General features: G+C 53.3%; 30 protein-coding genes. 20 read left to right on the top strand and 10 right to left on the bottom strand.

The window, feature by feature from the left end; genetic code table 11:
* Positions 1-221: 221 nt before the first annotated feature.
* The 8 genes from FBQ85_01805 to FBQ85_01770 form a co-directional block, all read right to left on the bottom strand.
* Complete coding sequence (locus FBQ85_01805; GenBank protein ID MDL1873899.1) at positions 222-2942, bottom strand: alginate lyase family protein; 2721 nt, start codon at positions 2940-2942, stop codon at positions 222-224.
* Between the two features lie 86 nt (positions 2943-3028).
* Positions 3029-4003, bottom strand: a complete 975-nt coding sequence (locus tag FBQ85_01800; GenBank protein ID MDL1873898.1) for a hypothetical protein — start codon at positions 4001-4003, stop codon at positions 3029-3031.
* A gap of 36 nt (positions 4004-4039) precedes the next feature.
* Entirely contained in the window at positions 4040-4756 is a 717-nt protein-coding gene (locus FBQ85_01795) for a class I SAM-dependent methyltransferase (protein ID MDL1873897.1), read from the bottom strand.
* A gap of 30 nt (positions 4757-4786) precedes the next feature.
* Complete coding sequence (locus tag FBQ85_01790) at positions 4787-6052, bottom strand: DUF4432 family protein (GenBank protein ID MDL1873896.1); 1266 nt, start codon at positions 6050-6052, stop codon at positions 4787-4789.
* Positions 5952-6623 (bottom strand): D-lyxose/D-mannose family sugar isomerase, encoded by a 672-nt coding sequence (locus tag FBQ85_01785; GenBank protein ID MDL1873895.1) that lies wholly within the window; start codon positions 6621-6623, stop codon positions 5952-5954. The genes FBQ85_01790 and FBQ85_01785 overlap by 101 nt, the downstream gene beginning before the upstream one ends.
* A gap of 371 nt (positions 6624-6994) precedes the next feature.
* Positions 6995-8149, bottom strand: a complete 1155-nt coding sequence (locus FBQ85_01780; GenBank protein MDL1873894.1) for a Gfo/Idh/MocA family oxidoreductase — start codon at positions 8147-8149, stop codon at positions 6995-6997.
* Between the two features lie 33 nt (positions 8150-8182).
* Complete coding sequence (locus FBQ85_01775; protein ID MDL1873893.1) at positions 8183-9013, bottom strand: aldolase; 831 nt, start codon at positions 9011-9013, stop codon at positions 8183-8185.
* Positions 9014-9274: 261 nt separating this feature from the next.
* Positions 9275-11386, bottom strand: a complete 2112-nt coding sequence (locus FBQ85_01770) for a sodium:solute symporter family protein (protein MDL1873892.1) — start codon at positions 11384-11386, stop codon at positions 9275-9277.
* 1116 nt (positions 11387-12502) lie between these two features.
* Between FBQ85_01770 and FBQ85_01765 the strand changes: the two genes are divergently transcribed.
* From FBQ85_01765 to FBQ85_01750, 4 genes are all read left to right on the top strand, one after another.
* Positions 12503-15508: a TonB-dependent receptor gene (locus FBQ85_01765; protein ID MDL1873891.1), complete on the top strand. Its 3006-nt coding sequence runs from the start codon at positions 12503-12505 to the stop codon at positions 15506-15508.
* Positions 15509-15637: 129 nt separating this feature from the next.
* A complete protein-coding gene (locus tag FBQ85_01760) occupies positions 15638-18163 on the top strand; it encodes a T9SS type A sorting domain-containing protein (GenBank protein ID MDL1873890.1) in 2526 nt (841 codons plus the stop codon).
* Positions 18164-18261: 98 nt separating this feature from the next.
* Positions 18262-19296, top strand: coding sequence for a PorV/PorQ family protein (locus tag FBQ85_01755; GenBank protein MDL1873889.1), 1035 nt, complete (start codon positions 18262-18264; stop codon positions 19294-19296).
* A gap of 547 nt (positions 19297-19843) precedes the next feature.
* Positions 19844-22096 (top strand): hypothetical protein, encoded by a 2253-nt coding sequence (locus FBQ85_01750; protein ID MDL1873888.1) that lies wholly within the window; start codon positions 19844-19846, stop codon positions 22094-22096.
* Between the two features lie 85 nt (positions 22097-22181).
* Here the strand turns inward: FBQ85_01750 and FBQ85_01745 are convergent, their stop codons facing one another.
* Both FBQ85_01745 and FBQ85_01740 read right to left on the bottom strand, forming a co-directional pair.
* On the bottom strand, positions 22182-22508 hold the full coding sequence (locus FBQ85_01745) for a putative toxin-antitoxin system toxin component, PIN family (protein ID MDL1873887.1): 327 nt from the start codon (positions 22506-22508) through the stop codon (positions 22182-22184).
* Positions 22505-22723 carry a hypothetical protein gene (locus tag FBQ85_01740; protein MDL1873886.1) on the bottom strand — a complete coding sequence of 73 codons (219 nt, stop codon included), beginning with the start codon at positions 22721-22723 and terminating at the stop codon, positions 22505-22507. The genes FBQ85_01745 and FBQ85_01740 overlap by 4 nt, the downstream gene beginning before the upstream one ends.
* A gap of 144 nt (positions 22724-22867) precedes the next feature.
* On the opposite strand from FBQ85_01740, the gene FBQ85_01735 reads away from it, so the two are divergent.
* From FBQ85_01735 to FBQ85_01660, 16 genes are all read left to right on the top strand, one after another.
* Positions 22868-24940: a hypothetical protein gene (locus FBQ85_01735; GenBank protein MDL1873885.1), complete on the top strand. Its 2073-nt coding sequence runs from the start codon at positions 22868-22870 to the stop codon at positions 24938-24940.
* Between the two features lie 168 nt (positions 24941-25108).
* Positions 25109-27403: a hypothetical protein gene (locus FBQ85_01730; GenBank protein MDL1873884.1), complete on the top strand. Its 2295-nt coding sequence runs from the start codon at positions 25109-25111 to the stop codon at positions 27401-27403.
* A 171-nt stretch (positions 27404-27574) separates the two neighbouring features.
* The gene (locus tag FBQ85_01725) at positions 27575-28360 is read left to right on the top strand and encodes a phytanoyl-CoA dioxygenase family protein (GenBank protein ID MDL1873883.1); all 786 of its coding nucleotides are present in this window, start codon (positions 27575-27577) and stop codon (positions 28358-28360) included.
* 123 nt (positions 28361-28483) lie between these two features.
* Complete coding sequence (locus FBQ85_01720) at positions 28484-29530, top strand: DUF2961 domain-containing protein (protein MDL1873882.1); 1047 nt, start codon at positions 28484-28486, stop codon at positions 29528-29530.
* Between the two features lie 150 nt (positions 29531-29680).
* Positions 29681-30493: a sugar phosphate isomerase/epimerase gene (locus FBQ85_01715; protein ID MDL1873881.1), complete on the top strand. Its 813-nt coding sequence runs from the start codon at positions 29681-29683 to the stop codon at positions 30491-30493.
* A gap of 143 nt (positions 30494-30636) precedes the next feature.
* Positions 30637-32859 (top strand): hypothetical protein, encoded by a 2223-nt coding sequence (locus tag FBQ85_01710; GenBank protein ID MDL1873880.1) that lies wholly within the window; start codon positions 30637-30639, stop codon positions 32857-32859.
* Between the two features lie 70 nt (positions 32860-32929).
* A complete protein-coding gene (locus tag FBQ85_01705) occupies positions 32930-33757 on the top strand; it encodes a sulfotransferase (GenBank protein ID MDL1873879.1) in 828 nt (275 codons plus the stop codon).
* Positions 33758-33773: 16 nt separating this feature from the next.
* Positions 33774-36194 carry a hypothetical protein gene (locus FBQ85_01700; protein MDL1873878.1) on the top strand — a complete coding sequence of 807 codons (2421 nt, stop codon included), beginning with the start codon at positions 33774-33776 and terminating at the stop codon, positions 36192-36194.
* Positions 36195-36252: 58 nt separating this feature from the next.
* Positions 36253-38853 carry a hypothetical protein gene (locus FBQ85_01695; protein MDL1873877.1) on the top strand — a complete coding sequence of 867 codons (2601 nt, stop codon included), beginning with the start codon at positions 36253-36255 and terminating at the stop codon, positions 38851-38853.
* Between the two features lie 14 nt (positions 38854-38867).
* Positions 38868-40196 carry a hypothetical protein gene (locus FBQ85_01690; GenBank protein ID MDL1873876.1) on the top strand — a complete coding sequence of 443 codons (1329 nt, stop codon included), beginning with the start codon at positions 38868-38870 and terminating at the stop codon, positions 40194-40196.
* 206 nt (positions 40197-40402) lie between these two features.
* On the top strand, positions 40403-41545 hold the full coding sequence (locus tag FBQ85_01685) for a hypothetical protein (protein MDL1873875.1): 1143 nt from the start codon (positions 40403-40405) through the stop codon (positions 41543-41545).
* Positions 41546-41586: 41 nt separating this feature from the next.
* Complete coding sequence (locus FBQ85_01680) at positions 41587-42237, top strand: cobalamin-binding protein (GenBank protein MDL1873874.1); 651 nt, start codon at positions 41587-41589, stop codon at positions 42235-42237.
* 11 nt (positions 42238-42248) lie between these two features.
* Positions 42249-43253: a hypothetical protein gene (locus FBQ85_01675; GenBank protein MDL1873873.1), complete on the top strand. Its 1005-nt coding sequence runs from the start codon at positions 42249-42251 to the stop codon at positions 43251-43253.
* Positions 43254-43436: 183 nt separating this feature from the next.
* Positions 43437-44288 (top strand): hypothetical protein, encoded by an 852-nt coding sequence (locus FBQ85_01670; protein MDL1873872.1) that lies wholly within the window; start codon positions 43437-43439, stop codon positions 44286-44288.
* Positions 44289-44294: 6 nt separating this feature from the next.
* Positions 44295-46061 carry a hypothetical protein gene (locus tag FBQ85_01665; protein MDL1873871.1) on the top strand — a complete coding sequence of 589 codons (1767 nt, stop codon included), beginning with the start codon at positions 44295-44297 and terminating at the stop codon, positions 46059-46061.
* A 111-nt stretch (positions 46062-46172) separates the two neighbouring features.
* A complete protein-coding gene (locus FBQ85_01660; protein ID MDL1873870.1) occupies positions 46173-47096 on the top strand; it encodes a carbon-nitrogen hydrolase family protein in 924 nt (307 codons plus the stop codon).
* The last annotated feature ends 209 nt before the right edge of the window (positions 47097-47305 follow it).

Below are 47305 nucleotides of genomic sequence, written 5' to 3'. Positions count from 1 at the left end.
CACACAAGCTGGTGATCCGGGGCGGCTATGGGATATTCACCGATACAGGATTCAGCCGGTCCCCCGGCGCTGTCCTCGCCTATGGTCCGCCGCCGTACGGACAAGCGCCAACGGTTTTCGACATCCAGGGATATACAACTCCGCGTACCGGACTTCTGGGTCCCACCGGCTTCCGGGCGTTTCCGATGGAGGGCATACGCCCGAAAATCCATCAGTTCAATTTAACGATTGAACGCGAATTGCCGGGAAACAATATCGTGAGCGTCGCCTATGTCGGATCGAGGAGCAGGGACCTGGACCGCGACTCCGATATCAACCAGATTCCGCTGAATGCCGGTACGAAGAACGTTCCGGCGCTGGCTGGGACTACCGGATGCGACGCGGCCGGAAACTGCGCTGCCGGTGGGATTCATCACGCGCACGGTGAGTTGATTCGGCATGCCCAAAAACAACGTGGAATCTTCGACCACAAACGCGATGCCTTCACGCTGCCGGATGACGATGAAATCGCCTTCTCTTCTGAATTGCCCCGGATTGCCGTTCAATTCCAACGTTTTTGTTTCCGGCGCCCAAATTCTCAATCGGCCAAAACGAATCGGCGCGGTGACGGAAAGCTTTTCGCCCTGCCACGCGCATTCAAATTGTTCGAGAGGAAGTGTTGCAGAAAACAGCATCGTGCTTTCCGATTCCATCTCTTTCAGATTGAAGCCGGCGAGCAGCACGGGCTTGCCGTTTTCCCGGCGCAACAGCGAGTAGCGCGATTGTTCGACGTCCGCATATAAAACATCCTCGCCGGTCTCGCGGCGCACGCGATAGGTGTTGGGAGCGGCATCTTTCTCAAAAGCGGCGACGCTTGGCGTCTGCGCATACGCTTGAATCAAATGCGCAAAGCGCGTGACGTCTGTGACGCGGCGGCTCATGAGCATGGGCACGGGCTTTTGATCGCGGGCCATCTGTTTATAGGAGCCGCCGATGGGCGGCGCCATCGCTTGAAAGACTTCGGTGCCCGGCTCGCCGATGGCCTGCACCTGCATGCCTCTGCCGTCCGGCAACACAAAATTCCCGCGCCACGCCTCTCCGGTTTTCCCCGCATAGATTTCTTCGAATTGATCATAGCCGGGGATGCCGGGCGGATGGCCGAACAAATCCAGGGGCTGTTTTTTTAAATCGATGCCAGAGAGAGTCAATTTCCCGAAACTATGAAGCGGCCAATCCATGATGCGTTTTTCCGGGCATGCAACATCAAAGAGATCGATGAAGTAATCTCCCACCTGCAGCAGCGTGCGCGTGAGTTTGGCTCCGCCATATGCGGTGACGCTGCCGCCCGAGGCCACTTGCAAACCCGGCAGTGCGCCGAAAAATTTGCCATAGCCGTTCGTCCACGTCTGCGAGGTTTGATTTAACACCACGGTGTTGTGCGCGATGCTCTGGCGGTACCAAAGCTGCAAATTGGGATTGAAGTAAGATTCGTTCAGCGGATCGAGAATCCAATTATCGCCGAGGGCATAATAACCCATTTGTAAACGATCGGGATGGCCGTGCTCGCCGCCCATGATGCCGTAATCGAGATAAAGATAACGGCGCTCGCGCCCATCGCCGTTGCGCAAAATCGCAAAGCCGTTGCCCTTGAGATCAAAGCTCTGTTCCGGATAAATGCTGGTGGTATCTTTGGGAAAGGGCAGGTCCGGCACGAGATTGAACAGGCTGATGGGCGCACGCTTGCTGCCCAAACCGGAATCCTCTCCGACCACTTGTGTGCCGCGTTTGACTTCGGTGAGATGAAGCAGCGCAAGATACTTTGGCTCTTTGTAGAGCGCATAGCCGATTTCATAAAACGGGGCATATTCGAGAATATTGCCGCCGCCGCTGTCTTTGATGCGCGGGAATTCATAATTCGGTTTGATCAATTCAAAGGGCACGTCGAACATTTTTTTCATCGTGCGCCCGGCGATTTTGCGTTGATACAAATTGATGCCGTTGTGCCGCGCCATTTCCGCGAGATGAATCATGCCGTGCAACGCAACATAATGATACCCCGGGCCTTCGGCATAGAATCCGCTTTCCGGCAGCGCCGAGCCGAGTTGCCAATCAAAACCGTATTGCCCCTTGATGGCAAAGTCGATCAGCTCGGGATCGTTGTACAAAAAGCCGACCGCCGCAGAAACGTTGTTGTACCACAGTTGGCGATTGGAGGCGGATTCCGGAAATTGCTGGGTGATCTTGGCGAGCGGATAAAAGAGTTTGTCTTTGAGTTTTTGGTGATCAGCGTGCGTGAAGCCTTTATAGTTGTAAATCAGGTCATAACCGTACGCCATGTCCACGCCCCAAAAGGATTCCGAAAGCGTGCCGAAAAAAAGATGCGCCGGACCGAGAATGGTGTTGGTGGTAGGATTCTTCAAATATATATCGGCGAACTGCATGAGCATCTCGCGGCCAGCCTCGGCGTACTTCTCCTCGCCGTGCAATTGATACAGCGTCCCCATCCACACCAGGTAGCCTGCGAGTTTGCGATTGTACCAGCCCGACCAGGCGGAGTCAAATTTTTCCCCACGATGCACTTCGGTGGTGTCGGCCGAACAGCGGTGATCGTGCGGCCGAAAGAGTTCGTATTTCAACTCCACGTCATGCTTGGGACACGTGTACATTTTATATTGATATGTTTGCTTGATCGGCGAAACGTAAATGGGACGGCGCTTGAGAAAGCGGTCGATTTCAGCCTGATTTTGATCGATGAGCTTGCGATACCAAGTGTGTTGCTGATACCAGCGCTTTGCCTGTGCGACGTCTTTGGCATCGGCCAACAGGCGCGGATGGGAAGATTGGGCCATGAGTGATCCGAAAGTGAGGAGGAGAAGAAGCAGTAACCACGACGTTTTTTGAAAATGTAGAAGCCGCATGAGGTGTCCTTTGCAAGGTTTGTTCGCGCGAAAATATCTAAACATCCCGGTAGAATTGAGCCTGGCGCTGCGAATTCATATGATGATCCCGAAAATACGCATGAAAAATCATAAAACGCCACTGGTAATCGTTAAAATCCAAACTCACGCAATTGACCGGCGTTGAAAATTTCTTGGATGACTGGGGCATCAGCCGCCCAGTTGATGACGCCGAGAAACAGACGAAACCCGTCCGAGTTGTGTCCGACGCCCATTTTGAAATAGGCCACCAGCCAGCGATCGTCGTTGCGTTTAACGACTTCCATAGCGGTGAGGCCCTTGCCAATTGGCCGGGGCTGTTGTTCGAGCCAATGCGCGGGATCGTCGGAAATCACATACGACCAGTGCTCGATATGCCCACCAAAGAAGAGCAAGTATTTGCCGTGCAACTCTTGCACGTTACACGATTCGGGATGCGTCAGATCTTTTTCAATGTATGCCGGGCCGCGATCCTGCCAGTCAATAAGGTTTTTTGAAACCGCGCGCGCGATGCAGGCCTTGCCGGTTCGCGTCACTGCGGTGTAATAGAGCCAATACTCATCGTGATGTTTGATCACGTGCGGATCGCGGCATGCTGCGCCTTTTTCCGTGGGACAAAAAGCCCAATCGTATTCTTCCGGACGAATCACCGGCTGCTGCCCCACGCGTTCCCAGGTAAACAAGTCTTTTGAAGTGGCGATGCCAATACGTTGCGTGTTTTCTAGTGTCACGCCGGTATAAAACATCCAATAGGCGTCGTTTGCTGCTATCACGAACGGCGCAAACACATGGCCGTTGTCCCAGCCGTGGGGATCAATATAAAAACAAGGCTCATATGTTTGCCAGGTTTGAAAATTCTTCGTCGTCGCGTGTCCGAACCAAATTTCATTTCCCGGCAGGCAACAACTCACATTGGGCACACCGGCAATGTGAAAGAGATGATAGATGCCTTCGTTTTCGATCAAACAAAAATCTTTGAGATAAAAACCGCGCGGGACATAGCCCGTTTTAATCCAATCTTCTTGATACTCGCGCTGACTGTTGACGGCATCGAGATAGCATTCATAGTCGAGATTGCGAATGGTCATGAGCTTGCCGTGATTTGTTTATTGCCACAATACACATTATGGTTTCCGCGCCAGGAACAGATCGCGGCCATAGGAATCGCGAATAATCTCTGGCGTGAAGCCTGTTTCACTCAATAAACGCAGCCACTCGGCGCGCGGGAAAAGCCCGCAGATATGTTGATCATAAACGATCTGTACGGGGCGATCGCCGTCGCGCAGCAGATAGGCAAAATCGGTATAATAGAACGTATCCGCTTCGTCCGGATCATACGTCCATTCCAGATATCGAATGGCGCGGCCCTCGCCATCATAGCCGTCGTGGCTCGTCGACGGCGCAAAGGTCTCGCGGAGATGATCGGGGACGAGCAAAGCCAGGCCTCCGGCTTTACAATGCACGAAAGCCGTCTGCATCGCTTGTTGGAGATCGCCGACGGTGATCATGTGATCGATGGCATCATGAATGAAAACCGCATCGAACTCACGGCCCAGCCGCAGTGTGCGCATGTCGCCCTCCACATGTTCACATTCCGGATTGCGGCTGCGGCTCACTGCCAACATTTGCGGGGACATGTCGGACAGCGTTACGCGGGCAAAATTCTTCTTGAGATAAAAAGCGTTGCTGCCGCCGCCGCATCCCAATTCGAGCAGCGAGGGTGAGCCCGGCAATCCGGCGCTGGCCAGCGTCTGCCAAAAAAATGCGGCTTCTTCGGCGTAATCTTCCAGCGGCGAAATCAAAGGCCACCACGCCGCCAGTTCATGATACATTTTTTGCATAAGCGAATCGTTGCAGATTAATCCTAAAAATCAGGCGAGGGTTGGGCTGCTTTGAATGGTTGCAATCATCTGTTGTATCTGTTGCGGCCCTTCAACAACGCCGAGCCGCAGCAGCGTTTCGCAAGTTTCTCCCGGCGCGAGCATGCGCAAGGTGCCGCGTTTGCGTTCTGCATCGCGGCCCATGACCAGGCAATTCGCCGGCTCAATGCCAAGAACATAAGTTCCCGAACCCATTTGCTTCCATTGAATCAATTCGGGCAATTCTTTTTGGCGATAAGAAACATAACCCGCCAATTGCAGATCGTCATTGACCAGCATGATCGTAACAAAACCGTCTTTGGTAGGAATCATGTCGTGAAAGAAAACTTGCTCGGCATAACCCGCTTGCGGCGAATCCATTAGGAGATGTGTCGTGAGTCCCGGCAGGGCTGCCTCGTCACGCGGGCGTGAGACTTTGCTTTTCATCACGAGCCGGCTGCCTTCTGCCAGCAGCGGAAAACCAAAGTTGCAATGATAAAGCAGCATGAAGGGCGCTTCACGATCACCGAGATTTTCAACAGTATCGGTAATTTGCAGCGCGCTTTCGCCCAAGCGTGTGGTCAGTCGCCGCGTCAATTGCAGATTAAATCCAAAAACAGAAGTTTCACGCAGCACTGCTTCCAGGCAAAGCTCGTATTCCTCTCCAAGCCAGCGGCCGCCGCAACGAAGCAATTGTGCAGGTAAATTGGAGACGCGGCCGTGCAGGCCATAATCGCCCAATTCGTCGCGGCCGGGAGAACCAACATTGGTCAAGCCGCAAGTATTCAACCAGCCGCCGTGAAAATTGCGCAGCCAGCCTGTGCCTTCGGGTTCGTAAAAGGAGGGGGAGGTAATGCCGCCCGCAGATTGCCACGCCAGCGGTACACCTTTGTAGCTGGCCCCGTGAATGTCCAGGCCGCGATCGAGCAACACGGTGAATGCAAAGCCCGAACCGGTTTTGAATTCGGCGAGGCGCACGCCGCGGCCGGGACCGTCAATCAACTCGCAAAAGCGCACTTCGGCGAGTTGGCGAATGTCGCCGATATAACGCAGTAATTCTGCGCGTGTCCAGTTTTTATTGAAGAGAGAGGGCATGGGCTCAAAGGGGTGAAGTCTGACTTGCGTGTGAGCCGCTTTTAATCCAAAACTCTCGTTGCGCAAGTCAGGCTTCGCTATTTCACTCAGGATATTCATTGCACAAATAGTACAACGGCGGTTCATCTTCTTCGATTTGGGGAAAGCGGCCGATGGGTGCGAGAAAGCGATTATCCTTGGCATCGTCGTTTACGCGCGAAACTTCGCCGATCAACACCATACCCTTGCCCGCAGCGGCGTAAAACTGATGGTACATGCGCGGCGGCAAGGTGATGCTCTCGCCCGGTTGCAACACGATTCTGCTTTGTGCCGGCACGGTGCGGCGAATGCCGTCCGTCAGCACAGTAACCGGGGAATCGGCCAGTTGTTCATCTGCGGCAGCATTGCAAACTTCGATTATCAATTCGCCGCCGCCGCGATTGATGATGTCTTCCATCTTGTGCCAATGAAAATGCCAGGGCGTCACCTGCGCTTCGCGCGCGATCATGATTTTTTCGCAGTAATCTTTGCCATTTGCCTCGCCCGGCTCGCCGTTGCGCACGGTGAATACAAGCAGCCCGATTTCGTGAAATCTGCCCGAGCCGAAATCCGTCACATCCCAGCCGAGTTTGTTATGGATGATTTCTTGCGCGTCGAGACGGTGCGTTTGCCATTCTTCCTTTGACCAGAAAGCCCAGGGCGGCAAATGAAAATGATGTTGTTTGAAAAAGGCGGCGGCCTCGCGTTGCAGCGCGTTGATTTCGGAACGTTTCATAGCCTGTTTTCCCAATTCAAATCATACAATCAAAAATTAAACATGCAACCCCAAATCGGTATAAAGTTGGCAAGACAAATAATGCACAGAGGAAATTTGGCGCGAATCCATTGACTGCGAATGAACGCAAATTATCGCAAATCGGTAATTGATGTGTTTTGGTGGTTCCGGGGGAAATGAGTCATGCACTGTTATGCTGAAAAATTTATCACTTTCTGCCCTGTCATCCCACAGGGAGCTTGTGAAGTTTTAGGCTCAGTGCCGGGTACTTCACAAGATTCTTGCAGACTGACAAATCAATGTACTCATACGAATTAGGGCGAAAGTGCGAAGTAGTCTTTAATGTGACGCGCTTGGCAGCGATTGCATCGTTACTCCAGAGTAACCACCTGGCCGCTTTTGTTTGAGGCCAGCGCTGCCGTCAAAATTTTGTGCTGCTGCAAAGTTTCTTCCGGGGTGATGCAGCCGAACGGCATGTTGGGTTTCGGTTCGTGCAGCTCATCCAGAAAAGCCGCCCACATTTGCAGAATGGCATCGGTAAAGCCGAATTCGAAAATCCCGCCGGTTATCGTGGCATGGGCGGAGGTGTAACCGATATCCTCATGTTGCCAAATCTGCGGCCCGCCGTTTTCATAGCGCATGGTCTGCAGGGTCTTGGTGAATTTCGTGCTGTAGCGCGCACTGAATTTCGTGCCGATGATTTCGATATACCAGGTATCGGTTTCGCCGGGCGCAATGCGATAGGTTTTGACGGACATGGGAAATGTGTAACCTTCGCTGGGATGCCGCACTTCGCATTGCAGCGTGGCATTGTCCCAGGTTTCACACGGTGCCATGCCGCCTTTGCCATCCGGGCGTTGTGTGACGATTTTGGAAAGTGAAGCATACAAACGTGAGGGAATCCAGCGCGCGCGCAACGGCAGATGCAGCGCGTGCATGCCGAGATCGCCCAGGCAACCGTATTCCCCGTTGAACGCCAGCATGCGTTTCCAGTTGATGGGCTTGTTGAAATTCAAATCAGAGGAATGCAGATAGCCGCTGTGTACTTCGATGATGCGGCCCCAGGGATTTTCCAGAATGTATTTGTGAATCTGATGGCCGCCGGGGTAGAAGGGATATTCGGAGGAACAGCGCACGAACACTTGCGGATGCGCTTGAATTGTCTCCAGAATTTTTTGATTCGCGGCCAGGTCGATGCCGAACGGCTTTTCGCCGAACAAATGTTTGCCGGCGGATAGGATGTCGCAGTAGAATTTCTCGTGCAAATTATGCGGCACTGCGCAATAAACAACTTCAACCTCCTTGGAGGCAAGCAAATCTTGATAATTGGTGGTGGCGAGCTTGATCGAAGAAAAATTGTCGGTGTACCAATCAAATAGTTTTTCATTGAGATCGCAAATCGCCACGATTTCAGGTTGCGCCTTCGTGTCCAGCAGCGCAGGCCAGCGCGCCGAGGCCACGGCAAACTCGCGGCCCATCAAGCCGCAGCCGATGACGCCGAAGCGGATTTTTCGTTTTGAGGCCATGAATCTTATTCCTAGTTTCGCATTCAATACAAATTACCCTTTTATGATGGCCATAGCTTGCTCGACATTCACGCCTTCGTGCACGATGGCCATGAGGGCGCGCGTCATGTGCACCGGTTTTTCGTGTTGAATGATGTTGCGGCCGTACACAATGCCGCTCGCGCCCTGCTGCATGAGTTCATACGTTCTCTGCAGAACCTCGCGTTCGCTGGCTTTGCCTCCGCCGCGCGGCAGCACCGGCCGCCCGGCAATTTCAATGACGCGGTGATACTGGCTCACCTCGTCGCAGGGATCAGCTTTGATAATGTCCGCGCCCAATTCGCAAGCCTGGCGCACCAGCGGCAGGATTTTGTTAAGATCGCCATCAACTTGATAGCCGCCCTTTTCTTCATTGGGGCGCATCACCAGCGGCTCCACCATCAGCGGCATGCCGTAGCGCTCGCAAATCGGCTTCAAGCGGGAGACGTTTTCAACACACTGGCGGTGCAGATCGGGCTGGTTCGGCAGGATCAGCAGATTCACCACCACGCACGCAGCATCCAGCACCAGCGCCTGCTCGACGGCGTCGGCAATCACACAACTGAACAAGACTTCATGCACTTTGGCATTGTAGCAGTTCGCGATGTCGGTGCGCAGCACCAGCGCCGGCTTGTCTTTGCCGGGAATGCTTTGCAGAATTTCCGCCTGGCCGACAGTGAGTTGAATGGCATCGGGTTGTGCGGCGGCAAGGGCATGAATGGCTTTTTCAATATTTTCGATGCCGCTCAAGAAACTCACTTCATTGAAAAAGCCGTGATCGAGGGCAACATCCAGGCATTTGCCGGTTTTGCCGAAGAGGCGGTGGAGGCGAAATTTTTTTTGCATAGGTTTTCCATTTTTGTTTTGTCCCGATCTGTCATCCTGAAAGGATTTTGTGAAGATTCCAGCACGCCCTCAAGGCCTTCACAAGATTCTGTCGGAATGACAGGATTGCGTGCTCGGCTGAATCATATGAAAATGCATTCGCACGCAAACCTCGTGAGGATTCCAGTACGGCTTCAAGCACTTCACAGGATTCTCTTGGAATGACACGATTGGCCGATCGGCTGAATTAATGTGATAAGGCATGAGCGCGTAAACCCGTGGTTACGCACCGATATTAACGACAAACCACAGCAATAAAATGATTAGTGCAACCAAAGCCCACGTGCCGAAGAAACCGATATAATCCATTTTCATCGGTTTGTGCAGCTCCCAGTGGGTTTTGGGGAACAGCTTGCGCGACTCGAAATGATGCATGTGCGCGGCATTCTCCTCCACCTTGCGCTGATCTTCTTCAGGCGTGGGTTGGATGGGGGTGTGCACTTTGGCAAAAAAGTAATCCAGCGTTTTGCGGCTGGCCGGCTTGCTGAAATAGCTCAGCACAATCAAACATAAAAGCGGGAAAATCGCATCAAAAGCAAAGCGTGTGGCTTCAAGCTGCGCCTTGTTGAAGCCGGAAAAATTGATGCCGAACCAGCTCAACACCCACAATTCCGCGTTGAAGCGGCCCACCCCGAGCAGGCGTGAATTGGGGTCGGCGGGGTCTTCGCGCGTGATGCGATCGAAGAACAGGGGATAGGGCGGAACCATCCGCGTTTTGGTGATGCGTTCGCCTGCGTGCTGTGCCAGGCCGGCTTCCACATCTGCGCGCAGCGCCTTGGTTTCGACCACGATTTGGCGTTCCTGCGTTTGTTTGAGAAAGGGCGCATAGCTGCGTGTCGCGTCCCACGAGCTAAACACATTGGGAATGATCACGATGATGAGAAACGAGACGAAGATTTGAATCGTTACCGCGGTTTTGCTCAGGCGGCGCCACATGAATCCCAGCCAAATTGCCGCGCCAAAAATGGCAGGCATGCTGATGAAATATTTGAACAGTTCCAACAAGTTCTTGACGTAAAGCGCCATGCCGATGCCACCAAAAATCGTAAGAAAAATGATGATGCGGCTCACGAACAAATAATGCTCCTCAGATTTGTGCGGAAACAGCGGCTTGTAAACCTGATGCACGAATAATGCTGCCAGCGAAACGGATTGCACGTCGAGCGAGGACATATTGGCGGCAAGCACACCGATCATCATAATGCCGATAAAACCGGGGCCGAGCAATTGTTTTGTCATGTAGCCCCAAATCAAGTCGGGATCGTTCAGTTGTCCCGCGTACAACCCAATGGCCAGCAAGCCGGCCAGCGCCCAGAAAATCATCATCACGCGCTTGAACATCATGCCGCCAATGATGCCAAAACGCGCAGTCTTCTCGTTTGTAGCAGACCCCATGACCTGCATACCGGTGCCCACGGCCACGATGGAGACAAGATTGGCAAATGACATGGCGGCAATGGTGTACCAGGCATACTCACTCAACGCTTCGGTTCCGAACAGCCAAAACATGTGTTCCGGCACAGCGGCGTGCAGGCCGGAGAATCCTCCAATTTTATAAATGCCAAATGGAATGAGAATGCAGGAAAATATGATCATGAGCACGCCTTGCACCACGTCGGTCATGGCCGCAGCGGTAAAGCCGCCCAGCAATACATAAATGCACACAATACTGCCATACAAAAAGTAGAAATACACCGGATCGACATACGATACAAACGCGCCGAGTTTACCCTGACTATCCATGTTACGCAATTCTTGATAGCGCGTCTTTTGCTCGTCGGGCAAACGCCCGTCGAGATACAAGCCCCGCAGTTGATTGAACTCGTGATAGGATTCGACGCGCAGTTTCTCTTCGACGGTAAACTCATGCGCCGGTTTGGGGGTAAGCGCCATGAAGGTCTTGGCAGAGACAAGATAGCCGACGGCCGTGCCGAACAAGGCCATGACAATCGTGAACACCGCAAAGGCGCCGCCCAAAAATTTGCTTTCGAAGCGTTCCGTGAAAAAATCGCCGATGGTGATGAGGCGGGCGCGGCGAAACAGCATCGAGGTGAACCAGTAGAACGGGGTCAGGAACAAAACCAGGTATTGAATCCACATGCCGGCAATGCCCTGGCGGTAAATTTCGCGCGAGAGAGCCGCGGCCTGGCTGGCGTCGGTGGAAGCGCCAAAGTTCAGGAAGAATTGATAGAGCCTTCCCATCCGCCGGCCGCCGATGAAGTATTCCTCGGTCGTTCGCATGCGTTCCTGCAGGCGTTTGCCAATCCAAATCATGATCACGAAATACGAAATGATGATAGCAACGTCCAAGATATGCATGCCGATAATGTGCATTCTATCCTCCGAGGGGTGAAGGGGGCTGAGTGGCTTGCCCTTGGTTATGAGCGGTGAGCACGGTCGAATCGTCTGGCAATCACACAGCGCTTGTCTGGCCTTTTGCCAGAGTCCTGCGCAGAGGGGAAACGGAATTCCTGAAGCGCGCACGTTGAAAAATAGTGTACGATAAAGAACCGGTATGAATCAAGCCTTAACAATTTAATGGCGCGCACGCAAATTTCATTGCGCTTCAGGCGAATTTTCTTGGCATTCGAAAGCACGTTCCTGCTACTCTCGAATGGAATGTGATTATGAAAACCGGAAACCCTGGTTGGTTTTGCCGTGTGTCGTCTCTGGATGGTCAAGCCGCGGCTGAGTCTTGCCGAATTTGAATGTCAAACCTTATCCGCTTGACTCTTCGATGGGATTTTTGCATAGTGTTCCGAAAGCTTTTTGCCCGCAAAACTGAGATACCTTCCTGTGCGGGCGGTTAAAAGCTGCGCGGCGCGCCTCCGATTTGAGCCGGGCTGGACTCCGGCAGCCGCCAACAACGCCGCAGCGCTTGTTTCACACCGGCAACGTAAATTTCTAAAATTCCCCAAATCCGGCCAAACCCCATGCGCCAAAAAGGCCAATTTTTTTAGCAGCGGTTGCAAAGATATTGGCCGCAAAAATGATTGATTATTACACGTTTGGCTGATTTCCCTCTGATGCTCCATAATAACATAGTGTAACGCGCGTTCATCGTTTAAATCTTATTAATGGTTGATGACGGGCTTTATACTCTCCTCAAAAAGGCGGTTGAACTGGTTTTAGTCGAAAAAAAATTATAATGACAAAACGGTTCATAGCACGATTTCGTTCCTTGCCCTCTTCGTTCATTCACAATCTTTCAGGCTTTGTGAAAACGGCGCTCCGGGCACTGTCCTAATGTGCCATGTTTAGTAATCAGCATTAGAAAATCTCAAACTTCCTGAAACCTTGAGCTTAATGCTGCATGCCTCTTGACGAACAGTTTCGACAGAATTTCAAGATGAATGACCGCCAACGTTCACTTTTGATTAACCTAAAATTAAAGCGTTTACAAACAAGGTGAAGGAGGTGAGTCTCCCGATATAATTGTTTCGCTGTGTTTTGATGCAGTTATGTGAGTCAAAAAGACTGAGGTTAAATTCTCTATCTCCTGTCCTAACACGGAGGGTTGTTATGCAACATCGAGTATCGAGAAGAGGTGTTGGCGCTTTGCTGATAGCTCTTACTCTATTGGCCGCAACCAATGCATTTGCGGCCTTGGGAAAAATTGCCGGCACGGTCAAAGACGCTCAAACCGGTGCGCCACTTCCGGGAGCAAACTTGACGGTGGTTGGCACCATTTTGGGTGCCAGCAGTGACGCCGATGGCAATTACTTCATTTTAAATGTGCCCCCGGGCGTTTACAGCGTTCGCGTGACGTACATCGGTTATGAAACCAAAGTGATCAACAACGTGGCTGTGCGGTTGGATGTGACCACGCCAATCGATGTGACGCTCACCCAAACCGTGGTTGCTGGTGAAGAAGTCACGGTGGTGGCCGAACGTGCACTGGTTGACCGCACGCTGACCGCCTCTCGCGCCAGCATCAGCGCCAACGAGTTGAATAATACTCTTCCCACCTCCAGCATCGCCGAAGTTGTGGAAACCACGGCCAGCACCTTCCGTGGTTACATTCGCGGCGGCCGCAAGTATGAATCCCGCACCCTGGTCGATGGCATCAATATCTCCGATACCTATTTCTCCGGCGGTACCGGCGATGGCGTCTATCAGCTATACACCTCCACGCGGCGTTCGGAAGGTAGTGAAACCAATGTCGTCAACGTGAACCCTGAAACAGTTTCCGAGTTGGCGGTATTGGCTGGAACATTTAATGCAGAATACGATGCGGCTTCTGCCGGTATCATCAATATCGCCACGCGCGATGGCGGCCGCAAGCTTTCCGGTAAGGTCTTTTTTCGCAGCAGCGCCGGCGGGCTGAATCATGCCGGCCCGGGCGTTTACAATGATCTAGCGCGCTTTCAGAACGACCGCCAATCCCTGTTGAACAATAAAACCGCGTCGGATAGCGCGCGCGCCAGATTGATGGCTTTCGACGAGAACTCGAAATCGACGTTTGGCTACGGTGAAGACCCGACGATGGACGGCGAGCTTTCCCTGGGCGGCCCGTTGACTGAAAAGGGCAATTTCTATTTCAGCAGCCGCGTGCTCAATTCGCACGGCCGTTTCACCAACGAGTTCACCCGCGAAATCAACTCCTCGTTGAAGTTGAACTACAACCTCACCAACACCCAAAAATTGACGGCCAATGTCATTCTTAATGACGGCGGCATTCTGGGCGGCTGGAAGAATCGTACCTTCAGCAGCCGTTTCAAATTCTTCCCGGTGGGCAATCCGCAAAACGAGAAACTGGGACTGGTCAGCTATCTGGCCTGGACCAACAGCATTTCGCCCAAAACCTTCTTTGATGTCCGCGCCAGCTACATCGGCCGCACCTCGCGTTTTGGCTACTCCGATGATGATGGCAATGGCAGAATCGAACAAGGCGAAGACGGCGAGTTTCTCAAGCTGACGACCAAAGAACAATCCGAAAAGTACCTCGGCGTTGGCGGCAGCGGTGTGATCGGCACGCAACGCACCTTCTTCACCGGCGACCCCGGCAACGAGCGCTATCATGATGTGCCGTTCAGCTCCGGGCAATATCGCTTTGGCCAGCCCGGCTTCTATTATGAAGAACTCAAGCGCAATGCGATTCAGCTCAAGGGTGATCTCACCAGCCAGATCAATTTCAATCATCAGTTGAAAGCCGGCTTTTTGTATCGCCGCCATTCCGTGGAAGATTTTCAACAGCGCACCCAGGTCATCAAGACCTTCGACAGAAACTTCCCATTTGAGGAAACCTCATATAAGTTGAATCCCCAGGAATTTGCCTTATATGCGCAAGATCGCATTGAATATCAGGGCATCATCATCAATGCCGGCGTGCGCATTGACGGCTTTGACACGGGCGCGGAACAATTTGGCGACTTCTTCAATGTGTCGCGTTCCGACACGTTGCCCAGCGGCGCGATTCAACGCACGCAATTGCGCTCGGCCAATGTGCCCACCAAGTGGTTCTTCGGCCCGCGCCTCGGTATTTCACACCCGATCTCGGACAATGCGGCGATGCACTATTCGTGGGGCCGTTTCTTCTCCCCGCCGTCGTTTAGCTTGATCTTCGAGAACTACGGCAATTTCTCGAATCCCTCCTTGCCCTATGTGCAAGATGTGACTTTGGATCCGCCCACGGCGACGGCTTATGAAATCGGCGTGCAGTGGTCGTTCTTGCCGGATTTCCGCATGGACGCCACGGCCTACTATCGCGACATCAGCAACTATGGCACGACGGGCTATTCTATCAATCCAGCCGCCGGCCAGGGTTTCGGCTCCTACACCTACGTGACCAGCTTCGGCTATGCCGATGCGCGCGGCATTGAGCTAACACTGGAAAAACGGCCTTCGGGATGGTTGTCCGGCCGGTTTAGCTATGCCTTCAGTTATATCAAAGGTGCGGCAAATGCCTCCAGCATCTCCCCCAACAAAAATGCTTTTTCCGCTGCGGCAGATGCCGCGAACGGAATTCCGTTTGATGACCGCTATCAATGGAACACCTTCCCGGTCAATATCACCGGCGGCGGTAATGCGCTGGCTTCTGGTTTCGACCGCGAGCATCGCATGTCCATGACCTTCCTGGTTGACCTGCCCTACGAGATTGACATTACGGGTATCAGTTCGGCGCAAAGCGGGTTCTGGTATTTCTTGACGAACACCACCACCGATCTGCGCGGCCGCGAACAAAAACGTTCGCCGTGGAGCTATCGTACTGATCTGCGTTTGAGCAAGGGCTTCAACTTTGGCGGCACACGCTTTGGCCGGTTGTTTGTGGAAGGCCGCAATATCTTCAATCAAAGCAATATCTTGACGTGGGACAATTTTGATATTGCCAGCTCTGTTTTGTGGGAAAAAGACCAAAATCCCACTGGCACTCTGAACCGGCCCACAACTGCTGACGGCGTGCCGTTGTATGACATTGCTCGTGAGTTGTATTTTGGCATTGATTTCTCATTCTAGTTGTCATCGTAGTTCTCGCTGCTTCCGAGCGCAGGCGGCTTCGTTAAGACAGATGTTCGTGTCAAAATGGCGGCCTGCAAAAGGTTCGGGACGACGACTCAACTTTTCTCTTCATTGTGAGGAAAATTTATGAAAAACAAGAAATTCCTGTTCATACTTGTCGGGCTGATTCTCGGCATGGTTATACAGCAGGCGACATGGGCGCAAAATTTGTCAAAGCCCAATGATCCCTACCCAAAAGTCGGCGTCATTACGGCCGGCGATCTTTGGGATACCTTTGCGCCGACTTGGGTAAGAAAGACGTACTACGAAGCGCAAGATAACCCCAACCAATCCTGGTATCTTGCACGCGTCGGAAATCTTGAACGGCAGTGGACGACGCCGACGCAAAACATTGCCGGAACCGACTTGCATATTCCGTGGAAGCAGGCCATTGAAATGATTGAATACTCCAAAGGTATCAATAATTTCACCAGCTCTACTGATCCTCTGGCGAAAGACTATGTCTATGCTTTCGAAACCAGTAAAGTGAGCTTGCCGGCGCCATATAATCAACGCTTGGCCGACAATGCCGCGAGCTGGGTCGATCCCAACAGTCGCCATCAGATGATTTACAACGCCGAAGGCCCGACCAACCTCGGCATCTACGTGAAGATGCGCGTGCGCCAGTATGCGCTCAATCACGCCAACATGAACGACTTTATCGCGGTTGAGTTTGAATTGACCAACACCGGTGTGTTGGATGCCGACGGCAACGGCACGCCGGAAAGCACCAACAATCGCATCAATGCGCTGGTTTTGAACATGCGCAGCGAGCCGATCAACAGCATGTCCAACAGTCTGGCGGGCACGCGCGGGGCCAGCGGCTGGTTCACGGGTCCGACAACCGGTTACGATGCCACACCTGATGAAAATGGCGAACCGTGGGATGTGCCGGTGAATTTCACTGGCCCCTCGCCGACGGATCTAAAGACCACCAAAACCTTCACCACCGCTTCGGGCAAGACCGTCACCATTCCGTGGGCCGCTGATGGCGCTCGCACGTTGGGAAATACCATGAACGGTCGCCGGAATTATCAGGATATTTATGTCGGCCACAATTGGATTGCTGTCAAGCAAGGCCCCTTGCCGGCCTCGGGCAGCAGTGTGGCGCAACCGGACAAGAAGACGATTTATGACAGTCATCCGGTGGGCGCAGGTTCGCAACGGGGATGGTTTACCTCGGTCAGCAAAGGTTACGGCAACAACGACCACAATCCCTGGGAAAACCACATTCTCTCGATGGGTAACTGGTATGCCAACGGCGGCAAAGTGTGGGATCGCACCAAATTTGATTTGAGGCCCGATCCTAATTGGTTTGACACCACCCAGCCGTATGAAGTCGGCAATCCGTTGTCGTTCGTGGGCATCGTGAAGCCGGAAGGCCAGCGTGGCCGTCCCGATGGCAGCATGAAGTACAACAATACCTGGACACAGAATTGGGAACTGGACAATCCCGATCCCAAAGACAACTGGACGGAAGGTTATTCTTATTCACATGGCTTCGATGGTGATTTTTATGTCGGCGTTGGCCCCTTCTCTCTTGAAGTCGGGGAAACCATCAACGTAGTCATGATCGAGTACATGGGCTTCCGTCTGCAAGGCGCGCGGCAATCGCGCAAAGCGGCGCAGTGGGCTTACGAGAACAATTGGAACGTGCCCGAACCGCCGCCGACGCCCGACATTAAAGTCGAGCCCAGCGTCAACGTGAAGGTGAATGTGAAGTGGGATAATCGCGCTGAAGCCGCGGCTGATTTTGCGGGTTACAAAATTTATCGCACCACCGCGTTCCCGCGCGTGAATTCCCTGCAAGTGGGCCGGCGCATGATGGAAACCTACCATCTGCAAACCAAGGAAAATCCAACGGATGCGGAACTGGCAGCGCTGGGACGTCCCAACAACCCCAACATCAGTGCAGCCTCGGATTTCTATCGCGTGCAGGATCCCGACGCCTCGGGTCCGTACAAACTCGTCAAAATGATCCCCAAAGCCGAACTGGCGAATTATCTCAACACCGGTGCGGATGCCAATCAATACAAATATGCGTTTGAGGATCCCAACGAGTTGGTGCAGTTTGGTTTTACCTACTGGTACTATGTCGCGGCCTATGATAACGAGAGCGGCACCATGGCGGGCATGCCTTATACCAGCCTGGAAACGCACAAAACCAACTGGAATGGTCGCAGCGGCCTGTGGACCGGCACCTACAATTTTGCCACGGCCAGTTCGTTTTATCCGAAAACCCTGACCGGCCTGAAGGACATTGGCGCCAACTTTGTGCTCAAGGCGCCGTTGGTACAGGCGCAGTCCTTGGTGAACGGTGATTTGAAGATTCGTGTGAAGCCGAATCCTTACAAGCAACAAGCCTTGCATGACACGGGTCTGGAACACAAGATCCTCTTCTTCAATTTGCCGACGGGCACAAGGATCACGATTTTTGATGTGTCCGGCCAGGTCATTGATGTGTTGTCGTTTACCGGCCAGAACCCGAATGATGGCACGCTCTTTTGGGATATGTTCTCCAAAGACGGCATCGAAGTCGCGAGCGGCTTGTATATCTACGTGGCGGAATATGACGGCGGCCAGCAAACCGGTTATTTTTCGATCCTGAGATAACGAGCACCTCGTTCATGATGCCGTCCGGTTCGATGGTCGAATGCCGGGCGGCATGAAATGGCACAGAAGCATTTCAATATCTTTTGGAGACACAGAATATGAATCTCATAAAACGCGTCATGGCTGCGCTAATACTGGTGCTCGTTGCCACCGGTTTGAGCTTTGGCCAAGTTCAGAAGAAAAGCGGCTATACCGGCGCGGCCTTTTTGAAGGTTGGCGTGGGCGCGCGAGCCGTTGCCATGGGTTCCGCCACCACCTCGCTTTCCGGTGATGTCAATCAGATGTTTTGGAACCCCGCCGGTATTGCGCTGAGCAACAACCAATGGCAGGCGTCGTTTAGCTACAACCGTTGGATCGCGGATCTTTCCCACAATGCCGGCGCCATTGCCCATGACTTTGGCAATTTCGGCACGTTGGGCATCGGCTTTGTTTCATTGGGCGTTTCGGGTATTGCCGCGGATCGTGACGTCGTCCCGAGCTTTTTGCTCTCGACGTTCACCCCCTACGACAACGAAACGGGCGACACCTACGATTACCTCGATCTGGCGGTGAATATCACCTACGCCCGCAGGTTTACCGACCGGCTGGCGTTGGGAACTTCGGTGAAGTTCATCCGGCAGGGCATCGATAATGTGAGCACCACGAGCTATGCTTTCGATTTTGGCTCGACGTACAACATCGGATTCCGCAATGCCGTGATCGGCGCCCGCATCAACAACCTGGGCAAAGATCTCAGGTTCTATGATATCGGCGCGCCCCTGCCTCTGGTGTTCAGCGTCGGCGCTTCGATTGACCTGTATCACAACGAGCAGCACACGATTAAGTTCATGGCGGACGCCACCAAACCGCAGGATACCGATCAGTTGATTTTCACCGGCGGCGAATACTCCTTCAGTGATTATTTTGCGGTGCGCGGCGGCTACAAGTTCAACTACTCCGGCGTTTCCGAATCGAAACGCAATGAGTTTGATAGTCAGATTTTGGACGATGTCCCACGCAGCGAAGAAGGCATTTCCTTCGGCGCCGGTCTGCGTGTGCCGATGGGTGAGAACAAGATCATGGTTGATTACGCTTTCACCGAATTCGGCATATTGGACAACACGCACCGCTTCACGGTCAACGTGTCGTTCTAATTCGTGTTCGTTTAAAATTGTGCAACCGTCCGGGCGGTTATTTGTAAAGCTTGTATGAATGCCGTAGCTGATGAATTGTTTTGTGCATAACCGGCCGGACGGCAATGCCGTTTCCTTAGTAGTCTTGCCCCTTGTGGGGCACTGAAAATGTTACAAATTCAGCGGCCCACGAGGGGCCGGGACTACGAAATATCGCCTAAGGAAACGGCATTGGGCCGGACGGTGTTGTTTTCAAACGACGTGAACAAGGTTTTATCGCTGTACAGCAAAGGCTTTCGCGCGGAGACCCAAAGCCGTAGGGTGTTAACAATTTTCGATGCGTCTCCGCGTGCGCTTTTTGGGGCGCGGGCTGGTCAGGCTCAGGTAAGGGCTGCTGCTCGCCGCCTCAATGCTCCCGGGAAAGAGCGCCGCCTTGGGAGCATTTTTTGTTCACTGCAACAACGAAAGTCGCCGAAGATACTTTGACTCTTTCTCATAACCCTCCGGTCTTTGGCGACTTTCTTAATCTTTGCGAATGTGATTTTATGGCCACAACATGATGAAAAAAATGTCTCAGTTGTTCTTTGTGCTGCTTTTGTTTCTTATGATCGCTTCTCTTCCTCTCTCTGCGCAATCCTCTCGGGAAAAATATTTAGCTTACATTACGGCCACTGCTGAACAAGCCTGGCAAAAACATCCCGAAATCATTTCCAAGTGGAAAGCCAACGTCAATCCCAGCACCCTGTGGGGTTATAACTCGCCGGCAGAGCCGATTTATCTTGCCGATGTTTTGGGATTTCTTTTTCAAGAAACGCAAGAAAAGATTCATGCCGAGCGCGCCGCGCAATTACTGGCGGAATACGGCGATCTGCGCAACGCCTATCCCAAAGACTATGCGAAAACGCGTGCAGAGTATGTGAACGGCATTCCCGCGCTGGCGAACTTTTTCTTTCTGCCGCCCTACGTGCGCGCTTATCAGCGCATTCGCGACAGCGGTGTGCTTACGGATAAAATCAAGGCCAAAATCGAAGCCGAGCTGGCGCACAGTCTGGATTTTGTTTTTCATTTTCCCGAATGGGGCGCGCACAATCGCGCCATGCTGAGAGCGGAGGGCTTGTATTACGGCTATCTCGCCATGCCCAACCATCCGCACGCGGCAAAATGGAGGCAAATGGCCGAAACCATTGCCAGCGATAATCTCAAGCAATGGGAAATCGAAGACGCCAGCATTTATCATCCCGTGTGGCTGCTCTCGCTTTTCACGTACGCTGACATCAGCGGTAATGAGCAGCTTGATGACACGCCATTCATGCGCTATTATGCCGAATATTTCAAACGTCTCTTCACGCCGGCCCATAACATTCCGGATTTCGGCGATGCCAACTGGAATCCCTCGTGGGATCGTTACATCGCCGTATTCGAACGCATGGCGAGCCGCTATCGCGATCCAGAACTGAAGTGGATTGCCGAGCGCATGTTTGAAAAGATGACGGCGCTTTATCCGCAGAAAGGCACCGGTGCAGCATCGTCATTTGCATTTGCTTATCAATGGGCGGATGAAACGCTGTTGGCGCAACAACCGCAATCGTTGAGTCAGGAAGTTGTGGATGATGTGATCGGCAAAAAAGTCGTCTTCCGCAATGGGTGGGAGCCGGTAAGCACATATCTTTTACTGAACTACCGTGATGAAGGCGAGGGCGGCTTTGTGCATCGCGAGTTTTTGCGCAATACGATTTCCGTGGAAGAAGAAAAAATGCACCACGGCCACTCGGATGAGAATGATATTACGTTGTTCATGTCCGGCGGCTCAGTGTTGTTGCATGACGGCGGCTATCGCGACGGCCTGCCCAGCGGCAAATACGGCCAATTCCGCGCGGATTATTTTCACAATCGCCTGGTGGCGCGCAAGAACAAGCGCGATGTGCATCAATCGCTGCAAGAATTCGTGCGCAATTCCGGCGCCTACCGGCCGGTGCGCACGCAGAAGATCGACTTTCTCAATTTGCGTGAGGTGGATATGAGCCGTACGCGGCTACACGATGACGCGCTCGGTTATGCGTGGGATCGTGTCATCACCTATCTCAAAAAACAAAACATGTTCATCGTGATCGACGCAATCGAAGTCAAGCAAACCGATTATTACACCTTTACCAATTTCTGGCACACGCGCAAGATTCAAGAGAAAGGCGCTAATTTCTTCGTGACCTCGATTGATTCCATCGGCAATATCGCGCTGCCGCAGGATCAACACCTGCTGATCCAATTTTTGGAAACCCGCGCCAAAACAATTGGCACTTACGATGAAACGCGCCATTATCAAGAAGAGATCGCGATTTATCAAACCCAATCCAGCTACTACCGCGCCGGCGACTATGAAGTATTTGCGACGGCTTTGATTCCGGTGAAGAACGGCGAAAGCCCATCGGCGCGATTGCAGAACTTGCGCCTCATTCCCATGCCGGCGTTTCCGCGTGCCATCGGCATTGAAATCAAAAACGGCAAAGAGGTTTCCGTTCTCGGCGTGAAGCTGGATTTGAACCTCGGCGTCGTGCGCGAGAATATTCGCCCGCGCTACACCTGGGAAGCAGGCCGCGTGCCCTATGGCGATTTTGAAACCGATGCGCATTTTCTCTTTGCCACGATTTCCGGCAATGAGATCAGTTATTCTGCTTCAGAGGTTTTGAAGGTGATCTACCAAGGCAAAGCGTTGATGGAGGCCTTGCCCAACACGCACGGCTTGCAGCTTGACGGCGCGCCCGATCGCGTGGGGTTTGTGAAGTGGCGGTATTGGGAGGATAGCGTGTCGATCACATCGAAATGAGGAAGACTTTATTGACGACGCGATTCGTAGTCGATGAAGTCTGCGGGTGAGACGATGTCAATCGTCTGAAAACGTTGCAGGGTGATCAAATCTTTGTCGCCGGTAATAATGCAGGCGGCGTCCGCAGCCAGCGCCGTCGCCGGATCATGTCGTCATCCCGATCGCGGCATACAGGCGTTTTCAGTTCAACAGGCGTAACCGGCTGCATTTTGGATTGCAGGAGATCGAGGGCTTCTGTAATGTCATCTGAATTAAAGCGAAACTTATTGAAAAGGTTTGTGCTCACCTCGTCTAAAATAAATTTTGAAGTGAAAAGCTCGTGGCTTTCAAAACAGTGCTCGATCAGTTGGCTGCAAACGCCTCGTGTAATCAGCGCTGCAATAAGAACGTTGGTGTCCAATACGATCTTCATGAGACACGTTTAAAAACGTCTTGATCGGTATAAATGCCCTGAGCCTGCGCCTGCATCACCATGCGCTCGCGAAGCAGCCGAAACCGGCGCAGAAAAAGGTACTCTTTGACAGCCACACTGACAAATTCGTTTGGTGAAATGCCTTCTTCTTTTATGGCGTCATTAAATGCCGGCTCAAGATCTGCCGGCAGCGTGACCGTGATCGTTTCAAGCATGGCCGTTGATTCCTTTCTCGTATGAGTAAACCAAAGCGTTGCCGGAAATATAACAAAAGTTTTTATAGATACAATACGTTTGATAGAGCAAAATGAAATCTTGACCACCAGTCAAGCTTCGCCTATATCAAAAGAGAGACCCCCATGCCTACCCGCCGCGATTTCCTCCAGCTTGCTTCGCTCGCCGCGCCGGCAATGTTCCTGCCGATGCCGCTTCTGAATTTGTCCCGGGGCGGCTCGCCGCTTGCCGGAAAGCTGTTTTTTGATGAGACCCAACTTCAAGCCATGCGCGCTGCCTTTTCGGAAAACGCATTGTTTGTCGCGCTGCGCCGGCGCCTCGCCGCGTTCGATCGCGCCAAAGAACGCAAGTTTCTCAAATCCGAAGTGCGCTATAACGATCATCTCTATCACATTGCGCGCCTCAGCGATTCCGCGCAACAAATGGCTTTTTTCTATGCGATGACGGAAGATAAAGACGCGGCCAAGCTTGCGGCGGATTGCATTCGCACCATGATGAAATTCCCCAAGTGGGATTACTTTTTAGAAGCCGGCAAAGACGTGATCGGCATTCAGCGCGCCTCGAGTTCCGTTCTGGCTGCGGCTTTCTGCGCCGATTGGCTGGGCGATTTCGTGGATAAAAAAGAGCGCGCGAGCTGGTTGGAAACCATGGGCGAGCGCGGCTGCGAGCCATGTTTTCGCAGTCTCTATGGCATGCGTTACCCCGAGCGCGTCGTGGGGTGGAGCATGGATCAAACCAGCACCTACTTCGAACATCGTCCGGGCGATCGTGTCGACCTCAGCAACTGGCCGCATATTTTGGACAGAACTAATCTCAAGGCTGTGCCGGCCTCGGCTTTGACCATCGGCGCGGTTGCGTACCAGCAACAATTCGGCAAAAGTGAAAAAACCGAACGCTGGCTGGAACAGGCGATTTACAGCATCAAAACGTTTCGCGATCTTTTCGCGCGCGATGGTTCATACGATGAAGGCGTTTCTTACGCGCATTACACCGCGTTGCACCTCGCGCAAGCCACAACGATCTTGCATCGCTTCGGGATGGCGGATCTATACGATTTGATCAATTGGCCGGGTTATTTGGATTATGTCTACGGCATGGCCATGCCGGTGCAGGATGATCTTTATGAAATCGTCAACTTCGGCGACAATGGCAACGCCAAGACCGGGGAGGCTGGCAAACCCAAACGCAGTTCCATGCCCATGTGGATTGCCGCTCACTTTCATGAACCTCAGGCTTTGTGGTTCGCAGAAAAATTGGGCGGAGACCTGGATGAATGGGCCTTAATCTGGCATCGGCCGCAGATGCAAGCCGTGGCGCCCAAGTCGGGTCCGCAATTGTGGCATTCGGATTTGGATTGGATTGTGGCGCGTACGGGTTATCAACCTAAAGATTTAGTTGTCGCGATGCGCAGCGGCGGCCCCTCGAATCACGAGCACGCCGACCGCAACAGCATCATCGTGAAATGCTTTGGCGAACACCTCGTGGCGGATCCTTATCGCCCACCGTACAGCTTCAGCGATCCGAGCTGGATGATGCGCACAACCGCGGGACACAGCGCGGTGCTGATCGACGGCCGGCCGCATCAATATCATGACGGCTCGGAGGGCACGAATGCCTCGCAAGCTGCGGCCCGCATCGTTCGCAAAGGCGAGCGGTCCGGATATTTTTTCTGGACGAGCGATGCCACACCGGCGTATCAATTGGTGACGCCCGATGTGAAGTCGATAACACGCACCGTAATCGTTCTGCATGAGCTGCCTGGAGTTTTGATATTGGACAAAGTTGTGAAAACGGCGCAGCCCTCCCGCATACAAGCCCGCTTCTTTGCCTACAATTTGGATGGCAAGGGCAGCATCACCCCCGCAAGCAGCGGCTTCAAAACAATGCGGCCGCACGCAGAGTTGCATGCCTTCGCAGCCAGCCAGAACGGTATTGGTGTTGAAGTCTTGCGCCTGCCCATTCCCGAAGAAAATGCGGCCAAGCATCCCTTTGCGGAAGTCAGCACTCAGACGCCGGATTTGGCATCTTTTCTGGTGACGGTTTTATTGCCGGTGCGCAAAGGCGAGGCGCCGGGCGCGGTGGAAATTTCCCGCACGAATGCGCCGGAACTTTTGGTCAAATTAAACAAATCCTCGCGCGCAATCACTTGCCGTGTGCTGGATACGGAGACGATTCCGGAGTTTGAAATTGCAACCTGAGATGAGATCATGAAAAGACTGGGAAGCAAACGCTTTAATCTGCATAAACACTTTGCGCTGTCATTCCGAAAGAATCTTGTGAATTTTGAGGACAGTAGTGGATTTTCACAGGATTCTTACAGAATGACACGGAGGGGCAGGTATAGCCTGCCAGGGAGATGGGCGTTGTTGTCAATCTTCTTCTTGCTGGGCTTATGCTCTATCGCATCATCCCAAACCGATGCTGTTTCGCCGGAAGAGTATCTCACCTACATTTTGGCGGCAGCAGAAGAGGGCTGGCAAAATTTGGAAGCCGAGCGCGAAAACTGGCGCAAGAACATCGACGTGAACAATGTGTTCGGTTATCTTCCGCCGGGCAACGAAGTTTATCTCGCCGCGCTATCCGCCAATATTTTTGAAATCAGCCGCGACGCGAAATTTTTGGATCGCGCGCGCAGAATATTGCTGCATTACGCCGAGCATAAAAAGGCTTATCCGCCGGATTATTACAAAACCCAGGCGCAATATGCCCAGGGCCTGCCCGCGCTTCCGAATATTTTTACCTTCAGCAAATACATTCATGCCTACGCTATTCTGCGCAAGCACGTGTTGCTCAGTCCGCGCGAACGCCAGATCATCGACCAGAATATTGCCGAGAGCGCGGATTTTTTTGTGAATTTTCAAGAATGGGGCCCGATGAATCGCGCGATCCTGCGCGCTGAAGGCTTGCTCTACGCGGCCAAAGTCTTGCCGGAGCATCCGCATCGCGACAAATGGCAGACTATGGGTAATGCCATTGCCAACGACAATTGGGGCCAGTGGGAAATCGAAGATGCCACCGGCTATCATGCGGTTTGGCTCTATTCTTTGCTGGCCTATGCCAGCGACGTGCGCGGAGATGAAAGCCTGTATCAAACGCCGGTGATGAATTATTACTTTCAATACTTTCTTGGGTTGATCAGTCCGGCGGGCATTGTGCCGGATTTCGGCGACGCGAATTGGGGCGGCGGCTGGGAACGCATGATTCCGTTTTTTGAAAAGGGCGCCGCCGTTTTTCAGGATGCGCGTTTGCGCTGGGCGGCCGCGCAACATTTTCGCAAATACCTTCATCCCTTGCCGGAACGCAAAGGCGTATTCACCGCTCTGGTGCTTTCCGATGCCTATCGCTGGTCAGATTTTTCTTTGGAGGCCGCAGCGCCAACCTCCGGAAGCCAGGAAGTGCTGGAAGACATCGTCGGCAAGAAAATTGTATTGCGCAATGGCTGGCAGCCCAACAGCACATATCTGTTGCTCAACTACCGCGATGAAGGCGACGGCGGCTGGCTCTTCCGGGAATATTTGCGCAACACCATTCCCGTCGAAGAAGAGAAAATGCATCATGGCAATTCCGATGAAAACAGCATTGTGTTGTTGATGAAGAACAACACCATGCTGCTGCACGACGGCGGCTATCGCGATTTCATGCCCAGCGGTCCGTACGGCGCATATCGCGCGGATTATTTTCACAACCGCATCGTGGCGCGCGACGGAAAAATTGCGCTCGGGCAAAAACAGGGGCAATTCCGTTTTGCCTCCCCGGGCCGCGCGGCCGTGCCCGGGCAAAACCTGCTGGATTTCTTTCGCAACTCCGGCGCCTACCGGCCGGTGCGCACGCAGAAAATTGACTTTCTCGCGCTCAAGCATTTTGATCTCTCGCGCACGCGCCTGATTGATGAGCATCTCGGCTACGATGCCGATCGCATCATCAATTATGTCAAAGAGCTCGATTGGTTCGTTATTTTCGATGTTATCCGCTTCAAAAAAGATACCTACCTGACGCTCGCGAATCTTTGGCACACCAGAAAAATTCTGGCGCAGGGCGAAGGCTGGTATGACACCACGTATGATTCCTTGCAAACTCTGCCCGTGGGCGGCAGCGAGCGGCTGTTGATTTATTTTCCGCAACGCGCGCAATTGGAAGAGGGCGTGGAAACGCAAATGCGCTATTGGCAGCAGGAGAAAGTCATCTATCAACTCATTGGCCGGCACGGTTTTCCCGGCGACTTACAAGTTTTCGTCACGGTATTGATTCCGCATGATCAAAACGATGATCCGGAAAAGTATCGCCGTCAAATTGAAATGTTGAGTATTTCGAGTTATCCTCAAGCCGTTGGCCTTGCGATCAACACGCCGCAGAAGAAATATCTCATCGGCGCGAAGCTGGATCTGCAAGCCGAATTGATTCGCGATTGGCGCCGGCCCAAATACACCTATGATTCCGGCAAAACGGTTTATGGCGATTACGAAACCGATGCCTATCATCTGTTTGTGGTGGAAGAACGCGACAAGATTCATTACGCCTTCACCGGCGGCGTGAAAATTCTCCACAAAAATCGCGTGCTGCACGAACAAGCGCCGTCGGACTTCGGATTGAATTTTGACGGCAGTCCGGATCAGCCGGGCGTAGGAAAATTGCGTTATTGGGAAGCAGAAGCGGCGAAATAAATCCGGCGGGTTTTGATAGTCACGTTCGGCAATGTTCAGCCACGGCTTGGCCGTGGCTTGCCCTTCGTGGCGGTCACGGCCAAGCCGCTGCGGAACAAATGTGAACCCGGTTCTGATTGCCAAAATTCATCAGAGACGGCTCGCTCCCGCAGAAATATCGAAAAAAACAACATGCCCGAGCCAACGATCAAACTCACACAAGATCAAATCGATTTCTTCCATCGCGAAGGTTACTTGGTGATTCCCGCCATCACCACCGCGGAAGAAGTCGCGCGCATTCGCGAAATCTATGATGAATTGTTTGCCAAACAAGCGGGCCGCGCGGAAGGCAATCAATTTGATTTGGCCGGCGCGGATGAAGAGGGTGCAACGGCCGCGCTGCCGCAAATTCTCATGCCGGTGAAATACGCGCCGGAGCTGGCGCATACGCTCTATCGCGCCAATGCGTTGGCAATCTCGCAACAGCTTTTTGGCGCTGCCTCATCATACAAAGGTGAGCACGCGATTTTCAAGCCGGCGCACTATGGCGCCGAAACGCCCTGGCACCAAGATGAGGCGTATTGGAATCCTGAGTTGGATTATAACGAAGGCAGCTTTTGGATGCCGCTGCAAGAAGCCACGCCGGAAAACGGCTGCATGTATTTCATTCCCGGCAGCCACCGCCTGGAAGTTTTGCCGCATCATTCCATCAATCATGATCCGCGCATTCACGGTTTGGAAGTTGATATGAGCCTGGTTGATTTATCCCAGGCGATTGCTTGTCCCTTGCCGCCCGGCGGCGCAACCGTGCATGCCTCGCGCACGCTGCATTACACACCGCCGAATCGTTCCGCTATCCCACGCCGGGCGTACATTCTCGGATTTGGCGCAGCGCAGAAAAAGCGCGCCACACCGCGGCGGTTTCACTGGAACGAGATCAAACAAACCGCGCGCGAGCAGCGGGCGCAAAGCAAATAGCAGAATGCAAAGCCCACCCACAACGGCGCCCAGATGCAAAGAATACGCAGAGGATTTCTTTGCGGTCCCTTTGCGACTCTGCGCCTTTGCGTGTGGCTTGCGTTTTTTGAACAACAACGTGCCATGAATGACTTTCTCAACCTCGCCAGCTTGCCACTGATCACTTCTGCCAAAACACGCTCCATTTCTGCGGAAAACCCCACCGGTGAAAAAGCCGGCGGCGCACGCGCTGTGCCTGAAGACGCAAAAAATGCGGCTTTCCATCTCGGCAAAGGCTGGAAGGTGCGGCCCTGCATTGCCTTGCCGCCGCAACAAACCGCAACGCTAGCCGACATTGCCGGCCCGGGTGTGATTCAGCATATTTGGATCACCACCGACGTCAAAGCCCATCGCGATTGCATTCTGCGCTTTTATTGGGATGAAGAAGCCGAGCCTTCCGTCGAAGTCCCGCTTGGCGACTTCTTCGCGCTGGGACATGGTTTGCGCTACAACATCAGCTCTCTGATGGTCGCCGTTAATCCCTCCGGCGGATGCAATTGCTACTGGCCCATGCCTTTTCGCCGGCACGCTCGCGTCACGGTTGAAAATCAACATGAAGTAGAGTTCCCGCATTTCTTTTATCAAATCACTTATGCTTTGGATAAAGTTCCGGAAAACGCCGGGTATTTTCACGCGCAATGGCGGCGCAGCATGACACGGCGCGAGCATCCCGAGCATGTTATTTTGGACAACGTGCACGGCCGCGGCCATTACGCCGGCACAGTTCTCGCGTGGGAGCAGCTTTCCAACGGCTGGTGGGGTGAAGGTGAAGTAAAATTTTTTATTGATGGTGATGGCGAGTATCCGACGATTTGCGGCACCGGCACGGAAGATTATTTCGGCGGGGCATGGTGCTTTGGCGAAACGTATTCCACGCCGTTTCTGGGATACCCGCTTTGGCGCAAAGAAGCAAACGAGATTCCCAAGCATGCCATGTATCGCTGGCATGTGCCGGATCCCATCCGCTTCTCACAAGATTTGCGCGTGACGATTCAGGCTTTGGGTTGGTGGCCGACGCGGCAGTATCAACCATTGACGGATGATATTTCTTCGGTGGCTTATTGGTATCAAACCGAGCCGCATGCGGATTTTCCGCCATTACCTGAAAGAGAAATGAGGTTTCCGAGATAACAAGCCAGCGAAGCCAGGCTTGGACTCAATGGATCAAAATATATCTCAATGCGTTGCGTCCAAGCCGGCGAAGTCAGGCTTGGATGCAATCGGTCAAAATACCATATTAACGCTTTGCGTTCAAGCCTGACTTCACTTCTCAATTAAATCATGCAACTAAAATTCATCCGCGGTATGTGGGGCATGGAACAGCCCACGCTTGCGGCAAATCTGCAAATGATTAAAAACGGCGGCTTCGACGGCGTGGAAATGGGTGCGCCGGCTGATCCCGTGCAGCGCCAGGAACTGCAAACACTGCTGCGCGATCTGGATTTGTTGTTTGTCGCGCAGCAGTGGACAGAAGGCGCTACTCCCAAAGAACACGCACAGAGCTTTGAATTGCAGTACCGCCGCAATACCGAGTTGAATCCCGTTCTGGTCAATTCACACACCGGCAAGGACTACTTTACCACCGCCAACAATCTGTCAATTTGCTGGAAAGCTGCAGCGCTGGAGCAAGAACTCGGCTTCACTGTCACACACGAAATTCATCGCGGTAGAATGACATTCTCCACGACTGCGACCACGACGCTTTTGAAGAAAATGCCGGAGCTGAAACTCACGGCAGATTTTTCGCATTGGTGCTGCGTGCATGAATCCTATTTGCAGGATCAGGATGAAGCCATGCACGCCGCGATTGCGCACAGCCATCACATTCATGCGCGCGTCGGTTTTCCCGAAGGCCCGCAGGTCGCTGATCCCCGTGCGCCGGAGTGGGAGGGTGCGGTGAATTTCCACGTGCAATGGTGGCAAAAGATCGTTGATCATCATAAGCAGATCGGCACAAAAGTATTGACCATCTGCCCGGAATTCGGGCCGCCGGATTATATGATGACGATGCCCTATTCCCGGCAACCGGTTGCCGATTTGTGGGAGATCAATTGTTATATGAAAGATATGTTGAAGGAGCGGCTGCGGCATTAGCTTCGCAATTTATGGTAGTTTTTGTTTGCATATGGTGATTGTCATTCCGTAGGAATCTTGTGAAGCATTTGATCAGGGCTAAGTTTCACAGGATTCCTTCTGATGACGTACTCACACACTCAGAAAGCGCTATAATAATTGATATGCCAACATTTTCCACCCTTGATAAACTACGCCACGAACCGCCCGCACATGCGCGCGTGAACGTCAAGAATGGCTCACCGCGTTTGATCCTAAACGGCGAAGAAGTCTATCCCTTGCTGGCCTGGAGCTGGGGACTCGAACACAGCACGCCTTTTTTCAAACAAGCCGGCATTGATTTATTGCACCCCATTTTGGGCTTGAATGCCGCCTGGCCCGCGCCGGAGATTTATGATTGGTCGGAATACGATGCTTTGTTTGCGCGTTTGCTCGCCCAAAATCCTGAGGCGTTTTTCCTGCCGCGTATTTTGCTGGATGTGCCGGAGTGGTGGAAAGACGAACATGAAAGTGAGTTGATCGTTTGCGCGCTGCCCTTGCAGCCGGAAGATACCCGGCAATACCGCGCAGCGATACGCAGCGAAGAAGGCGGCTGGCTGTGGGGCATTCAATTGCGCGAACCTTCACTCGCTTCGGATATCTGGCGTGCGGACATGAAGAATTTGTTTCGCGCATTTTTGCAATACGTCGAAAACTCGCCGCTGCGCAGCCGCATTTTTGGCTATCAAATCGGTTGCGGCATTTATGGCGAATGGCATTATTTCATGTCCGAGTTTGTGCCGGATTTGAGCAAGCCCATGCAACAGAAGCTCGGATACATTCCTGATTTGGACGCGCGCGTGAAAACCACATTCGGCTTGCTGCGCAATCCCGAGCATGAGCAGCCGGTGATGGAATACTATCGCCGCTTTCATGAATTCAATGCGGATTTGTTGCTGCATTTCGCGCGCGTGGCCAAAGAAGAAACAAAAAATCGAGTACTCTGCGGCGCTTTTTATGGTTATCAACTCGAAAATGTGTGGATTCACGAAGGCGGCCATCTCGCTCCGGAGAAAATTCTGAATAGCCCGGATATTGATTTTCTCGCGAGTCCCTATTCTTATCAAACCACCAATCAAGAAGAGCGGCAATGGTGGGAACATGAAATCTATGACGAGGCCGGCAACTACCTCGGCCGCACGCGCGGCGTGGCCGGCGATGCGGGCTATCGCGTTTTGTTGGAATCTCTCAAGCGTCACGGCAAGCTTTACTTTGCGGAAATCGATCCCAGCACGTTTCTCGAACCGCCGCCCATCAATCCCGACGGCAGCGGCGGCACACAAGTGGAAAAAGAGCAGTGCATGATCGGCGGTGTGGGCTCGACTACGCTCGAGGGCACACGCCGCATTTTGCAGCGTGATCTTGGCCGCATGCTGGTGAGCGGCAACGGCGGCTGGTTGTTTGATTTCGGCCCGGTGTTGCGCACGCGCAAAAGCTGGTATGCCGATGAAAGAATCACTGCCGAAGTCGCGCGCTTAACCAAGCTCGGGGAACAGCGCGAGCGTTGGGACATGCGTTCGCGCGCGCAAATCGCCGCGGTTTACGAAGCTAAGAGCTTGTTCGCCACGCGCCATTGGCGCGCCGAAGCGCCGTATTCCAAAGGCGGCCAGTGCCTGGATTTTTTCACCCGCTGGTTTATGGATTCGCAGGCGCGCGCCTTGCACCGCCTGGGCGCTCCAATCGATTTTTTGTATCGCTTCGATCTCGAACCTGCTGATGCACGGAGATACCGTTTGTTGCTCATGATGAATTTGTTCTATCTCACCGATGATGAAATCGCAGGTTTGCACGCTGTGCTCAAAGACAGCAACGCCACCGTCGTTTGGTTTTATGCGCCGGGATTCGTTGCGCCGGACAAGCTGGATTTGGCGCGCATGAAAAAACTCGCGGGTTTTCGGTTCAGAATTTTAGAAACACCCGGCCCGATGCTGATTCGCAGCGATGTCGCCGGGCGTGAGCTTGTGTTTGGCGTGAAGAAAGAAGTATCCCCGCGTTTTGCCGTCGAAGACAATGGCGCAACAGCTTTGGGCGTTTGGCACGATACCCAGGAAATCGCGTTTGCGCGCAAATCTTATCAAGGCTGGCATTCGGTTTATGTTGGCGCTGCGCCGCTGCCGGTTGAAATATTACGCTGGCTTGCGCAGCAAGCGGGCGCAGATTTGTGGAGTACGCAACCGGATATCGTCATTGCCGCAGAAGATGTTGCCATGATTGTGGCAACTTCCGAGGGCGAACGCACGCTGTCTTTGCATAAACCCTTGACCGGCGTTGAAAGCGGGGAACGGCAGCGCGTTCTTCATCTGAAAATGGAACTGGGAGATGTGCGGCTTTTCATCGCGGCCGACTAACCCGAATGTCATTCTGAAAGAATCTTGTGAAGCATTGCAAGAATACGCGAACGAAACTTCGCCTCAGTGAATGCAAAAACTCCGCAACGCCCTGGCGCGCCGGCAAGCGCATCGCCGGGCAAAAATCCAGCTTTTTCAAAAAGCCTCGCGCGCACAAGCAAAGCGTATCATGCAGCTTGGCAAGCGGCCGATTGTGATTGGCGGTTGCGGCCGCTCAGGCACGACGCTGCTGCTTTCGATTTTATCGTGCCATCCCAGAATTTTCGCGATCGACATCGAAACCACGGCGCTGTGTCCGGACGGCTATGGCGCGGATGGCATGTACAATCGCAATCCGAACCTCGACATGCCTTTCAAGCTTGAAAAAATCTATGAGTATTTGCTCACTCATGAAATTCCTGTGCGCTGCACGCGTTGGTGCGAAAAAACGCCGCGCAATGTGATCTATTTCGAGCGCATTCTGCGGCATTTCGGCAAGGCGGCGCGCTTGATTCACCTTGTGCGCGATGGCCGCGACGTTGTCACCTCCGTGCATCCGCGCGATGCTTCACGTTATTGGGTCACGTCACATCGCTGGGTCATGGATGTCAGCGCGGGCCGGCGGTTGGAAAACCATTCGCAAGTGCTCACCATTCGATATGAAGATTTGGTGCGCAATTATGAAGTAAGCATGCGCCGCATTTGTGAGTTTATCGAAGAAGAATTCACTCCGGCGTTTCTCCACTATCCCGATTCTGCCCGCGTAAAAGAAAGCATTGCCTGGTTCAATCCGGCGCAAACCATGAATGACCGCTCGATTGGCCGCTGGCAGGAAAGCAAATTCCAGAATATTATTGCAGAATTATTGCACGAGCCGGGCGCGAAAGAATTGCTCAAGCACTATGGCTATCTCTCGTGAGGCGTGAGCGTTTGTGATGAAGATGAAAGATATGATGATGGATATGCTACAGCTTGCCGATCACACACCGCCCATGGGCGATTTGTTTTCACATCAACGCCTGGCGTTCACACGCGCGCTTTGGACGGAGCGGCTGCCCGGCGAAGCACAAGCCCCGCAGCGCCGCATTATTCACAGCCGCGTTTTGCAATGCCATGGCCCGGCGCGCTTGCAGCGCCTCGGTCTGCGGCCGGCGCAAGGTTATCACAAATGCGGCAGCTATCAAGATCTGGATTGGATTACGTCTTTTCGTTTGTTGGTTTGGCAGGAGGGCCAGTGGCGCGTGCATGTTCAAAACCAGGAAGTGGACGCTGCGCCGAATGGCAAAACTCAATGGTTCGACCTCAACGGAATTGCAACGTCCGCTGTGATCATCGAAGGCCGGCGCTCCGGCATTGACAATTGGTGGCCCTCCTGGAATCTAGTATCCGGTGCGTTCGTCTTGGAAGGAGAATTACGTTCTGATCTTGCGCCGCGACAGGAGCGCACGCTGGCGAGCGAATCGATTTCACTTACGCCCGCGCCCAAAGGCGTCACTGTGGAGAGCAGCGCCGGTGAAGTTCGCTTTCGCACTCGCTTTCTTCAAATTGGATTTTATTTGAATCGCGCCGGCTTTTCTTTTTTGGGCATAGATGAGTCGGGCCGCGGCAATACTGATGAGAACATTCTTTTTCTGCAAGCAGGCAGTTTTGCCCAGGGCGTGATGTTGCATCCCGTGGATTCATGGCCTCTGGCAGCGCCCATCTTGCGCTATGAGGTACAAGGCGCCACGCGCGTGCAAGGTAATCGCGTAACATATGACCTTGAAATTCCACAGGCCGGCCAACGCTATCACTTTGATTGGGAAATCGAAGAAGATCGTTTGATTCTGCATGCCACACGCAAGGCCACGCAGAGCGTGGCGGCCTGGCACAGCAGTGCGTGGTTCATAGGGTTGCGGCCAACGGTTTCGCCCGCGCATGTCATCGGCAAAATCACGCGCGCAGGTGAAACGGGGTTATTGGAATTGCCGCTGTTGCTGCACGCGCCGCGTTATGGCACGTTGCGCATCGAGACTTTGCAGGGCCAAGCCTTGTGGCGCGCGGATACGTACCGGCCCATGGATCTCACCACCAGCGAATTGAAACTCGGCGAACTTCCCCAGCCCGAAGGCCACTATCTTTTGCCCGCCGGCGCATTTGAATCAGTTGTACAATTCAAGCTGGCGCGGCCCGCGCTTCCTTTGGCTGCAAACACGCCGTCGCCAATCGCCGCGGCAATTCAAAAATGTGCTTTCACTGCTCTCACCTATCGCCCGGATACCGCCACGTTGAGCAATAATGGCGCTTCCATGCATTGTCCCATTTGCATGGATAACTGGTCGGCGATTACCACTCGCATGGGAAAGGTATTGCCTCATCTGCATGCCGTCGATTTACTGCGCGACTCGCTCGAGCGCTGGCTGGATGGCGCGCCGGGCTACTCCAGCGGCGCCATGCGGCAACACGGCGAGTTTCATCAAACCGAAGACGAATACTTGCTCACCGGCGCGGCCTGTTTGTTGGGACTCGGTGAATATCTGCAACATTCGGGCACGCCTGCCTGGGTGCAGGAGCATCGTGACGCCATTTCCCAGCAATTGCAGCTCATGTGCGCGCGTGATCTCGATCACGACGGTTTGATCGAAAGCCGCTATCGCACCGGCGTGAGCGGCGCCGGCCAGTGGAGCACGTGTTGGTTCGATGTGATTTCTTTCGGTTGGAAAGACGCCTTTTCGAATGCGATTCTTTATCGCGCACTGATGGTGCTTGCTGAAGTTTTTCCCAAATTGCAAGCGGCAGAACTTGCGGAAGGGTTGGCCGTGTGGGCGCGTGACTTACGGAAGAATTATCATGCCACGTTTTTCAATCCCCAAACCGGATGGCTCGCCGGTTGGCGCTGCGCCGAAAATAAACTGCACGATTACGCTTTTCTTTTTGTCAACGGCGCGGCTGTGAGTTGCGGCTTGTTGGATTATGATGTAGCGCGTGCTATCATCGCCCGGTTGTGGCAGGAAACCAAAAGAGTTGGTATGCCTGATCCGCGGCTTGGTTTGCCGGGCAATCTCTGGCACATTCCCGATGCCGATCTTGCCGATATTATGCAGGGTTATCCTCTGGGCTATTATCAAAACGGCGGCCGCACGCATGCGCAGACGCGGCATTTCGTCAATGCGCTTTACTGGGTCGGAATGAAAGATGAAGCTGATGAGCTGCTGTCTCGCCTGTGTGAAGGCCTGGCGCGCGGCCTGGTCTTTGGCGGCAACAAAACTGGCGTGGATTGGCGATTTTGGGATGATCGCCCCTGCGGTTATGAAGGTTTGTTGACCGATCAATTCGGCGTGCTGGCAACGGCACTAGAGCGCTTTCGCGAGTTCTGATAAAATCGCCGGAGCACAAAATCTGCAATCATCATCAAATGAATAGGCTCAGAGAATCATGCAAAAATTTTACGCAACATTACTGACTTTTATCTTCTTGCTCAGCACGACTATTTTCGGCCAGCAGCCTGCTGTTGACTTCCGCTACAGCCCGGCAACTTATCTGGCTGCTCTCTGCTTTCCTGATGATTGGCAAAAAAGCTTGATCAACGAGAAAGGGGAGCTGGCCTATGATTTCGGGCCGGGCCCGTATGCGAAGCCGCTCACCACCATCCGCATCGGCATCAAGGAAAAAGAATTGGCTTTGACGAAGCAGTATTTTGAAAATCCCCGCATTCCCATTGCGGTGACAGAGTGGGCCGGGGATGGCCTCACCATGCGGCAGGAGGCTTTTGCGCTTCTGCCGAATCCGCGCATTGCTGCCACGCCCGTTTCTTCCGCGCGCGTGAAAAGATTGAATGGCTTGAATGGCGCCGTGGGATGGGCCGCGCCCGAAGGTGTTGCCGATCCTGCTTTTCGCAATGCCGCGTGGGGCGTGAATCGCCCAATTCAATATCGCGTGCAAATTCAACCGGGAAGCAAGAAACGCGTCGCGCTCGGCATTTGTGAGCCTTACAAGCCCAGAGCTGGCATGCGCATTCTGGAATTGCGCGTAGAAGGCGCAGCTTTTCAAACGGTCGATCCCATGGCTGAGGGACGCAGAAATCTCCCGCAGGTATTTTTATTTGAAGCGCACGATGAAAACACCGACGGTGAACTTGCGATAGAAGTGCATGCGGCGCTTGCGAGTCCCGATCCCAATGTTTTTCTCAATGCCTTTTGGATTTTTTCTGCGGACGCGGCGGTTTCTACCGAACAAATTGTGAGCGGCGAGCTTTCCGCGCAAGCGGAGGTGTATTATCCCTGTGGCCTGGAAAACGAATCACACGCGCCCACCACGAGAATCGACGCCTTGCGCGCGACAATAGCCGGCGAGAGCGTGACGCCGGTCATCAAAATTCAATCTTCGCGCGATTTTGATTTTGACAAGGACACGGGCTTGCTCAAGTGGAATGGCAAGCCGTATTTGCTTTCCTCACCGCGCGCGATTTCCGCAAACTCCAACAACGGCGAGTGGCTGCTCGAACTTCCTGCTGGCGCCCGCCAAGTTGAGGGGATCGTTTTGCACGGCAATGCCGTAACCAGCGGCCTCGTGGGCATGCCGGATTTGCAAGCAGAACGGCAGCGTGTGATAAATTTCTGGGAACAGGAAGCACATGTGCCGCAGGGGCGAATTCACGTTCCCGATCGCGGCATACAATATTTGCTCGAAGCCAGTGCGCGCAACATGTATCAAATCCGCGAGGCTGTGGATGGCCGTTTGCAGTTTCAACCCGGGCCGAGCGTCTATCGCGGCATGTGGTTACATGACATGGTTTATGCTGTCGAAGCGGCGGCGTTTTTGGGCGATCTTGCCGGCGCGCGTGCGGTAGTGGAAAACGTGTTACGTTTGCAACAGCCCGATGGCCAGATTCGCGTGATGGCGCCGCATGTCATGTATCGCGAGACACCGCTGTTGGTTTACCTGGTATGCCGCTATGCGCAACTGGCGAATGATCCTGCGTGGCTCAACGCGCGCTGGCAGAACGTCACGCGTGGACTGGCCTGGATCGATGCCACGCGCCGTCAAACACTGGCAGACTCAAACGCTTCCTTTTTTGGTTTGATGCCGCCGAGTTTTACCGATGGCGGCATTCCTGGCATCAATGCTGAATACAGCGGCGTATATTGGTCGTTGATTGCGCTGCGCCAGGCGCGCGAGGCGGCAGTTTGGCTGGGACATGCCAACGAAGCGCGGCAATGGCAAATATTGTTCGATGAGTTCATGGCTTCTTTTCAGCGCGCGTATGAACGCGACAAACGCCAGGATGCGCACGGTCACTGGTACTTGCCGATGCGCGTGGCCGACACTTCCAAAACCGAGGCGCCACAGCGCGGCCAATGGGCGCCGCTGGAAGCCATCTTTCGCGGCGGCTTTCTTGAAGCAAAAAATGAGCTGGTTACCGGCACACTCGCCGTGCTCGACGATAGCTTGAAGCAGGGGCTTACGGTCAACACCGGATGGTTAATGAATGGCGTCTGGCCATTCTTTGATGCCCTGCGCGGCATGGCGCATCTTTGGTACGGCAATCGCGAGCAAGCCGTTGCGGCATTGTACGCGATCGCCAATCATGCTTCGCCTTTGGGAACCTGGGTGGAAGAGCAACATCCACAAGGTATCGGCAATCGCACTGCCGGCGATGCTTCCAATGCCAGCGCCAGCGCTTTTTATATCGCCTTGCTGCGCCGTATGCTGGTGTCGGAGCAGGGCGATCAACTCTCATTGCTTGCCGGTGTGCCGGCAGCATGGCTGGCGCCCAATGTAAAAATCGAACTCAACCAGGCGCCCACAGAATTCGGCCTGCTCTCGTTGCGCGCGCAGATTGCCGAAGATGGCCGCACCGCCTCAATTTTCATTGCCCGGCTGCGCAACGCAATAGCTCATAATAAGATGCTGCTTCACCTGCGAGCCTTCCGGCAACAAGGTTATGTGATGAAAGACGGCAAAGCTCTGCCTGATTACGTGCAACTCGATCCCACACAAGATACTACCATCGAGCTTACTCTCAAGAATAGATAGGACAGGATCAACACATGCCTCTCGGCCAACTTGAAACGCGCTGGCGCACGCTGGATGAACAAATCAAATCCTGGTGGGACGCCGACATACGGCGGGCGCGTGAACCGGAATTGCGCGATCCGGTGCTGAATCAGATTTGGTATGTGGATGAAGAACATCGCCAACGCGAGCAGCAGGAGGGAGAGGATGATGTTCCGACACTGTTGTATCTGCCGTTTCCCTTCATCTCTCCCGGCGGCAGCGGCGCCGCATTTCCGGAAATGTATTGCTGGGATACGTATTTCATCAATCTCGGCTTGGCTGCGCACGGAAGGTTTGAAATCATTCGCAATCACATTCTCAATCAGCTTTTCATCATCGAGCGTTACGGCTATCTACTCACCGGCAATCGCGTTTATTATTTGAGCCGCTCGCAGACGCCGCTGCATGCCTTGAGTGTGAAGCGGTATTATGAGCATCACCGCGATCGCGATTTGCTGGCGCGCGCGTATCCGGTTATGAAACGGGAGTATTACGAGTATTGGTGCGCCCCACATCATCAAACGCCCATCGGATTGACCACCAATCGTGATCTTTCTGATCCGGCGTTGGGCAGCGATCATCTCGAAAAATTCGGTTTGAGCGCCACGCGTTTGCGGCCGGAGCTGGCCGCAGAGGCTGAAGTAACCGATTTCACTGCGATCTTTGCAGGCGATATCCGCCAGTGTGTGCCGCTGCAAACCAATTGCGCCTTAGTGCGCCATGCCAACACTCTGGCCTGGATGGCCGCTGAAATTGGCTGGCAGGAAGAGTCGCGCACATGGCAGGCGGAAGCCGAACGCCGCGCCGAGCTGATTCGGGCGCATTGTTGGGACGAAGGTCAAGGCTTCTTTTTCGAATATCAATTCGAACAGCAAAAGCAATTGCCCTTTTGGTCATTGGCGGCATATTGGACCATGTGGGCCGGTGTGGCAACAACGGCGCAAGCAGAACAACTCGTGCAACATCTGGCGCGCTTCGAACACGAACACGGCTTGACGCAAACCGATCAACCATATGCCAGTCCGCATCCGGAATTCAGCGCGCTGCAATTCAGTTATCCCAATGGCTGGCCGCCGTTTCAAATCATGGTGATTGATGCTTTGGAAGTATATGGCTATATTGAAATCGCGCAGCGCCTGGCGTGCAAGTTTCTCCGGCTGCAGCTCGATTGGTTTGATCGTACCGGCGTGCTTTGGGAAAAGTATAATGTCGTCGCCGGTAATCTTGAATGCCCGCGCGAGCGCTATCCTGTGGTGCCGCTGCATGGCTGGTCGTCCACGGCGGTGGCGTATTTGGGCAGAAAGTTATTTAAAGTAATCTGAGTATATTAATTCTGCTTGCTGAGATAAATGCGAAAAAATCGATCATCGTTTTAAAAAACTGCGAAGCGGTGGAATGTTTATAGTGAATTCCATCCCATCATCCCTTTAAACTCCGGAGGAGTGATATAGGGTGGCTCGCAACGCGCTCGAAAACGCACCGATTGCCTACTCGGCCAAATCCGGTGCAAAATTGATGGAGTATCAATATGGAAAAGCGTAGATCACCGATGACGCCGCGCCAGCGCATTCTCACCGCGATGCGCCGGCAAATGCCCGATCATGTGCCTGTCATGCCCGATATTTCCAATATGATTCCCTGCCGGCTGCTCGGCAAACCGTTTTGGCAGATTTATTTGCATGAAGATCCTCCGCTGGATGAAGCCTACCTCAACGCGGTAAAGTACTTCGGTATTGATGGCTGGTACCTCTACGATAATTTGACCATGTATGAAGTTCCGAAGTGGCATGAGCGTATGCTCGCCTCTTCTGATGACGAATTGCAGGTTGAGCGTTGGTTCGACACGCCGTTCGGCCGCCTGGAGGAAGTTGTTTGCTATCCGGTGGCAGATCCGCCGTGGCACATGAGCGCCATGATCAAGGACATTGCCCAAGATTTTCCCAAGCTGAAATGGTACATGACGCAGCGCCCGCTGGAAGATCCCTGCAAGAATCGCGTGAAGATCGGCGAACAGGGCATCTACGGTTTGGGCTTCGAGACGTTTATGGGCTTTTGGGTGTGGGTGCGCGAGGGCGGTTCCATGCAGGCTCTGCGCGATTTCTATGAACAGCCGGAGATGATGCTACAGGTATTGAAATTCTATTTAGACTATGTTGATGAAACCTTGCGCCGCGTGTTGCCCGAGGGCCCTGATGAGATATTAATCAACGGTTCGGCGTCATCGCTCAGTTTAAGCTCACCCGCCATCTACCGACAATACGATTTGCCCATCATTCAACGCATCTCTTCGCTTTGCAAAGAGGCCGGCGTCATTTGCCATCAACACACGTGTGGCCGATCTCGTCTCATCGTTGAAATCAATTATAATGAAACCGACATCAACGTGATGGAGCCTTTGGAGCGCTCGCCGGGCGGTGATGTCGATCTCGCCGAAGTCAAACAACGCTTCGGAGACAAGCTTTGCCTGAAAGGCAATGTCAATACGTTTGAAACCATGCTCAATGGCACGGTCGCGGACGTCACCCGTGAAGCCAAGGCGTGTATCGACGCCGCGGCAACAGGTGGAGGATTCATTCTTGCGACGGGCGATCAATGCGGACGCGACACGCCCGATGATAATATTTTTGCATTGGTGGAAGTGGCGAAAACCTACGGGCGGTATGCTGCTTAAATGGGCATATCATCTCTGTCAAACTTGTTGGGAGTCTTATGATGAACGCTGCAACTGAACTAAAAGCAATAGCTGATTTGCTGCAGCAGGGTAATACTGCTGCCGTTAAGGATCTTCTGCAGAGACTTCTTGATAATGGCGTCACGCCGCAGACGATTTTGAATGAAGGCTTGATTGCCGGCATGTCGGTGGTCGGAGAGAAAATGCGTTGTGGTGAAATGTATCTCCCTGAAGTGTTGCAATGCGCCAGTGTTATGAAGACCGCGATGGAAGTTCTCAAGCCGCATTTGGTTGATAGCGGCGTGCAGCCTGTGGCGCGCGTCGTGCTCGGCACGGTAAAAGGCGACATGCACGACATCGGCAAGAATCTTGTCGGCATCATGTTGCGCGGCGCCGGATACGAAGTGATCGACATCGGCATCAACATGCCGCCGGAACAATTTATCAACGCGATTGCGCAACATCAGCCACAGATTGTGGGCATGTCCGCCATGCTGACCACCACGATGTTGCATATGAAAAAGACCATCGAGGCGATCGCTGCTGCGCAGCAACGCGAACAGGTGAAGATCATTGTGGGCGGCGCGCCAGTCTCGCGCGGCTTCGCTGAAGAAATCGGCGCTGACGGCTACGCCAAAGATGCCGTGACGGCAGTTGAGGAAGTCCAAGCCTTGCTTGCACTGCCGGCGTGAGGAGGAAGAACATGACCTCACGCGAACGAGTGCTTGCCGTGCTCGCCGGCGAAAAACCGGATCGAGTTCCGTTCAATGTTTTTGCGGGTTGGAATCCCGAGGTGCGCCGCAAAGTCGAGGCGCGTTATGGCAGCATTGAGTCTTTCAATGAACGGCATCGCATTGACATTGTCACCGGCGTTCTACCGCGCTTTCCCTTTGGCGGCGCTGAAAATCATGCGCGCATTCTGGATTTGGATCAATATCTCGAGTTTGAGCCGGACGCGCCCGATTCTCCCGGCATACTCACAACGCCCTGCGATGAAGTTCTTTCGGTAACCGTGGCGCAGGCGCTGAAGTCTCACGATTCCGATAAAGCCGTTTTCTGCCACGCTTGGGGTGTGTTTGAGCTGTCACAATTCTTGTTCGAGAAGAACATGCTGCCCGGTACCGAGCAAGCCTTGCTCAACATGGCAATGGAGCCCGAGAAGACAAAGCGCATGTTTTTCAAACTCGCGGCCTGGACCGCGGATTGTGTGGAGACAGCGGTGAAGGCGGGTGTTGATGCCATCGAGCTTTCCGATGATTGGGGCCAGCAAAAGACCATGCTGTTTAGTCCGGAAATGTGGTGGGACATGGTTTATCCGGCGATGAAGATCATTCTGGATCGCGCCCATGAGCTGCACGTGCCGGTGTTGTTGCACAGTGATGGAGACGTGACGCAGATTCTGGACGGCATCCTCAAACTCGGCGTGTCCGGGCTTCATCCCGTGCAAGAGTCTGCGGGCATGTCGCCCAAGCATGTGCGTGAGTTTTTCGGCAAAAAAGTCTGCCTCATGGGCGGACTCGATACGATCACCGCACTGCCGGTGATGAATGCCGCGGAAATCCGCCGCGAAGTCGAGCGCGTTTTTGCGCTGCTCAAAAATGACGGCGGTTTCATCTTCGCGGGGTCACACATGTTTCAGGATGACACACCGCTCGAAGTGATTGCCGCGGCTTATGAGCGCGCCGAAGAATTGGCAGTGTATTCGTGAAAACTGCCCGGTTTTCTTTGTGCTGATTTTTTGCATCCTACAGAATCTTCTGTTTGTGTGAGCCTGTCATCCAAAAGGGAGCTTGTGAATTATCAGGTGCAGTATATGTACTTCACAAGATTCCATACGGAATGACACCCTCTTCATACAAACATTAACCTCTGTAACTCAAATAGAGCTTCTATGTACATCCTCAACAATTCCTCACTCAAGGTTCATATCCTTGATCCGCTTGCTGATCAAGCCCGACTCGGCTGGCGCTTTTGCAGCGGTGGATACATTTATCAGGTTGAAGATGCACGCCATGGATTTTTGCTCAGCGGCCCGGAGTTTCCTGCAAAATATCCCGCTGTCGTGAATGGTCAAGGATTGCCCGAGGTATTTCAATTCACGCTATATCAAGATGAGCTTGAAATTGAAGAAAAAAGGCTCATTATCGGTGTAGGACTTGTCGATAAGCGCGACACAACGCGGCCATACAACCTTTTCAACAATGCACAGGTTCTATCCTTTTGTCAATGGCAAGTTAGGCAAAGCGACACGTATCTGCGCTTTGAGACAACGCAGTCTTTCAAGCAATGGTCGTTTCGCTTGATTCGGGAAGTCGGTCTGCACGAACGCAGCCTGCATTCGCGCACGACGCTGCAAAATCTCGGCGAGGCGCCTGTGCCTTTTCGCTGGTTCGCGCATCCCTTTTTTCCTTTGACGCAGGATTATCGTTGCTGCCGCGTGTCCGGGCTTGCTTTTTTGCCGGAGAATCCGGGATTTAAATTGGACAATGAAGGATATATCGTCATGAACGCCGAGCACAATTGGCAGGAGGGATGCTTTCTCAAATTTGCGCATTTGAATGGCGCGCATCTGGAAGCCTGGCTGCGCCACGATCAACTCGGCGAGATTCACACGCGTTGCGATTTCCCGCTTGCGGATGTGGCGATTTGGGCGAACGACAGAACCTTTTCATTCGAGCCGTTTCATCAACACACCGTGCTGCCGCAGGGCGAAAAGCATTGGGAAATCTCCTACCACTTTTGAGGCCGCATGCTCGACTCCATCAAGCAACTCAACTATCTCGATTACATTGTCGTTGTACTTTACATGCTCATGCTCAGCGGCGTGGGCATCTATCTCACCAAATTCAACAAAACCGTCGATGACTTTTTCAAAGGCGGCGGCAAAACGCCGTGGTGGATTGCCGGCCTTTCCACTTTTGTTTCCGGGTTTACGGCGTTCATGTTCGTGGCAGCGGCCGGGCATACTTACAAAAACGGCCTCTCGGCGATATTGCTTTTTACCTCGGCGTGCTGGGGCTATGCGCTGGGATATTTTATCTACGCCATTAAATGGCGGCGCGCCCGGCTGTCCTCGCCCATGGAGTTTTTGACCAAGCGCTTTTCTCAGGCGACGACGTATTGGTACACTTTGCTCTCGATCCCGCCGGCGATTTTGGGAATGGGATTGGGCATCTACACCTTGTGCATCTTTCTTTCAACCGCGCTCGGCCTGGGCAATTGGCAGCTCAACACCGGCTTGGTTACGCTGAGCGGCCTGGAAGTGACGATGCTGGTCACCGGCGTGGTTTTGTTGATCTACAACAGCGCCGGCGGCCTGTGGGGCGTGATGATTACCGATGTCATGCAATTTCTCGTGATCATCATCATGACGCTGATGATCTTTCCGCTGGCGTTCATGGCGCTCGGCAACGGCGAGGGTTTCGTGGCAGGAGTGCAAAGGCTCCTGACCGAAGCGCCGGAGGGTTATTTCAGTTTGGCGGATTTGGCGCGCCGGCCTGGATTTTATCTGGCATATCTCGTGAATATTTTCATCGGCTATAATGCCGCCTGGTTCATCGGACAGCGCTATGAAAGTGTTCCCTCCGAGCGCGATGCGCGCAAAATGGCGTTGCTGTGCAGCGCGCTCAGCTTTCTCCTGCCGCTGTTGTGGATCGCGCCGGCCATGGCTGCCCGTGTGCTGCTACCCTCGATGAAAGAGCTTTGGCCGCAACTTGCCGAACCGGCGGAAGCTTCGTTCGTTACGCTCTCGCTTATGTTGCTGCCCAACGGCATGATCGGCGTCACCATGTCGGCGCTGCTGGCCGCGACGACCAGCGCGGTCGATACCGGGTTGAATTATCTCGCCTCGATTCTGGTGCGCGATGTTTATCTGCGCCTCAAGAAAAATTTCAGCCGGCCGGAGCCTTCGCACAATCAGCAACTGCGCATGGGGCGTGTGATCGTGCTGGTGCTTGGCGCCATGGCCATTGCGTCGGCATTGATCGTGCAAAGAGCCAAGGGGGTTTTTGAATTTGCGTTAATGTATTATTCCTGGTTCACGCCTTCCATGCTCACACCGGTGATGCTGGGATTCATTTATACCAAGACGCCCTCCTGGTCCGCCATCGTCTCGGCGCTCACCGGGTTGTTGTTGGTGCTGGCATGCAACGTCGTCTTCGATTTTTCCACGCATCAATACGAAGCGAATATTTTTGTCGGCGTATTCGCCAGCGCGTTGATTTTTTTCCTTTCTTCGTTTTGGCGGGAACGCGACCCGCAGGCCGTCACGCGCATCAAGGATTTTGCGCAACAGTTGCAGACACCGGCCCTGGCCACGGAGCGGGGTTGGGACCCGAATACCATGCAATCTTACAAAGTGATTGGGGTGTTGACTGCGGCGGTTGGGATTGTGCTGATCCTGCTCACGTTTGTGCCGGCTTCCAGCGCAGCGCTTTGGCTGAATGCGATTGCCGGGTTCAGTTCGCTGGCAGTGGGACTCTTGATGGTGTGGTTTTTTAAGAGGAAAACAGGTTAAAAACCATCACCGCCCGGGCGGTTTGTAATGAAGGAAGAAGCTGCTTATTGAGCTTGTTGCGCTCTATGACTAACCGCCCGGGCGGTTAAAATATCAACCAGGAAATGGGCTATGCCTCGTCCCGTTCGCATCAGCACGATTCAATTGGTAACAGAAATTACCGGGCGTTCGTTTGCCGATAAACAAGCCAACAATCGTAAGCACATTAAGGCCATGTTAAAAATCGCCGGTGAACGCGCTTCTGATCTGGTCTTGTTCGGAGAATATGCCAATTTGCATCATCGCACGTGGTCGAGCAATCTGCGCGAGTATGTTCCGGAACCCATTCCGGGAACATTCACGCGCATGATCGCGCGTTATGCGAAGAAGTATCGCATGAACATTGTGATGCCGATGTTTGGCGAGTTCAACGGCATTTTGTCGAGTCATGCCGTTATCTGCGATCGCCAGGGCAGGATGGTCGGCTGTTATCAGAAAACGCATCCCACCATGCCTGAGCAAGAACTCGGCATAAAAGCGGGAAATGATCTGGCGGTTTATGATTTGGATTTTGGCAAGATTGGCGTCATGACGTGCATGGATATCGAGTATCCCGAAGTCGCTCAGATTCTCATGCTCAATGGCGCGGAGCTTCTTTTATTTCCTCACGTGCAGGCGGGTTGGGGAGAAGTGGATTGGGAAATCCGCTATCGCGCGCGCGCCATCGATACAGGATTGTATGTTGTTTCCGCATGTTATGGTTATCCAGAAGGCGAATGGAAACCCGGCATGATGATCGGCCGCAGCGGCATCGTCGGGCCGGATGGCTTGATTCTCGCGGACATGGGGCGCGGCATCGGCGTTTTGACGCATGAGATCGATTTATCACAAAAGCGTGTGACGCAATTCTTTTTCGAAGAGAAGTATGAGCGCACGCTGGCGGTGATCGCCTCGCGCCGGCCGGAGATTTATGGGGAGTTGGTTGAGTGCGCTTCTAAAGAAAAGGCTTTGCAGAAAATTGAGAGCAACAGGAAGAAACTGAAAGTGAAATCCTGACTGTTTCATTCCCAACCATATAAAAGATGAACCGCGATCGCATCGTGGCCGCTTTCAAGAAGAGTTTTCCCAAGTGGGAGGAAATGATTGGGAACAGTTTTTTGTCGGAGGAGAACAAAGCCGCTTATTGGGGTTTGGTTAGTCAGAGGCGAGAGATTTTGAGCTTTTGATGAAGAATTCGACAATTGTTTCGTCAGAAAATTTTCAGT

The sequence above is a fragment of the Cytophagia bacterium CHB2 genome (genome assembly GCA_030263535.1).
In the GTDB taxonomy this organism is placed as follows: Bacteria; Zhuqueibacterota; Zhuqueibacteria; order Zhuqueibacterales; family Zhuqueibacteraceae; genus Coneutiohabitans.
Note: the sequence above shows the minus strand (reverse complement) of the source record. Positions and strands in the feature narration are given on the sequence as shown.

Excerpts from the sequence above, each read along its gene's own strand:
- FBQ85_01745 (MDL1873887.1), bottom strand. The coding sequence starts at position 22,508 with ATGAAGATCGTATTGGACACCAACGTTCTTATTGCAGCGCTGATTACA.
- FBQ85_01660 (MDL1873870.1), top strand. The coding sequence starts at position 46,173 with ATGCCTCGTCCCGTTCGCATCAGCACGATTCAATTGGTAACAGAAATT.
- FBQ85_01675 (MDL1873873.1), top strand. The coding sequence starts at position 42,249 with ATGACCTCACGCGAACGAGTGCTTGCCGTGCTCGCCGGCGAAAAACCG.
- FBQ85_01680 (MDL1873874.1), top strand. The coding sequence starts at position 41,587 with ATGAACGCTGCAACTGAACTAAAAGCAATAGCTGATTTGCTGCAGCAG.
- FBQ85_01705 (MDL1873879.1), top strand. The coding sequence starts at position 32,930 with ATGCAAAAACTCCGCAACGCCCTGGCGCGCCGGCAAGCGCATCGCCGG.
- FBQ85_01805 (MDL1873899.1), bottom strand. The coding sequence starts at position 2,942 with ATGTTTAGATATTTTCGCGCGAACAAACCTTGCAAAGGACACCTCATG.
- FBQ85_01715 (MDL1873881.1), top strand. The coding sequence starts at position 29,681 with ATGCAACTAAAATTCATCCGCGGTATGTGGGGCATGGAACAGCCCACG.
- FBQ85_01780 (MDL1873894.1), bottom strand. The coding sequence starts at position 8,149 with ATGGCCTCAAAACGAAAAATCCGCTTCGGCGTCATCGGCTGCGGCTTG.
- FBQ85_01790 (MDL1873896.1), bottom strand. The coding sequence starts at position 6,052 with ATGCCAAGGATAATCGCTTTCTCGCACCCATCGGCCGCTTTCCCCAAA.
- FBQ85_01725 (MDL1873883.1), top strand. The coding sequence starts at position 27,575 with ATGCCCGAGCCAACGATCAAACTCACACAAGATCAAATCGATTTCTTC.
- FBQ85_01720 (MDL1873882.1), top strand. The coding sequence starts at position 28,484 with ATGAATGACTTTCTCAACCTCGCCAGCTTGCCACTGATCACTTCTGCC.
- FBQ85_01710 (MDL1873880.1), top strand. The coding sequence starts at position 30,637 with ATGCCAACATTTTCCACCCTTGATAAACTACGCCACGAACCGCCCGCA.
- FBQ85_01695 (MDL1873877.1), top strand. The coding sequence starts at position 36,253 with ATGCAAAAATTTTACGCAACATTACTGACTTTTATCTTCTTGCTCAGC.
- FBQ85_01740 (MDL1873886.1), bottom strand. The coding sequence starts at position 22,723 with ATGCTTGAAACGATCACGGTCACGCTGCCGGCAGATCTTGAGCCGGCA.
- FBQ85_01770 (MDL1873892.1), bottom strand. The coding sequence starts at position 11,386 with ATGCACATTATCGGCATGCATATCTTGGACGTTGCTATCATCATTTCG.
- FBQ85_01735 (MDL1873885.1), top strand. The coding sequence starts at position 22,868 with ATGCCTACCCGCCGCGATTTCCTCCAGCTTGCTTCGCTCGCCGCGCCG.
- FBQ85_01755 (MDL1873889.1), top strand. The coding sequence starts at position 18,262 with ATGAATCTCATAAAACGCGTCATGGCTGCGCTAATACTGGTGCTCGTT.
- FBQ85_01700 (MDL1873878.1), top strand. The coding sequence starts at position 33,774 with ATGAAGATGAAAGATATGATGATGGATATGCTACAGCTTGCCGATCAC.
- FBQ85_01775 (MDL1873893.1), bottom strand. The coding sequence starts at position 9,013 with ATGCAAAAAAAATTTCGCCTCCACCGCCTCTTCGGCAAAACCGGCAAA.
- FBQ85_01760 (MDL1873890.1), top strand. The coding sequence starts at position 15,638 with ATGAAAAACAAGAAATTCCTGTTCATACTTGTCGGGCTGATTCTCGGC.
- FBQ85_01800 (MDL1873898.1), bottom strand. The coding sequence starts at position 4,003 with ATGACCATTCGCAATCTCGACTATGAATGCTATCTCGATGCCGTCAAC.
- FBQ85_01785 (MDL1873895.1), bottom strand. The coding sequence starts at position 6,623 with ATGAAACGTTCCGAAATCAACGCGCTGCAACGCGAGGCCGCCGCCTTT.
- FBQ85_01665 (MDL1873871.1), top strand. The coding sequence starts at position 44,295 with ATGCTCGACTCCATCAAGCAACTCAACTATCTCGATTACATTGTCGTT.
- FBQ85_01670 (MDL1873872.1), top strand. The coding sequence starts at position 43,437 with ATGTACATCCTCAACAATTCCTCACTCAAGGTTCATATCCTTGATCCG.
- FBQ85_01685 (MDL1873875.1), top strand. The coding sequence starts at position 40,403 with ATGGAAAAGCGTAGATCACCGATGACGCCGCGCCAGCGCATTCTCACC.
- FBQ85_01795 (MDL1873897.1), bottom strand. The coding sequence starts at position 4,756 with ATGCAAAAAATGTATCATGAACTGGCGGCGTGGTGGCCTTTGATTTCG.
- FBQ85_01690 (MDL1873876.1), top strand. The coding sequence starts at position 38,868 with ATGCCTCTCGGCCAACTTGAAACGCGCTGGCGCACGCTGGATGAACAA.
- FBQ85_01750 (MDL1873888.1), top strand. The coding sequence starts at position 19,844 with ATGTCTCAGTTGTTCTTTGTGCTGCTTTTGTTTCTTATGATCGCTTCT.